The sequence below is a fragment of the Paenibacillus abyssi genome, from assembly GCF_014640295.1.
GTDB classification, from domain to species: domain Bacteria; phylum Bacillota; class Bacilli; order Paenibacillales; family Paenibacillaceae; genus Paenibacillus_D; species Paenibacillus_D abyssi.
In genome coordinates this window covers 346,029-403,699 of the sequence record NZ_BMGR01000004.1, presented here as the reverse complement: position 1 = coordinate 403,699, position 57,671 = coordinate 346,029, and the positions used below count along the sequence as shown (strand labels likewise).

Annotated in this window: 38 protein-coding genes and 5 pseudogenes (2 of these 43 cut by a window edge); 40 read left to right on the top strand and 3 right to left on the bottom strand. The window is 41.0% G+C overall.

Going from position 1 to position 57,671, the window contains the following annotated elements; genetic code table 11:
• The 6 genes from IEW11_RS08510 to IEW11_RS08485 all read left to right on the top strand — a co-directional run.
• A protein-coding gene (locus IEW11_RS08510; protein WP_188530614.1) for a glycoside hydrolase family 3 protein crosses the window boundary here: on the top strand, positions 1 to 313 show its 3' end. Its footprint begins 1,244 nt before the window's first position; only the last 313 of its 1,557 coding nucleotides appear in the window; the start codon falls outside the window, past its left edge; it ends in the stop codon at positions 311 to 313.
• Positions 314 to 544: 231 nt separating this feature from the next.
• The gene (locus IEW11_RS08505) at positions 545 to 1,453 is read left to right on the top strand and encodes an ABC transporter permease (protein ID WP_188530613.1); all 909 of its coding nucleotides are present in this window, start codon (positions 545 to 547) and stop codon (positions 1,451 to 1,453) included.
• Positions 1,453 to 2,322, top strand: a complete 870-nt coding sequence (locus IEW11_RS08500) for a carbohydrate ABC transporter permease (protein ID WP_188530612.1) — start codon at positions 1,453 to 1,455, stop codon at positions 2,320 to 2,322. Before IEW11_RS08505 ends, IEW11_RS08500 begins: the two co-directional genes overlap by 1 nt.
• Positions 2,323 to 2,378: 56 nt before the next feature.
• Positions 2,379 to 3,941 carry an extracellular solute-binding protein gene (locus IEW11_RS08495; RefSeq protein WP_188530611.1) on the top strand — a complete coding sequence of 521 codons (1,563 nt, stop codon included), beginning with the start codon at positions 2,379 to 2,381 and terminating at the stop codon, positions 3,939 to 3,941.
• A gap of 32 nt (positions 3,942 to 3,973) precedes the next feature.
• Positions 3,974 to 5,776 (top strand): sensor histidine kinase, encoded by a 1,803-nt coding sequence (locus IEW11_RS08490; protein ID WP_188530610.1) that lies wholly within the window; start codon positions 3,974 to 3,976, stop codon positions 5,774 to 5,776.
• Positions 5,757 to 7,343: a response regulator gene (locus tag IEW11_RS08485; protein WP_229725056.1), complete on the top strand. Its 1,587-nt coding sequence runs from the start codon at positions 5,757 to 5,759 to the stop codon at positions 7,341 to 7,343. Before IEW11_RS08490 ends, IEW11_RS08485 begins: the two co-directional genes overlap by 20 nt.
• 101 nt (positions 7,344 to 7,444) lie before the next feature.
• On the opposite strand, the gene IEW11_RS08480 is transcribed toward IEW11_RS08485, so the two are convergent.
• Positions 7,445 to 7,984: a Gfo/Idh/MocA family protein gene (locus tag IEW11_RS08480; protein ID WP_373289313.1), complete on the bottom strand. Its 540-nt coding sequence runs from the start codon at positions 7,982 to 7,984 to the stop codon at positions 7,445 to 7,447.
• 329 nt (positions 7,985 to 8,313) lie between these two features.
• Here IEW11_RS08480 and IEW11_RS08475 point away from each other — a divergent pair, with 329 nt between their 5' ends.
• The 5 genes from IEW11_RS08475 to IEW11_RS08455 all read left to right on the top strand — a co-directional run bounded on the left by IEW11_RS08475 (position 8,314) and on the right by IEW11_RS08455 (position 13,969).
• Positions 8,314 to 8,820: a TRAP transporter small permease gene (locus tag IEW11_RS08475; protein ID WP_188530608.1), complete on the top strand. Its 507-nt coding sequence runs from the start codon at positions 8,314 to 8,316 to the stop codon at positions 8,818 to 8,820.
• Complete coding sequence (locus IEW11_RS08470; protein WP_188530607.1) at positions 8,817 to 10,121, top strand: TRAP transporter large permease; 1,305 nt, start codon at positions 8,817 to 8,819, stop codon at positions 10,119 to 10,121. Before IEW11_RS08475 ends, IEW11_RS08470 begins: the two co-directional genes overlap by 4 nt.
• 119 nt (positions 10,122 to 10,240) lie before the next feature.
• Positions 10,241 to 11,287, top strand: coding sequence for a TRAP transporter substrate-binding protein (locus IEW11_RS08465; RefSeq protein WP_188530606.1), 1,047 nt, complete (start codon positions 10,241 to 10,243; stop codon positions 11,285 to 11,287).
• A gap of 97 nt (positions 11,288 to 11,384) precedes the next feature.
• On the top strand, positions 11,385 to 13,208 hold the full coding sequence (locus IEW11_RS08460; RefSeq protein WP_188530605.1) for a sensor histidine kinase: 1,824 nt from the start codon (positions 11,385 to 11,387) through the stop codon (positions 13,206 to 13,208).
• A gap of 23 nt (positions 13,209 to 13,231) precedes the next feature.
• Positions 13,232 to 13,969 (top strand): response regulator transcription factor, encoded by a 738-nt coding sequence (locus IEW11_RS08455; protein ID WP_188530604.1) that lies wholly within the window; start codon positions 13,232 to 13,234, stop codon positions 13,967 to 13,969.
• A 40-nt stretch (positions 13,970 to 14,009) separates the two neighbouring features.
• On the opposite strand, the gene IEW11_RS08450 is transcribed toward IEW11_RS08455, so the two are convergent.
• Entirely contained in the window at positions 14,010 to 14,462 is a 453-nt protein-coding gene (locus IEW11_RS08450; protein WP_188530603.1) for a MarR family transcriptional regulator, read from the bottom strand.
• A 145-nt stretch (positions 14,463 to 14,607) separates the two neighbouring features.
• On the opposite strand from IEW11_RS08450, the gene IEW11_RS08445 reads away from it, so the two are divergent.
• The 11 genes and pseudogenes from IEW11_RS08445 to IEW11_RS08395 all read left to right on the top strand — a co-directional run bounded on the left by IEW11_RS08445 (position 14,608) and on the right by IEW11_RS08395 (position 24,094).
• Positions 14,608 to 16,065: an MDR family MFS transporter gene (locus IEW11_RS08445; protein WP_188530602.1), complete on the top strand. Its 1,458-nt coding sequence runs from the start codon at positions 14,608 to 14,610 to the stop codon at positions 16,063 to 16,065.
• A 115-nt stretch (positions 16,066 to 16,180) separates the two neighbouring features.
• Positions 16,181 to 16,654, top strand: a complete 474-nt coding sequence (locus tag IEW11_RS24845) for an HTH domain-containing protein (RefSeq protein WP_229725042.1) — start codon at positions 16,181 to 16,183, stop codon at positions 16,652 to 16,654.
• Positions 16,630 to 16,761, top strand: a pseudogene (locus IEW11_RS25210) (hypothetical protein); the annotation flags it as partial. The gene IEW11_RS24845 and the pseudogene IEW11_RS25210, both read left to right, overlap by 25 nt.
• Positions 16,762 to 17,103: 342 nt before the next feature.
• A pseudogene (locus tag IEW11_RS08435) lies at positions 17,104 to 17,334 on the top strand (transposase); the annotation flags it as partial.
• A 480-nt stretch (positions 17,335 to 17,814) separates the two neighbouring features.
• Positions 17,815 to 18,470, top strand: a pseudogene (locus IEW11_RS25205) (SDR family NAD(P)-dependent oxidoreductase).
• Positions 18,445 to 18,790, top strand: a pseudogene (locus tag IEW11_RS08420) (fumarylacetoacetate hydrolase family protein); the annotation flags it as partial. The pseudogenes IEW11_RS25205 and IEW11_RS08420, both read left to right, overlap by 26 nt.
• Before the next feature lie 34 nt (positions 18,791 to 18,824).
• On the top strand, positions 18,825 to 19,973 hold the full coding sequence (locus IEW11_RS08415; protein WP_188530600.1) for a CaiB/BaiF CoA transferase family protein: 1,149 nt from the start codon (positions 18,825 to 18,827) through the stop codon (positions 19,971 to 19,973).
• Between the two features lie 28 nt (positions 19,974 to 20,001).
• A complete protein-coding gene (locus IEW11_RS08410; protein WP_188530599.1) occupies positions 20,002 to 20,445 on the top strand; it encodes a MaoC family dehydratase in 444 nt (147 codons plus the stop codon).
• A 41-nt stretch (positions 20,446 to 20,486) separates the two neighbouring features.
• Positions 20,487 to 21,608, top strand: a complete 1,122-nt coding sequence (locus tag IEW11_RS08405; RefSeq protein WP_188530598.1) for a CaiB/BaiF CoA transferase family protein — start codon at positions 20,487 to 20,489, stop codon at positions 21,606 to 21,608.
• Between the two features lie 478 nt (positions 21,609 to 22,086).
• Entirely contained in the window at positions 22,087 to 23,238 is a 1,152-nt protein-coding gene (locus IEW11_RS08400) for an ABC transporter substrate-binding protein (protein ID WP_188530597.1), read from the top strand.
• A 22-nt stretch (positions 23,239 to 23,260) separates the two neighbouring features.
• Entirely contained in the window at positions 23,261 to 24,094 is an 834-nt protein-coding gene (locus IEW11_RS08395; RefSeq protein WP_188530596.1) for an amidohydrolase family protein, read from the top strand.
• Positions 24,095 to 24,164: 70 nt separating this feature from the next.
• On the opposite strand, the gene IEW11_RS08390 is transcribed toward IEW11_RS08395, so the two are convergent.
• Positions 24,165 to 26,852: a family 78 glycoside hydrolase catalytic domain gene (locus tag IEW11_RS08390; RefSeq protein WP_188530595.1), complete on the bottom strand. Its 2,688-nt coding sequence runs from the start codon at positions 26,850 to 26,852 to the stop codon at positions 24,165 to 24,167.
• 245 nt (positions 26,853 to 27,097) lie between these two features.
• Here IEW11_RS08390 and IEW11_RS08385 point away from each other — a divergent pair, with 245 nt between their 5' ends.
• From IEW11_RS08385 to IEW11_RS08300, 18 genes and pseudogenes are all read left to right on the top strand, one after another.
• Positions 27,098 to 30,913 carry a hypothetical protein gene (locus IEW11_RS08385; protein ID WP_188530594.1) on the top strand — a complete coding sequence of 1,272 codons (3,816 nt, stop codon included), beginning with the start codon at positions 27,098 to 27,100 and terminating at the stop codon, positions 30,911 to 30,913.
• A gap of 29 nt (positions 30,914 to 30,942) precedes the next feature.
• Entirely contained in the window at positions 30,943 to 33,003 is a 2,061-nt protein-coding gene (locus tag IEW11_RS08380) for a beta-galactosidase (protein WP_188530593.1), read from the top strand.
• Positions 33,000 to 34,262, top strand: coding sequence for a ribulose-bisphosphate carboxylase large subunit family protein (locus tag IEW11_RS08375; RefSeq protein ID WP_188530592.1), 1,263 nt, complete (start codon positions 33,000 to 33,002; stop codon positions 34,260 to 34,262). The genes IEW11_RS08380 and IEW11_RS08375 overlap by 4 nt, the downstream gene beginning before the upstream one ends.
• Positions 34,263 to 34,547: 285 nt before the next feature.
• Positions 34,548 to 35,549: an ABC transporter permease gene (locus tag IEW11_RS08370; RefSeq protein ID WP_229725037.1), complete on the top strand. Its 1,002-nt coding sequence runs from the start codon at positions 34,548 to 34,550 to the stop codon at positions 35,547 to 35,549.
• A gap of 23 nt (positions 35,550 to 35,572) precedes the next feature.
• Positions 35,573 to 36,457, top strand: coding sequence for a carbohydrate ABC transporter permease (locus IEW11_RS08365; RefSeq protein WP_188530591.1), 885 nt, complete (start codon positions 35,573 to 35,575; stop codon positions 36,455 to 36,457).
• A gap of 83 nt (positions 36,458 to 36,540) precedes the next feature.
• Positions 36,541 to 38,154, top strand: coding sequence for an extracellular solute-binding protein (locus IEW11_RS08360; protein ID WP_188530590.1), 1,614 nt, complete (start codon positions 36,541 to 36,543; stop codon positions 38,152 to 38,154).
• Positions 38,155 to 38,222: 68 nt separating this feature from the next.
• A complete protein-coding gene (locus tag IEW11_RS08355) occupies positions 38,223 to 40,025 on the top strand; it encodes a sensor histidine kinase (protein WP_188530589.1) in 1,803 nt (600 codons plus the stop codon).
• Entirely contained in the window at positions 40,018 to 40,797 is a 780-nt protein-coding gene (locus IEW11_RS08350) for a response regulator transcription factor (RefSeq protein WP_188530588.1), read from the top strand. The genes IEW11_RS08355 and IEW11_RS08350 overlap by 8 nt, the downstream gene beginning before the upstream one ends.
• A gap of 16 nt (positions 40,798 to 40,813) precedes the next feature.
• A complete protein-coding gene (locus IEW11_RS08345) occupies positions 40,814 to 43,186 on the top strand; it encodes a glycoside hydrolase family 95 protein (RefSeq protein WP_188530587.1) in 2,373 nt (790 codons plus the stop codon).
• A gap of 188 nt (positions 43,187 to 43,374) precedes the next feature.
• Complete coding sequence (locus tag IEW11_RS08340; protein ID WP_188530586.1) at positions 43,375 to 44,736, top strand: four-carbon acid sugar kinase family protein; 1,362 nt, start codon at positions 43,375 to 43,377, stop codon at positions 44,734 to 44,736.
• A 44-nt stretch (positions 44,737 to 44,780) separates the two neighbouring features.
• Positions 44,781 to 45,440 (top strand): aspartate/glutamate racemase family protein, encoded by a 660-nt coding sequence (locus IEW11_RS08335; RefSeq protein ID WP_188530585.1) that lies wholly within the window; start codon positions 44,781 to 44,783, stop codon positions 45,438 to 45,440.
• Positions 45,440 to 48,556, top strand: a complete 3,117-nt coding sequence (gene lacZ / locus IEW11_RS08330; RefSeq protein WP_188530584.1) for a beta-galactosidase, LacZ type — start codon at positions 45,440 to 45,442, stop codon at positions 48,554 to 48,556. The genes IEW11_RS08335 and lacZ overlap by 1 nt, the downstream gene beginning before the upstream one ends.
• 18 nt (positions 48,557 to 48,574) lie before the next feature.
• On the top strand, positions 48,575 to 50,647 hold the full coding sequence (locus IEW11_RS08325) for a beta-galactosidase (RefSeq protein WP_188530583.1): 2,073 nt from the start codon (positions 48,575 to 48,577) through the stop codon (positions 50,645 to 50,647).
• A 14-nt stretch (positions 50,648 to 50,661) separates the two neighbouring features.
• On the top strand, positions 50,662 to 53,040 hold the full coding sequence (locus IEW11_RS08320) for a glycoside hydrolase family 95 protein (protein ID WP_188530582.1): 2,379 nt from the start codon (positions 50,662 to 50,664) through the stop codon (positions 53,038 to 53,040).
• A gap of 31 nt (positions 53,041 to 53,071) precedes the next feature.
• Complete coding sequence (locus IEW11_RS08315) at positions 53,072 to 53,782, top strand: GDSL-type esterase/lipase family protein (RefSeq protein WP_188530581.1); 711 nt, start codon at positions 53,072 to 53,074, stop codon at positions 53,780 to 53,782.
• Positions 53,783 to 53,830: 48 nt separating this feature from the next.
• A complete protein-coding gene (locus tag IEW11_RS08310) occupies positions 53,831 to 54,838 on the top strand; it encodes a glycoside hydrolase family protein (protein ID WP_188530580.1) in 1,008 nt (335 codons plus the stop codon).
• 96 nt (positions 54,839 to 54,934) lie between these two features.
• Positions 54,935 to 55,678 (top strand): annotated as a pseudogene (locus IEW11_RS08305) (FAD-binding oxidoreductase); the annotation flags it as partial.
• 457 nt (positions 55,679 to 56,135) lie between these two features.
• Positions 56,136 to 57,671, top strand: partial view of a glycoside hydrolase family 127 protein gene (locus IEW11_RS08300; RefSeq protein WP_188530579.1) — the 5' portion only. 450 nt of this gene lie beyond the right edge of the window; the window shows 1,536 of its 1,986 coding nt (coding positions 1-1,536); the start codon lies at positions 56,136 to 56,138; its stop codon lies beyond the right edge, outside the window.

Below are 57,671 nucleotides of genomic sequence, written 5' to 3'. Positions count from 1 at the left end.
TCTGCGCAAAGAGCTTCTCTCTATAACAGAGCGAACTGCCGATCATTACGAGAAAGTGCTGGAACTGCTGGATTCGGAACCCTCGGATCAGGGTGTTATCCTTGCGATATCGCATAACAAACCGATCGATCCATCGTGGCTCAAGCTTCTCAATGACCGATTAAGCAGATCAAAGCATGCGGTATGGGTCCATTTCGGCTCGGAGTACGATGTGCGTCAGGCATCCGTACCTTGTCTGCTCATGTATGACCGCTCCCCGTCGCTCCAGCACCAGGCAGCGCACTACCTATGTGCTGGCAATACGTCACAATAATCCTTGAAATCACACGGATTTCCTCTGCCAATCCGTTTATAACGCTTTTACAATTAAAAATAAAGGAACATCAGCTGAGCAGTCAGAGAATGCTCAAATGATGAGTTAGAACAAACGGGGTGAGGGGTGTCCGATGAAAAACGAAGTGTTCGCCTAGTGTCCGCCCTTCGATGGAATCGGACACCCCCGCCCAAAAAAGTTCTAAAATGCGGAATCGGCAGGAGGGACCCTATGAACCGAAAAGGATTACGGACAGCATGGAGGCCGGATTGGATCCTCTATCTATTTCTGCTGCCGGGCGTGCTTTATTTTATCGTATTTAAATACCTGCCGATGTACGGCATCATTATTGCGTTTCAGGACTACAGCCCGTTCAAAGGGGTTTCGGGCAGCGATTTTGTCGGCTTGAAGCATTTCATTCGTTTTTTCGAGGATGATGAATTCATTACCGTGTTCCGCAATACGCTGCTGATCAGCTTCTACAAGCTGGCATTCGGATTTCCTGTCCCGATCTTGATCGCGCTAATGCTTAATGAAGTCCGCAAAAGCTGGTTCAAGCGTACGGCGCAGACTTTATTTTATATTCCGCATTTCTTTTCCTGGGTCATTTTCGGCGGGATCGTCATTCAGGCGCTCTCCTCCAAGGGCATGATCAATTCGATCATCACTTTGTTCGGCGGGGACCCGATCCTGTTCATGGCAGAGAAGGAATACTTCCGGAGTATTCTTGTCATCTCCGATATTATTAAGGAATCCGGCTGGGCATCGATTATTTATCTGGCAGCCATATCGGGCGTAAATCCTTCCCTTTATGAAGCGGCGAGGATGGACGGGGCCAAGAAACGGCATGAGATTTTCTATATCACGCTGCCGAGCATCTCCAGCACGATCATCATTTTGTTTATCTTACAGCTGGGCAATATTCTCGAGCTCGGCGTTCAACAGGTCTTTATGCTCTACAACCCGCTTGTCTATGAAGTCGGGGATATTATAGACACTTATGTGTACCGAGTCGGTTTGACGGAACAGAAGTACAGCTTCGCCACGGCGGTAGGCTTGTTTCAGGCGACAGTAGGACTGATCCTCATCTATGTGGCTAATGGACTGGCTAAACGCTTCAGTGGGGGAGGTTTGTGGTAATGCGAGAATCCGTATCTTTCCGGGTTGGCACTTTTTTAAACTATACCTTGTTAACGGTTTTCGGCCTGATCACGCTGTTCCCGTTTATGCATGTTCTTGCGCAGTCGCTCAGCAGCCAGACGGCGATCGTGTCGAACCAGGTCACGATCTACCCGGTCGGCTTTCAAACACTGTCCTACGAACTGCTCCTTAAGGACAATGACTTCTATCAGGCCTTCGGCGTCTCTCTGTTTCGAACCGCAGCCGGAGTCGGGATCAACATGCTGCTCACCTGCTTGATGGCTTACCCGTTATCCAGACAGGTGTTAAAGGGAAAAGGTCTGATCATGAACATGGTGATCTTCACGATGCTGTTCCAAGGGGGATTGATTCCATCCTTCCTGCTGCTGAAGGAGCTCGGCATGCTGGACACGATGTGGTCGCTGCTGCTGCCCTCGGCAGTCAGTGCGTTCAACCTGATCCTATTGAAAAATTTCTTTCAATCCGTTCCGGCCAGTATGGAGGAATCCGCGAAAATTGACGGTGCAGGCCACGGTACGATTCTATGGAAAATATTCGTTCCGCTCTCGCTGCCGGCGATTGCTACGCTGACCTTATTCTATGCGGTCATGCACTGGAACACCTATTTTGATGCGGTCATGTATATCAGTAATCCGGATCTGAATCCGCTGCAGGTGTACTTGCGCAATATGATCGTACTGAACGACTCCAATATCGAGATGACCAACAATACGGGTTTGTTCCTGATCTCGCCTGAGTCGCTAAAGGCCGCGACGATCATTGCCAGCGTGCTGCCGATGATTATCGTCTATCCGTTCGTCCAACGCTACTTCGTGAAAGGGGTGATGCTGGGCGCGCTGAAAGGGTAGGCTCTATCTATCAGTTTAAGGTAATTATGGTATATTAACCTAAGGAGGGTCTTTCCATGAAAAAGAAATTTTCCATCCTATTCGTTTTTGTAATGGCATTAACGCTGCTTGCGGCCTGTGGTTCAAATAATAATAACGCTCCGGCTAATGAACCGGCCCCGGCAGCGCCGAATAATGGAGCAAACGAGGGTGCTTCAGGCAATGATAACGGCGAGCCTGCTGTAATCAAGGTATTTATGTCCGGCGGAGCCAAGTTTCCGGATGGGCAGGACATTAACAATAATCCATGGACGGAAATGCTCGAGGAAGAGAACAATGTGGATCTGCAGATCGAATACGGTCCGGCTGCTCCCGATGAATTTATGAACAAGCTGACCTTGAAATTTGCTTCCAATGACATCCCCGATCTGTTCGTGATTCCTGGCAGCTCGCAGGGCTGGCTGATGCAGAACGCGGAGCTCGGCGCGTTGATGGAGCTGGACGGCAAAGTGGACAATTTCGAGAACTTGAAGAACGCTGTTTATCCCAATGCGTGGGAAGCTGCCAAATACAACGGAAAAATGTATGCGATCCCGGTCTTGAACGACGGAAACAAAGGAACGAGCAATCTCTATATCCGTCAGGATTGGCTGGATAAGCTGAATCTTGATGTGCCGGCGACGCTTGATGAATATGTGAATGTGGCAAAAGCCTTCCGCGATCAGGATCCGGACGGTAACGGCAAGAACGATACGTATGGGATGATCGCTTATGACAGCATGCTCGGCTGGTCCCATCTGTTTGGCGCATTCGGCGTCATTCCGGGCTACTGGATCGAGAAGGACGGTGCACTGGTTCAATCGGATGTACAGCCCGAGATGAAGGAAGCGCTCGCCTTTATCAGCAACCTGTATAAAGAAAAACTGCTTGATAACGAATGGCCGATTACGAAAGTCGCCGCATTTCATGAGAAGGTGGCGAATAACCAGGCGGGCGTCTACGAAGGAAGCTGGGCGGCGCCGCGTAATGAGATCAATACAAGCAAGCAGAACGATCCAAATGCGCAGTGGGTAAAGATCGCGCCTCCGAAAGGACCAAACGGCGACAGCGGCGTGTTCGGCGGTGCTGAGTATAAGACCTTTGCAGTAATCAGCAGCCAGGCACAGAATGTAGATGCGATTCTCGGGATGCTCGATTGGATGGCGCTTCCGGAGAACATCGATAAATTCGTATTCGGCTTCGGCGAGCTGGGCGAAGGCTTCATGTATGATATGGTAGACGGCAAATATGCGCTGAATTTCGAAAATCATAACCTGTACGGCTACCGCCAGCAGCTGATGTTCATGCAGCCGAAAGAGTTGAATACCAAGAAAATGGAATCGCTTGGCGCGGATTTCGATCTGGTAGGTTCCATTAACCATTCGACTGAATATGTGATTCCAAGCCAGTATGTCGGCGCTCCGACGCCTGCAATGGTCGAGCATTTAAGCACGCTGGACAAATTAAGAGCGGAAACCTTTACAAAAATCATTGTGGGTGAGCTGCCGGTCGATGCATTCGACGATTTTGTAGAGGAATATAACAGTAAGGGCGGAGAAGCCATTGCCGCCGAGGTTCAGGAATGGCATGCGGGCAGATAACTAACGACCCCTTAAAGGTAAGGTGACTGATTATGAAGAAGATGATGCCGGGACGATACAATCCGACGATCAAGCGAAAGCTGATGGTCCTCGTCGTAGGCCATCTTCTTCTTTTTTCTGTACTTGTCTATGCATTGTTTTTCTGGTTCCAATCTCTGCTGGAGGAGAAGATCAGCGCGTTGGCGCTGCAGACAATGGAGACCGTTATCGGCAATGTCGAGGTGTATATTAACAACAATATCCGTTTATCGAACACGATCGCCAGCGACAGTACGCTGGTGAAGCTGGTTAGGGAAAATCCCGATTTCGCCTCCTCGGAATCGATGTGGTCGCTTGTGCAGGTGCTGGAGAAATTGAAAAACTTCTCGGTCATCAACCAATATATTTACTCCATTGCCGTCTATAATTCCGAATCGGGCAAAGTACTCTCGACAACGGACGGCATTTACAACGCCCCCGCAGGACAACTGGAGTGGGCCGAGCAGATGAAGCGGCAGGGGAATGGTTTGGTTATTGGCGCCGATCTGAACGGAGTGGTTCCGAAATATTCTCAAGGAAGCGCCCGTTCGATGATCAGCGTCATCCGCCCGCTGCCGGGCAATGACAGGAACAACCTGCTCATCGTGAATTCCGACAAGCAGGTGCTGGACCTGTTTATCGGCGATATTGAGCTGTTTAGCGGGACAGGCATCATGATCAGCGACACAGGCGGCTCCGTTTTTTATGGCAAGGGCAATCTCCCGGAAGCGTCCAGGCAGCCGGCGCTAGGCAAAAATAGAAGTGCCAACCAGCCGTTTGAGACCGTGCGATATGGAGCGCAGAAATATATTGCCGTCCACAAATCCTCAGATCTGACGGGGTGGAATGTGAGCCTGATCATTCCGCATGATGAGATCATGAAGGATGTGGTCAATATGATGCGCGCCTCGGTACTGATTATGATCGGGATCACAGTGCTGGTGCTGCTGCTGTTCGGACTGCTGTACGTGCAAATTTTTACCCCGATCAGGCGGTTGATGCAGAGCATGGTTAGCGTGGAGAAAGGCTTGACGTTTCATCCGGTTGAAATCAGGCGAATGGATGAACTCGGTTTTTTGCAGCAGCGGTTTAATGAAATGGTGTCCAATGAACAGCAGATGCGCAAGACGATTTACGAGGAGCAGCTGCATAAGAAGGAAATCGAGCTCAAATTTTTACAGTCCCAGGTGAATCCGCATTTTCTGTACAATACGCTCGATTCGATCTATTGGGTGGCTGAGCAAAGCGGTGTGGATGAGATTGGCGATGTGGTGCTTGATTTATCCAAGTTCTTCCGTTTGAGCTTGAGCAGAGGCAAGGATTTCATTACCATTGCGGAAACGGTGCTGCATCTGGAATATTACTTGCGTATTCAGCAGTTCCGCCATACCGGTAAGTTTGAGGTTGTGTGGGATGTGGAGGAGCAGCTTGCCCAGGTAGAAGTGATGAAGCTGATGCTGCAGCCGGTCGTGGAAAATGCGATTATTCATGGTTTAGAGCGGGCAGCAGAAGCTTGCAGGCTCACCATTCGCATTCACAGGCAGGATGAATGGCTGCGCTGCAGTGTGGAAGATACCGGGATCGGCATGGATGAGCAGACATTAAAACATCTGCTGCATGAAATTATGCATGATGAAGGACCGTCGGGAACGACCTACGGTTTGCGGAATTTATACCAGCGCCTTCACATTGTATACGGCGATGATATGAAGTTCTCTATCCGGAGCAAGCCGCAGGAAGGCACGATTGTAACGATAAGGATTCGGCTCAGCCGTCTGGGAGGGAAGGGACTTGAAGATGAAGGTCATCATCGTTGAAGATGAACCGAGGGTTCGTAAAGGGCTCTCTGAGACGATCGATTGGGCGCTGTTCGGACTGGAGCTTGCAGGAACCGCCTCCAATGGGGTTGAAGGGCTGGAGCTGTTCAAGGAGCAGAAGCCTGAGCTGGTTGTGGCGGATATCCGCATGCCGGTTATGGATGGCTTGGCGATGACCGAAGCGATACTGGAGCAAAAGCCGGATACTAGAATTATGATCATCAGCGGCCACGATGAATTCGAATATGCCCAGCGGTGCATCGCACTCGGGGTTACAAATTATTTGCTCAAGCCAATCGGCAAAAAACAGTTTCACAGCGAGCTGGAGAAGATCACCGGAGATTGGCGCCAGCACAAGGAGCAAAGAGAGCAGTCCCTGGAATTAGAGCATAAGCTAAAGAGCAATCTTCCCGTACTCCGCGATGCTTTCCTTGAGGAATGGCTGGGGGGCGTCTCGCCGAAATCCGAAGCGATGCTGCGCGAGAGCTTTTCATTTCTGCATATTCCCTTCGATTTTGACGATGTGGCGGGTGTGGCGGTGTTTGAGCTGGATATCCCGGAGGGGGGCGGCCATTCCCATGCCGACCGCAGGCTGTTGGAGTTTGCGATCAACAATATGATTGGCGAGCTGCTTGAGGATAACGGCCTCTCCTACCAGCGGGGGAACGGACAGACGGTTGTGCTGTACCAGTCGGTATCGATGGACACGCCGGATGACTTGATTCTGTGGGTCGAACGCGTGAAGGCAAAGCTCGGCGCGGTTCTGCGCGTCAGCGTAACGGTCGGTTTAGGCTCCCGGGCGGTGTATGTGCAGGAGCTGCCGCAGTTGTTTCAGGAAGCGCTGCGGATCCTGCGGCTGAAGCTGTCTTTTGGCACGGACCTCATTCTTCATGAAGGGATGCTCCGGCCTGTGCAGGATCAGCTGGCGGTACTGCGCGAGACGGATGAGGCTTTGCTGGTCCACGCGGTGGAAATGAATGATGAGGCTCAAATTTCAATTGTGATGAACGGCTTATTCCTGGAGTGGGCAAGCAAAGAAGAGCTGTCCTACCCGGATGAAATCTCCTATCAGTTTATCGGTCTATTCACAAAACTGACTCACCGGCTAGGCAAAAGCATTCATGCTTATCTGAAGCACGATCAATTGGTGAAGTGGCGGCATCCCGAGCAATTCCGTTCAAAGGAAGACATCAAGCTGTGGTGGACCGCCCGGTTTATCGAGCTTGGCAGGAGTTATGCCGGCTACCGCCTGGACCGCAGAACCAAAGTGATTCAGCAGGTGATGGAGTATATCGATGACCATATCTTCGAAAATATTACCCGTGAGGATGCGGCCAGACACGTGTATATTAACTCTTCCTATTTAAGCCGTTTATTCAAAGAAGTAACAGGAGAGGCCTTCTCCGACATCGTACTGCGCAAAAAGATGGAGAAGGCTATGCATCTGCTGCAGGTAGAGCGCGTGATGGTCTATGAGGTGGCGGACATGCTCGGCTACAGGGATCCCAGCTACTTCGCCCGGGTGTTTAAAAAATATACAGGCAAGAGTCCTTCCGGGTTCCAGTGAGTCAAGAAGAGTGTGAACCTTCAAAAAGAACCGTCAGAGCGATCTGACGGTTCTTTCATGTATGTAGAGAAAACTGAGCTTTCCCCACGTTATTTCTTCACTCATTCCATGTTCAAATCCTTACTTCTCGAGCCCATCCAAACGTACCGCTCTGTTGTCGCGGGCTGAAATGGAAGAGGCCTCCAATTTTCATCCGCAGTCGTGTTCGACAGGATATGGTTCACCCATTGATGGAAAGCGCTCTCCCTGTCGGCTGGCAGGGACTGCACGTTCCAGCCCTCGGCGAGCGATTTATCGCCGCACGAGGTTCTCAGCACCAGCTTTTCGTCCGGTGTTCCGTACATCAATGTTCCTTCTGTGCCGTGAATTTCAATCGTGAATGGCGAGAAGCTGTTCACGAAGCCCGCATCCACAATACCGATCGCGCCCGACTTAACGCCGCTTTGCTCGACCTCCGCTATGATTTCATTGACTTCCTTCAGAGTTGGCGCAAGCACCTTCTCCGTAAAGATATGCTTTCCTGCTCTCGCAGCCGCTGTTATGACATCACGATGCATGCGGGAAGGCGCATCCACGATAACGGCGTCGATATCATCGCGCTGCAGCATGTCGCCCAGCGATTCGTAGAACGGTACCGCCAGCTTATCGGCGGCTGCCTTGCCCCGCTGCGGTTCTTCGTCCCAGACCGCAACATTTTAAATGCCCGGATGCTCTTACGCTTGCTTCGTGTAATCCCATGCATGTACGTGCCAGAAGCTGATTTTACCAATGCGTAAAGTCAATTCCATCACTCCAATATCCTGAATTTATGAGGCATGTTGATAGATTATCATAAATTGAGGGATACGGGGAAAATAAAAAAGCTAAAAAAATCGCAAAAAAACCTAAAAAATAAAGCGTTTTCAAAATTATTTATTCTTCTTAAAATGATAATACGTATTAATTCAACAGGAACTGGAGGGGACGGAAAGTGAGCTTCATACGAAAATGGGCGCTGCGCTTCGACCAAATTTTTGAAAACTTTGCCCTGATGGCAATGTGCCTGATGACCGTTATTGTAACTGTGCAGGTATTTACAAGAAAAGTATTTAATTTCGTATTCTTTTGGTCCGAAGAGATGACTTTGCTGCTCTTGATCTGGTTTGCTTTCATGGGAATCGCGATCGGATTTCGGGAACGGCTGCATCTGGCCATGGATTCGGTTAAGACAAGATTTCCGAAACGGGTGCAGCACTGGCTGGATAAAGTCGTCTATGCAACTGTGTTTGCCTTCGGACTCTACCTCATTGTTTACGGCTGGGATTTTACTCAGCTGATGCACAGTAACCGACTGGCCGCGACGCAATGGCCGTTAAGCGTACAATATGCGGTGATGCCCATTTCAGGCATCATGATTTGTATTTACAGTGTGCTGCAATTGCTAGGGGTTAAAACCGAGCGACACACTGATTTGGATGATGAGGAGGAACACGCATGACTACGGCTGCAATAGCGATGATCATCTTGGCTGTAAGTTTTATCATCTTAATGGTGCTCGGTTTTCCGATTGCCATTGTGCTTACCGGATCCACTTTGTTGACGATCATGTTCTTAGATATTCCGCTTGCGGTCGTGGGCCAGCGCATCATTCAAGGCGTGAACTCCTATACTCTGCTGGCGGTACCGTTCTTCATTCTTGCCGGACAGATTATGGGGCAAGGGGGACTTGCTCTCAGATTGATCAACCTGGCCCAGCTCATGGTCGGATTCATTCGCGGCGGGCTCGCCATGGTGAATTGTGTAACGAGTACGCTGTTCGGCAATATTTCGGGCTCGGCCGTCGCCGACGTGTCTTCAATCGGCTCCGTCATGATTCCGATGATGAAGAAGAAAGGCTACGATGCGGACTACACGGTCGCCGTTACGACTTCGACCGCAGTCCAGGGCGTCGTCATGCCTCCGAGCCACAATATGATATTATATGCTTTGGCGGCAGGCGGCATCTCCATCTCCAATCTGTTCATGGCCGGCATTATCCCTTGTTTGATCATGCTGGTAGCGCTGATGATCACCTCTTACATAATTGCCGTTAAACGCGGTTACGAGAAGGGGGAACCCGTTGCGCTCAAAGCCGTTCCAAAAATCATCAAGGATGGATTCTTATCCTTAATGACGGGCGGCATTATTCTGGGAGGTATCTTCTCCGGTTGGTTTACGGCGACGGAATCCGGCGCGATCGCCTGCGTGTATGCTTTCATTCTGACGTTTTTTGTTTATAAGGATATCCCGCTCTCCCATATGTGGATCATCTTGAAGAAGACGTTCCGCACCGTATCGATGGTCATGTTTCTGATCGGAGCTTCCAGCGCGTTCGCATGGGTGCTGACCTATTTAAAAGTACCGCAGATGGTAACGGAGCTGTTCCTGGGTTTCACGGCCAATCCGCATCTGATCTTGTTTTTCGTTATGGTCCTGCTGCTCCTTCTCGGAGCACCTATGGATATGGCGCCGCTTATTCTGATCATGACGCCGATCCTGTTCCCTGTCATGACCGCACTAGGTGTAGATCCGATCCATTTTGGCGTGGTTCTGATCGTGAATTTGGGAATCGGCCTTATTACGCCGCCGGTGGGAACTGTGCTGTTTGTCGGCTGCGCAATCGGCAAAGTGTCGATCGAGAAGACCTCCAGAGCGCTGCTGCCGTTTTATGCCGCATTGGTTGGCGTATTGTTCCTGTTGGCTTACGTGCCGGATATTACATTGTTCCTTCCAAGAGTGCTGAACGGATATGCGGGATAAGCATGATCTAAAAAAAGCAATAAAATACACCAAAAATCTCGGTAGTTGATGTAGGCGCTTTCAAATACAATTGGTGTAGGCGCTTGGCTTTATGCGAAATTAGAAAGGGGAGGTTGACCATGTTTAAAAGAAGCAAAAGGTTTTTCCTGCCGGTTGTTGCGACCTTAACGATCAGCTTGCTGCTGACGGCGTGCGGCGGCAACAACGGCGGCACGAGCAATACGGAAGCAAACGGCGGGGGCTCAGCAGCAGACGACAAGCCAACGTATACGTTCCGGCTGGCTGAAACCCACGCACCGGATTATCCGACCACACTCGCCGACTACAAATTTGCCGAGCTGGTGAAGGAGCGTTCCGACGGACGTATTACGATTGATGTGTTCCCGTCCGCTCAGCTTGGGGAGGAGAAGGCGGTTCTTGAGCAGGTTCAATTAGGAGCGATTGAATTTACGAGGGTCAGCACAGGACCGATGGCGGAATTCAATCAGGATTTTGGCGTTTTCAGCTTGCCTTATATTTTCGATAATGATGAGCACTTATGGAATTTCTTAAACGGAGAGCATGGCGCAAAGCTGCTCGGCAGCCTGGAGGATTCGAGAATGAAGGGACTGGCTTATTACAGCGCAGGTTCCCGCCATTTCTACTCCAGAACTCCTATCACAAGCTTGGAAGACCTTCAAGGATTGAAGATCCGCGTACAGCAAAACAAATTAAATATTGATTTGATGGAGGCTCTTGGAGCCAGTGCAACGCCTATGGACTTCGGCGAAGTTTACAGCGGTCTTCAAACCGGTGTCATCGATGCCGCTGAGAACAACTATCCAAGCTATTATTCAACCAGGCATTATGAAGTCGCCAACCATTTAATATTGGACGGCCATCAGCGTCTGCCGGAAGTGCTGCTGATCTCAAAAATGGCCTGGGACAAATTATCCGATGAGGATAAGGAAATTATTGAACAAGCGGCCAAGGATTCTGTCGAATACCAGCTTGAGGAATGGGCCAAATTCGAGCACGAAGCCGAGGAGCAGGTGCGCGCTGCGGGTGTGACAATTACCGAGGTGGACGACATCAGCAAGTGGCAGGCCGCAGTTCAAACGGTTATTGACGAGCATGGTGCAGCGTATCAGGAAGTGCTCGATGCGATCCAGAGCGCCCGCCCTTAAAATGAATCGAAAATAAGAGGCTGATTGCCTCTTATTTTCAATTTATGTAATATAATCGGAGCAGAGTATTGTATTACGACAACGTTAGGAGAAGGGAATGCGAGCACGCTTTAACGAGGTTTTGAACAATCTGTCACGCATCGTTTTATTGAGAGACCGCTCCTTGACTGTCAAGCTGCTGTATTTTTCTGCTTTGTTGGTCGTTATTCCTCTGTTCGTGGTCAGTTATATTACCTATACGCAGTCGGCGCGGATATTGGAGCAGGAAACGAAGCAGTACAGCTGGCAAATGATCGAGCAGGTCAAGGTATATGTGGATGATTATTTACGGGACTTTGAGATCAGCACGTTGAAGATTGTCAATCACCCGGATACCGTTGCCTTTCTGAAAATGAACAGCTCCGAAGAAATTGAAGAAAGCGGTATCAAAAAGGCCGTCTCCAATGTGTTGAAAAATACGGTGTTTTCCCGGTCGGATTTGACCAATGTTACCCTTATTCTAGAAGATATCGATGTCATCGATTCAGCCGGAATCCACAATGAATTTACGGCACGGCAGCTCCAGCAGGAATATTGGTACAGCCGTATTCCCAGAACTGGCGGTCCTAGCACGATAAGCCGGATGATCCAATGGCAGGGAAGAACGATTCCCGTCATATCTGTCGTCAAACGAATCGTACATCCCTACACGCTGGAGCCATTCGGCATGCTGATCATTGATGTGAATTACGGCAGGCTGACAGATGTTGCGCGCAAAGTCAGTCCAGGACAAACAGGCTATTTGTTTATTGTGGACGATCAAGGCCGGTATGTGTATACACCGGATACAGCGATGATAGGGGAAATCTATGAATTGGAATATTGGGAAAACATGAAGCAATCGGCCAGCGGATCATTCATGTCCGGTTCCGGTAACGCGCGAAGGCTGATTACATTCAGCGAGTCCTCCCAATTGCAATGGACCTTGGCGACCTCCATTCCATATACCGAGGTTACCAGGGGGATCGGTTCGATTCAAAAGACGACAGCAAACACGGTAATCATTACGCTGGCTTTGGCGTATATGATCGGTATCAGCTTTGCTTCGAGCCTGATACGTCCGATACGGCATTTGTACAAATATATGCGAAGGGTAGAAAACGGGGATTTCTCAGGCAGAGTGACGGTCGAATCCAAGGATGAGATCGGGCTGCTCACGATCGGTTTTAACAAAATGGTGCAGCAGCTGTCCACATTGCTGGAAGAAGCATATGTATCAAAGCTGAAGGAAACCGAGCTGCACTTGCGGTCAAAAGAGATGGAGCTAAAGGTGCTGCAATCGCAGATGAATCCGCATTTTCTGTACAATGCCCTGGAGACGATACGCGGCATGGCGCTCGATATCGATGAGGAAGCCATTGCGGATATGTCAGCAGCGCTAGCAAAATTTCTTCGGTACAATTTAAGAGATACCTCGCAAATTGTAAGCATTTCCCAAGAAATCGATATTTGCAAGCTGTATCTGCGCATCCAGAAATTCAGGTTTGAGCAAAAGCTGGATTACGCGTTTGATATCCCGGAGTGGGCATTAACGTGTGAGACGGCGAAGTTCTCCCTTCAGCCGCTTATCGAAAATTGTATTGTACATGGACTTGAGCCGTTTGATGGACAAACGCTGATTCGTATGTATGTGGAAAAAGAATCCAAGGACGCTTTTATCTTGTGGATCTCCGATACGGGAGCAGGCATGTCCGAGAAGACGATCAACAAGCTGAACATCGACTTGAAACGCAAAGATATTATGGATGGAGGAGCCCATATCGGCATTGTCAACGTGCATAGGCGGGTGTCCTACCTCTTTGGTCATCCGTACGGTCTTTTGCTCAAGCAAGTAAAGGAAGGCGGAACGCTTATCGGCATCAGATTGCCTAATCGTTCTTAATTTGCTTGAAGAGGAGGGGAAGCATGTATTCGATCGCTTTAGTAGAGGATGAAAAATGGGTACGGACGGCGATAAGCAAAGTCATTGGAAAAATCGGTCCGCCGTTTAAAGTCGTCATGGAGGCTACGCAGGGCGTCGAAGCATTGGACTGGCTCCAGCTTAATCGGGCTGACATTGTGTTAACGGATATTCGCATGCCGGTGATGGATGGCCTGTCTCTGATGAAGGAGATTCGAGACAGAGACATTCCAGCCGATGTCATTATCGTCAGCGGTTATGATGACTTTAAATATGCACAGCAGGCGTTACGTCTGGGCGCGTTTGACTTTTTGTTGAAGCCGCTGGAGAAAGCTGATCTGGAGGGCGCCCTGCAGAAATGGCTGGAGCGGGGTAAACCGAAGATTGGCAATACCGATGAATTGGAGCTGTCTACGATCGAGAAGGTGATAAGGTTTATCCAGCATTCGATGCCCGGCGAGGTGAGCTTGAAGGATGCGGCAGCGCATGTATACTTGAATCCCAGTTATCTAAGCAAGCTGTTCAAGCAAGAGGCGCACAAAAACTTTGTGGAGTTCGTCACGGAGACCCGAATGAGAGAAGCGGGTAAGATGTTAAGCGGTACTTCCTTACGAATATCCGAAGTTGCGGAACGGTTGGGGTACACGGACATATCCTATTTTACAAATACATTCAAGAAACACTTCGGGATCACCCCCAGCGAATACAGAAAGATGAAACGGCCGATTATGCGAATTCCATAGTATAAAATAAACCCCATCGTTCGACTCTGAACGATGGGGTTTATTTTGGCAATTTTAACAAGATCGATTTCAATTTGTTCATGTGTACAATGAGCTCGGACAAATCGATATCATCATAAACGCTGAGCATATCCTTTATTTTGCCTGAGATCACCCGTTGAAATTCACTGCATACCCAATCCCCCTTTGGGGTAATCTGGATATAAATGTTTCGCCGGTCATTTTCACACGGAATGCGCTCTACCAGTTCTTGCCGCACCAGCTTCTCCAGAAGCGGCGTCATGTTGGGCCTGGAAATATTAAGCTGCTCGGACAAGTCCGAGACAATCGCTCTGCGCAGCTCATGCAGCAGTATAAGCACGCGACCGCTGGCTGGAGACAATCTTACGGGGGGAATTTCTTCTGCGGAAATCGAGTCGAAAATCTTCTTCTGCAGCAAGGGCATGATGATCATGAAATGTTCCGACAATTCTTCGATGATGTTGTTCCTCATTGCTTAGCCGCCCTTCAATATATATTATCCAATAATTTTAACATAGCTTTAACATGATGGCTATTGATTCATAATAGTTATTAAACTATAATTAACAAGGCAAAAAACTAATTTTACCTTTTTTATTGGATAGGAGGATTTTGTTGTGAATACCGCTACTGCGGCTGCAGGTCCGCAATATAAAGATTTAGGCGACATCAAACGGCTGCCGATTTTAATCTCGCTTGTCATCGGTGCTTTTTTTTCCATCTTGAATGAAACGCTGTTGAACATCGCGTTCAGGGATCTGATGATTGAGCTTCAAGTGACAGCGTCGACGATTCAATGGTTATCGACGGGCTATTTGCTCGTTGTAGGGATCTTGATCCCGGTATCGGCGCTGCTGGTACAGTGGTTTACCACCCGGCAGATGTTCTTGGGTGCGATGGTTTTGTTTGCGCTTGGCACATTGGTCTGCGGCATCGCGCCGGGATTTCCTGTATTGTTAATCGGACGTCTTATTCAGGCGTTCAGTACGGGATTAATGCTGCCTGTTATGATGAATACAATTTTAATCTTGTACCCGCCTGAAAAGCGGGGAGCCGCGATGGGCAGCATGGGATTGGTGATTATGTTTGCTCCGGCGATCGGCCCTACGCTTGCCGGACTCATTCTCGATTCAATGAGCTGGCGCTGGCTGTTTTTCATGGTGCTTCCTTTCGCAATCTTCGCCATCGTGTTCGCTGCGATTTATTTGAAAAATGTATCTGAAGTAACCAAACCGAAAGTTGACGTGCTTTCCATCATACTGTCCACCCTAGGGTTTGGCGGAATTGTATTTGGATTCAGCAGCGCAGGCGAAGGGCATGGCGGGTGGTCGAGCCCGCAGGTCTATCTTTCTCTGACGGTTGGTATTATTTCATTGCTGCTGTTCATTTGGCGTCAGCTTGTATCCAAGGAGCCGATGCTGGACATGCGCGCCTTCAAATCGCCGATGTTCTCACTTACGACGGTGATGCTGATCATCGTTATGATGAGTCTGTTCTCAACGATGCTGCTTTTGCCGTTATTCCTGCAGGGAGCACTGTTGATGACTGCATTTACCGCAGGTCTTATTCTGCTGCCGGGCGGTGCGCTTAACGGTCTGTTGTCTCCGGTTACCGGCAAGTTGTTTGATAAATTCGGCCCAAGAGCGCTGGTTATACCGGGCTCGGCGATCCTTGTTGTGGTCATGTGGCTATTTACACGAATCTCGCTTGATACCTCTACAGGTACGCTTATCGCGCTTCATTCGGCGATGATGATTGCGATCTCGATGATTATGATGCCGGCGCAGACGAACGGATTGAATCAATTGCCGAGGAAATATTATCCGCACGGTACAGCGATTCTTAATACACTGCAGCAGGTATCCGGAGCGATCGGCGTCGCTTTCTTCATCAGTATCATGTCTTCGGGACAAAGGGATTATCTGGCCGGCTCTTCGAATCCGAATGCACCCGCAGAGATGGCCGGCGCGCTTAATGCAGGCGTACACAGCGCATTCTCAGTCGGCTTAGTCTTCGCTGTTGTCGGCTTGATTCTGTCTTTGTTCATTAAACGGACATCAGCGCCGCAGGAATAAACAAACAAGGGGCTCTCCCAAATTACACTGGTACCCATAAACTGGACACTTTAAAAAAAGTGTTCAGGCTGTGGGTACCTTTTTGTATACTGAAGTAACAACGGAGGGGATTAGGTTGAGCAAGAAGCGATTTACGGAAGAAGAACGTGAGAAGCTGTCAAAGAACAGATACATAACGAAAGTTAGTGATAAAGCGATAACTTACGCAGATGAATTTAAGCAGTTTATTGACCAATACATGACAGGCAAAACCCCAAGAGAAATTTTTGAAGCTCACGGGTTTGATGTTACTGCAATTGGAATCAAGCGAGTAGAACAGTCTGCCGATCGTTGGAAGAAAGCCTACGACCAAGGGGGTATTGTCGGGCTATCCGACTCCCGAAAAGAAGCCTCTAGGCGTCCTTTACGACGGGAGTTATCGCAGAATGAAGTCATTGCTAAACAAGAAGCAAGGATCAGGTTACTAGAATCTCAAGTAGATTTGTTAAAAAAGCTAGACACGAAAGAAAGGTTGCTGGTAGCAAAAGGAATGAATCTAAGCAAGACTCGGGGTATTGCAGCTATATCCACGCCGCAGATTCGCGCTTAGAATATGCCCTTTCCGATGCCGAAGCAGGAAAATTAATTAAGAAGGCTTTCAACCGAAGAGAGTACAAGAAGGGTTCTCGCTCCATTAAGATGATTCTTGAAAACGAGTTTGGCGTCATTTATAACCTAAAGAAAACCCGCAGGCTTATGAAGAAATTCAAGATGTCTGCCCACATTGAAACCCCAACCCCTACACCCATGGCCAAGGCTACGCAGGAGCATAGGACCCTCCCCACAGACTTCAAAGGGATTTTAAAAAGGGTATTCCTGGTCTGGCATTGCATACCGACATCACTTATCTCCCGCACGGTCGTTCAGAGATGGGCTATTTGTCGACCATATTGGACGCCTCAACAGGTGAGGTTCTCTCTTACAACGCATCCAATCGGCTCACATTGGACATTGCCACGGACACTGTTGACGCTCTCAAGAAACAGAAACGTCTTAAGCTCCGTAAGCATTAAATCCGATGAGCATTCGGAACAAATGGCCTTCCAAGAAACAGAGTACTTCAAGGACAAATCCAAGGAACGCTACAAAATTGAAGCAAAGAACAGCGAACTCAAACATGGACACGGGTATGATGTTGCTACATCCTCGGGTCTGCTTGGTATGCAGTTGCAAGGAGCAATGGCCATATTTGCCGTTAATCTCAAGCGGATATTGAAGATATCTGAGTAAGATTAACGGGAAATACAACAAAAAATGACCAAAAAAAAAGAAGGAATCCGCCCCAATAAATGGGAAACGGTGCCTTGTTTTTGACTTGGACTATACTGACTCTTGAACCTAAGCCAGTTCTTCAGTGGCCTCGTTCAATACAGGAATCATCTATTATTGGTTCCCTAATTGTTCATAATCACTCTTTTTTAAGTGTCCTTGACATAGGGTCCAGATTAGGTAGCTATTTAACTATCCCTTTTCTTTTTCTAACACTTGTAGGGAGGTTTATTTTTCGCATCTATTGCTCAGCTCAGAAGATAACCCACTACAAACCAATATGAAAAATGGACAGTTAAAACTTAATTTTTATCAATATTAGTTCGTTGGTTAAGCGTTTACAATTGAAATGATGAAGAATATTTTTCCTTAGCCGGTGTTACCAAGCTATTGTACTGCTTAAAAGTAAAACCCATTTTAAGGATAAGGATGTGGTAAATAATGAGATTGGAGAATAAAGTTTGCCTTATTACTGGAGCTGCCTCTGGAATTGGAAAAAGTACAGCTCATAAATTTGCAGAAGAAGGAGCAAGTGTGGTTGTAACAGATTTGGATAGTGACAACGGGATTAAGACAGAGAAGAAATTTGTAAATCAAATGGAGAAGCTATTTTTATCAAGGGCGATGTGACAAATCCTGCATCCGTTAAAGAAAAGTGGTGTAGGTAAACTTCACGGAGCTAGAGGCTTGGGACAATGTAATGAATGTGAATTTTGTGCGTGGAGTTTTTCTTATGAGAGCAAAAAAGTGGCTCTATTATTAATATGTCCTCTTGTATTGCAGAAACAGGTTTAGCACAACGAGCTTCTTATGCAAATCAAAAGGAGCTATTTTAGCTTTAACAAAATCAATGCAGGTAGATTATGCTCCTTATAATATTCGAGTGAATGCCTTCCTACAAGGAACCATTCTTACTCCATTTGTAGAAAACTATTTAAAGACATCCTATGACAATCCTGAAGAGGCAATCGAAAAACTTTAAAACACGGCAATTAAGCGGGGATTTAGGAAGACCGGAGGATGTCGCTCAAGCAGCTTTGTTCCTATCGTCGGACGAATCCAAGTTTATGACAATGGGTATTAGGGAAAACTTGTGATGATTTTAGCCCGATTGGACCATATCTAGTTTCAGCAGATGAAATTGGAAATCCAAACCTTGAAAACAACTGTAAATGGAGAAGTTCGTCAAGATTCTAACACTTCCGATATGATTTTTAATGTAGCAGAAATTGTAAGCTATATTTCTCAACACATGACATTGACTCCTGGAGATATTATTTTAACAGGGACACCTGAGGGAGTCGTTTTAGGCTACCCAGAGGAAAAACAAATTTATTTAGCACCTGGGGATAAAGTAACAGTTGAGATAGAAAAGTTAGGAAAATTAACAAATACATTTGTCTCAGAAGTGGAATAATCAATAGTTTACAAAATTTAAAGGGGGGACTGATGTGAAATTGCTGGATGGTTTACTTGTCCTAGATTTTGGGCAATTTTTAGCTGCACCTTTTGCAGCGATGCGTCTTGCCGATTTAGGGGCACGTGTGATAAAGATTGAACGATCTGAAATTGGAGACCTAAGTAGGAAGCTTACATTATCTAACTTAGTGGTCGATGGAGACAGTACTGTTTTTCACTCCATGAATCGAAATAAAGAAAGCTACGCTGCGAATTTAAAAAATCCAGAAGATGTAAAGGCTGTCATGAAATTAGTTGAAAAAGCAGATGTATTAATAGAAGGATTTCGTCCTGGAACCATGGCAAAGCTTGGGCTTGATTATGATTCAGTTAAAAAAATAAATCCACGTCTTGTATATGGTAGTGTTACTGGTTATGGAAACGAAGGTCCATGGAAGGATAAACCAGGGCAGGACATGCTAGTTCAATCGTTATCAGGTATGCCATGGCTAAATGGCAATAGGGACCAGCCTCCTCTTCCATTTGGACTTTCCGTGGTGGACATGTTTACAAGCGCAAACCTTGTTCAAGGAATTTTGGCTGCACTTGTCCGCAGAGGAACAACAGGAGAGGGTGGTCTTGTAGAAGTAAGTCTAATAGAATCTGCATTGGACTTGCAGTTCGAGGTATTAACAACACACTTAAATGATGGAGGAAAGCTACCTGAACGAAGTGAAGTTAATAATGGTCATGCTTATTTAGGTGCTCCTTATGGAATCTATGAAACAAAGGATGGGTTTATTGCGCTAGCGATGGGTTCCATTATTCAGCTAGGAGAACTGCTCGAATGTGATGAGTTATTAAACTACCAAGACTCAAAAACCTGGTTTGATAAACGAGATGAAATTAAAAGGATTTTAGTAGGCCACTTGAAGCTAAAGGAAACAAAGGAATGGCTTCAGGTTTTAGAAGCAGCTGATTATTGGTGTGCTGATGTTCATACGATGGAAACATTAATGAATCATGAAGGGTTTAAAGCATTAGAGATGGTCCAAGAAGTCGTGCGGAAGAACGGGGCTACATTAAGAACAACAAGGTGCCCAATTCGTGTAAATGGCCAAAGGCTATTTAAAGCAAATGCCGCTCCTGTATTAGGAGAGGATACAGATCATGTGAATAAAGAATTTCATCTAAAAGGGTAATAACCATATAAGAAGGGATGGGGAACAGATGAAGTCGATTTTTTTTGAAGAGTATGAAATAGGGACTGAGCGTGTGTCAACTGGTCGAACAATTACGGAAGCGGATGTTGTCATGCATGCTGGCCAAACAGGGGACTTTTATCCTCATCATATGGATAAAGAGTGGTGCAAGACTCAGCCTTTTAAAGAGAGAATTGCACATGGAACATTGATTTTTAGCGTTGGAATTGGCATGACTGCAGGAGAGATTAATCCAGAAGCAATATCATATGGTTACGATCGTTTGCGTTTTATTAGACCAGTTTTTATTGGTGACACGATTTATGCAAAGGTAACATTAAAAGAAAAGCGAGACCATCCTAAGAAGCCTGAATATGGCTTTGTTGTAGAACAAGTAGAAGTATTTAATCAAATAAATGAAATCGTATTAGTGTGTGAACATCTGTTACTAGCAAATAAGAAAAGTAGTTAAGTATAATTTTTTTAAAAAAATTTAGACTGCGAGTGAATGATATGAGTAAGAAGCCTTTACAAGGGATGATTGTTCTTGATTTTAGTCAATTTCTTTCAGGACCATATGCGGGGCTAAGGCTTGCTGACTTAGGAGCTCGTGTCATAAAAATAGAAAAGAATGATAGTGGAGATATATGCAGAAGCTTATATATATCTAACCTTGAACTAGATGGGGATAGTACATTATTTCATTCGATCAATAGAAATAAAGAGAGTTTCTCCGCTAATTTAAAAAATGAAGATGACTATCATGCAGTCGCTGAATTGGTGAAAAAAGCAGATGTGGTCATTCAAAATTATCGACCAGGGGTAATCGAAAAGTTAGGTTTTAGTTATGAAGAAGTAAAAAAATTAAATCCTAACATCATTTATGGCTCGATTAGCGGATATGGTAGTGATGGACCGTTAATTGAAAAGCCAGGACAGGATTTATTAGTACAATCGTTTACTGGTATTCCGTGGTCGATTACTAGTGATCGAAAGAAACCAACCCCATATGGATTAGCGATTGCTGACATGATAACAGGAGCTCACTTAGCTGAAGGAATTTTAGCTAGTTTAGTTCGGGGGACCATAACTGGTAAAGGTGCAAAAGTAGAAGTGAGTTTATTAGAATCGACATTAGACTTGATGCAAGAAATTTTCAGGAATGTACTTCAAGATTATAAAAAGAACTATGTATTAGCTCCCGCACCGAAGGGGATTTATGAAACAAAAGATGGGTTTATCGCATTAGAGGCTGAATCTGTACCAAAACTAGGGAAGATCATGAATTGCCCGAAGTTAATGACATTTGAAGAACGGACAAGTTGGGTAGACTTCAAGGATCAAATTAAGCAAATCTTACAGGGACATTTTGTTCAAAAGTCTTCTAATGATTTGATTAATATTTTAGAACGTGAAGGGATTTCTTGTGCAGAAGTATTCAACTGGAAGCAATTGATTGAACATGAAGGCTTTCAAATTCTTGAAATGGTTCAGAATGTATATCGTTCAAATGGAACGAAGCTAACAACTTTACGCTGTCCAATTCGGATTGACGGTGAAAGGTTTCTTTCTTCCATTGGATCTCCGAAGGTTGGGGAACACAATGAAAGTATTAGAAGAGAATTTAATTTTTAAATGACTAAGAGGAGGGAGGCGTGACCACTTTGTCTGAGATCTTGGATTTGCAGTATAAACCGAAGTTGCCTAAAAATAAAAAAAGAGGAATGAAGCAAAAACGATTGCTACTATTTGTGAAAAAGCTGGGGTAAAAGCTGCAGTTAATCAACAGATGAGATGGGCTCCAAGTATTCGGGCAAGTCATCATATATATGGTATTCGCTGGAGAAATTCGTGCATTAGTCCATGATAACCATAACAATTGGGCAACAGAAGATGATTGGTATGCAAAGTTTCGATTTGAAGGAACGGATGGAATAATCAAGGGAACTAATGGTTCTCAGTATCCTGCTGCTTACCTTTCAATGAAAGAAAAACGTTTAGTAAAGCTTAGCGAAATTGGACTTTAAATTAAACTAAATAAAATGATTAAGGGCGGTTCTTGCCCTTTTTTGAACACAATCTATAAAACTATAGTAAAAAACGGAGGGATAGGATGCTGCATTTACGGGGAATGACATGGAAGCATGATAGAGGAATAAAGCCGCTATTAGCAGCTAACGAAGCATTTAAGAAGATACATCCAAATGTACAGATTGACTGGGATGCACGCTCACTTCAGGATTTCGAACGGTATCCATTAGATCTCTTAGCGAAAGAATATGATTTGATTATGATTGACCACCCACATATTGGAACTGCAGTTAAACAAAAGCTCTTACTTCCACTATCAAACTATCTTTCCGAAGATTTTTTAGAAGATCAGAAAAAAAATAGTGTAGGTCTAAGCTATTCAAGTTACGAATGGGAAGGGGAACAGTGGGCATTAGCTGTGGACGCAGCAGCACAAGTAAGTGCATATCGTAAGGATTTGCTTTCAGCCTCAATTCTATCTGTTCCTAAAAACTGGAGTGAAGTTCAGTCTCTGATAAAGGAGCTTCCTAAGGGAGTCTATATTGGATTACCTCTTGTTCCTGTTCACGCGTTTGCAAGCTTCTTTACACTGTGCTCGCAAATTAGTAAACAGGAGTTTTGGAGCGATGAAACAGATTTAAACATTGAGGCTGGAGAACAAGCAATTAATATTTTGCAGGAAATACTTCCGGTGTTACATCCGCAATCATTAAATAGTGATCCTATTATAATGTCTGAGCATATGGCGAATACAAATGAAATTGCATATGTCCCACTAATGTATGGATATTCTAACTATGCTCAAAATGGATTCGCTTCGAATGGTATTCATTTTGGAAATATTCCTTTCGATGAGGATCTACCGACTGGCAGTATGATTGGCGGAGTCGGTCTAGCAATCTCTGCTCAATGTGTACATATTAATATTGTTATTGATTATCTAAAAATGACTGCTGATGGAGAGTTTCAATCTACTACTTTTTTTCAAAATGGAGGACAGCCGGGCCATCGATCTGCGTGGCGTAACGAAGAAGTAAATTTTGCGACGAACGATTTTTTTAGAAATACACTTCAGACCCTTGATTATGGATCAATGAGACCACGATTTGATGGATATATCGAGTTTCAGGAGAAAGCAGGAACGATGATACGGGATTTCTTGATGGAAGGTAGAACGGATCGAAAAGACCTGATTCAACAATTAAATATACAAGCTAAAAAAGCGAGGAAATAAAAGGGTGAAGGGTGGGGATGGAATGAAAATTGATTCACATCAGCATTTTTGGAACTTTGATTGGTTAAATTACTCATGGCCGACGAAAAATGAAGAAGCCATTTTTCGAAATATAGAAGCAAATGAACTCGAGCCATTGTTAAAAAAAGCTGGTATTGATAAAACCGTGATTGTTCAGGCAGATGATTCCTATGCTGATACCGTTTATATGCTTGAAACGGCCAGTAAAAAGGAATGGGTTGCAGGTGTAGTTGGCTGGGTTCCATTAGATAAACCCGGTGAAGCAAATGCGAAGTTAGAAGAATTTTCTAAAAATCCTTATTTCAAGGGTGTTCGACATTTGATACACATGTATGACGATCCGGATTGGATTGTAAAGGATGTAGTCATAGAAGGATTACAAGTATTAGCATCCTATGATTTAACCTTTGATTTAGTAGCTATTTTCCCGAATCATATCAACCATGTATCTACGTTAGTTGAAAGGGTACCGAATTTAAAAATAGTCGTTGATCATCTTGCTAAACCACCCATTAAAGACAAAATTTTTGATCCATGGGCCGAGCGAATGCGAATAGCAGCCAGTTATACGAATGTGTATGCAAAAATTTCAGGCTTAAATACCACAGCAGACCCTGAAAACTGGACAGCAGCCGATTTCCAGCCATATATAGAAGAAGCCATTCGTTGCTTCGGTGCTGACAGATTAATGTTTGGTAGTGACTGGCCAGTAGCTAATCTGGCTGGTGATTATTTAAAAGTCTGGACAGAGACAAACAAGGCATTAGAAGGGAGATCAACAGAAGAGATCAATGCAATCCTTGGTGAAACGGCTATAAAATTTTACAAGCTATAAAATGTATTAGAAGTTATTGTATTATAAAAAGGAAGATGACTTTTAAAGTAAAGTCATCTTCCTTTTTTTATTAATTAGAGTAGTTTAAAGCTTGAATCGTAGTTAAAAATTCGTATTCTCCTGAACCTAATTCTAGCTCGGCAATTCCATTTTTAACCTTTATCACTTTTATGTCTTTAACGGTTTGAACTGGTGCTCCATTTTCGGTTATCTCATCGATGGATGCTGCTGGAAGAAACACTCTTGCTTCACTATTCACAGGTATATGAATATTTACCTTTAGTCTTCCATTTTCTAATTGTTCCCACTCTGATTTAACTTCACCAACTAATAAACGATTTCCTGCTTTTACATATTTAAGATCACTTGGAATATAAGGTTTAATCGTAAAATAGTATGCATCCTTTTTAGAATCAAAGGAATAATTTAATCCTCCTAAACTATTGTAAAACCATTCTTCTATATGACCTAGCATGAAATGGTTTTGAGATTTTCCTACGGTCGGGCCATCCCAAGCTTCCGTTAATGAAGTTGCTCCATTTACTACTTGGTAGCCATAGCTTGGATAATCTACTTTTCTGATCATTTCAAAAATGATATCAGAACGATTATTCTCTGAAAGTGCCTGAAGGACATATCTGTAGCCAACATCACCAGCTGTCGTATGGTAATCATGTTTGATAATATTTTCTACTAAATAATTGAACACCGTTTCCTTATCCTTTTCTCCCACTAATCCTACTGATAAAGGCATTGCATTAGACGCTTGACTGCCATTTCCATACTGACCAGTGTTTGCATCAAAGAATGTATGATTAAATGAATCTTTTATGCTATGAGATAAATATTCATAGTATGTCGTATCCTTTTCATTGTTTGAAAATAGCTTGGTCATGTTGGTGAAAATATCGACGATATGATAAAACATTGCTGTTTCAGCTAATGGAACCGGCGTATTTTGTGCAAAACCTGGACCTTTTTCTCCAACATCATACCAATCTCCAAGACCATCTACTATAATATAATCCTCTGATTGTTCGCATAAGTAACTAATATAGTTTTTCATGCCATTATAGTGATCAATGATCAATCTATCATTTCCAAACTTCTGATAAATATACCATGCACTAATGATATAGGTAGCTCCCCACGATACAGAATGACGGAAAATATCCCATGGCTTTTCAAACACGACATATTCAGGTGCTGTTGTTGGAATCATTCCATTTTGCAGCTGGGCATCTTTTATATCTTCCATAATCTTTGTAAATAATGGCTCAACGGAATAATTATATAAAATAGACGGCCCCATAAGATGAACCTGTTCAAGCCAACCAAGCTTTTCACGGTGAGGACAATCCGTGAACACACTTTTCATATTACTTAATATCGCCCAATTAATGATTTCATGAATCCTGTTAATCATCTGGTCGGAGGTTTTGAAATATCCCGATATTTCCATCTCTGGATAAATCATTTGCCCTTGAATATTCAGAAGCTTCGTCGCTGCTTTTGAGTCAAAGCTAACGGGAACAGCCCCTTCAATTTGAACATAACGGAAGCCATAATACGTAAACCGAGGGCTCCACGTTTCTTCCTCATCACCCTTTAAGGTGTAGTTAAATTTATAAGGGGAACCAGACCAGGTTTGATTTGGCGAACCGTCTTTATTTAATATTTCTGCAGGAATAATTTTCACAGCCTGATTTTTAGAACCGGCTACCGTTATTTCTACCCATCCTGAAAAATTTTGACCGAAGTCAATTAAATATTTGTCATGATCAAGCTTTTTTATTTCTTTTGGTTCAAATGTTTTCATTATTTTTAAAGGTGTACTTTTTTGAGAGACTAGTTTTCCTTTTGGAGCTTCAATTTCTACGGCTTTTTTCCATGGTGAGTTATAAATAAATCCTGGTTTATCCCAGCCGGCTTGCTCCTTGTTGGCATCATAATCCTCACCTCCATACATACATGAAAAAGTGAGTGGACTAGAGGAGGTATGCCAATTATTATTACTAACTATTTTTTCTACTGTTCCATCGTAATAGGTTACTTCCATTTGAACAAGACATCTTGGTTCACCGAAGGAATTCTTGAACTTCGTATAACGCCCACCTGGTACATGAAAGAACCCATTACCTAAAATAACCCCAATTGCATTGGTTTCTAATGAATATAAGTAATCGGTTACATCGTATACCGAATAAAGGCAGGTTTTGTCATAATTCGTCCAACCAGGTTCTAATACTCGGTCTCCCACTCTTTTTCCATTTAATCTTAATTCATAATGTCCTAAACCACAGATATATACTCTAGCTTTCTCTATCTTTTTCGTTAAATTAAATTCATATCGGAAGAAAGGGGCAGATGAATCAGCGTTATTTCCTCTTGTAATCCATGTTCCAGTCCATTCTTCTGGGTCCAATAATCCCATTTCCCACCAGCTTATGTCACTTTCGATTTGGTTTCCATGATTATCCCAAACCTGAACTTTCCAGTAGTACCTTGTATTAGACTGAAGCTGCTTTCCTTTATAAATAATATTCACATTTTTTCTGCTTTGTACCACGCCAGAATCCCATATATCACCTATATTAGTAGAAACCTTTCTTATATCATCCGAAACGAGAATACGATAGGCTTCTTGAATAGTAGAACGTTGATATGATCCGCCAAATTCCCAGCTTAAGAGAGGTTCCTTTACATCAATCCCTAACGTATTACTTTGACTCTCCACTAACAATTGCTTTATGGTCATTCCTTCACATCCTTTACAAAAATTAAGTTTCTTAGATAATATCATTTTTTGGAAATAATTTTGATTCTAAATATTAAGGTAAGAATGTGCATTTTTAAGATTTTAATTTATTGGCAAGGCGCTGCTCTTTTCTATTAGGTCTTTATTCTTAAGATTATACGTTAAAAATAATCGCTATCAGAATGAAAAGAGAGGCTTTAAAATTCAAGGTAGAGATAAAAAGATTGAGATAGGAGGAATTATGTATGTCTTTAAACGATTTAAGGAAAGCGTTTACTATACCGGATCCTCATTTTGGACCAGTACCGTTTTGGTGGTGGAGTGCTGATGAGGTAACTGAAGAACGTGTTCGTTGGCAACTTCAAAAGTTTCGTAATGGTGGATTACGTAACATTGGAATCATTAATATCGCGCCAACAGGACCACAATACGGAAGTATCAGTGATAATCCGTTTTATTTCAGTGAAGATTGGTGGACGATGTTTGAGGTAGCTGTCCGGGAAGCAGAGCGCCTGGATATGCATATCTGGTTCTATGATCAAATCGGATTCTCCGGCTCTAACTTTCCTGCTAGAATCGTCGCTGAAAACCAAAATTACTCTGGGTATCAATTACGTCGATTTGCAGATAAAGAGGAAATTCCTGAAGGTGCGGAAATTTTATTAGAAGAGTCTGATTACTACTATGTTGTTATCAGGCAAGGATTTAATTGGCTGGATGAAACGGCATGTAAATTGTTACTTGATAAAGTACATGGAGAATTTGAACGTCGTTTTCAGCATGACTTAGGTAAAACAATCATTGGTAGTTTTCAAGATGAACTTCCTCCGTTACCACTTTGGTCAAAAGAAATGCCAAGATTATATATGGATCGTTATAACGAGGATATTTTACAGCAGTTACCTGCACTTTTTGAAAATACTCCTGATTCTGGAGATATTCGCAGACGGGTTTATGACCTTGCCGCTGACCTTGCGGAAAAAGCATTTTTTATTCCGATATCCAAATGGCATGAAAAATATAACATGCTGTTAGGGTGTGATCAGGCAGGTCCAGCAAGACGTGCGGATGTTCACGGGGCACAGCGCCTTTATTTAGATTACTTCCAAACACACCGCTGGTATAGCTCCCCAGGATGTGATATGGATGGCGAGGTAAAGCCACACTCGTCTATGGTACATCTCCATGGCGGAAAGCGGGTGTGGTTAGAAGGATTTCACTCAAGCGGTTGGGGTGGAACGCTTGAAGAGACAATGCATTGGTTAATTCCGTGGTTTCAAGGAGGAACAACACTGTATAGTCCACATGCTGTCTATTTTAGTACGAAAGGCGGCTGGTGGGAATGGGCATCGCCAGATACTGGTTGGCGTCAACCATACTTCGAACATTATCATGTGTTTGCGGATACAGTGAGCAGAGTTTGTTCTTTATTAACACAAGGAACCCATATTGCTGATATCGGTGTACATTATCCTTCCTATGCTGTAACGGGATATATGTCCCTTAATGATGGAGGCGGAACCGAGCATCCGATGTCAGTTGCGAACAAAATGCCACATGATGCTTTAAAGCACATGCAGAAGGTTCACGAGAATATAACAGGAAGATGGAACCGTAAAGATCAAGACTTTTTAGGTGCATTACGTGAAGTGAATAGAGACTTTGATGTTATTGATGATTCTGCCTTGGAAAAAGCAGTTATAGAAAACGGAAAGCTTACGATCAATGGTGAAACATTCTCAGTCTTACTTCTATCAGGAACAACCATCATGAGAAAGGAAGCTCGAGAGAAGTTACAGGAGTGGATTCATGAAGGGGGATTAGTGATTGGTGTCGATATCTTAGAAGGTGATCCAGAATTAGAGGGAATGATTTCGTTTCAATCGCCAATAGAGGCAGCTCAGCTAGTGGATAACAAGTTGTCTAAGCGCGTAGAAGGAAAAGGAATGTTCCTGCAACGACAGACTGATGATGCCGATATCTTTTTATTATTACCTGACAATGGCAGGCTTATAAGAATGCATAAGCCAACAGACCCTGATACAAAGGTCCAAACACAAGCTACATATCGTCTAAGAACTCCAGGAAAGCCTCAACTGTGGGACCCAGTTTTAGGTAATATTTATTCTCTGGAATATAAACGTCAGGGAGAATGGATTGAAGTAGAAGTGGATTTTACATCATGGCCTGCTGCAATAGTTGTTTGTCCATTTAATTCTTCAGAAGATAGTGATAGGGATCAATCAAAATATATGAGTACAAAATCGTTACAGCATGTAAGTGTAGAGCTACCATCCGATGACTGGCGCATTAAAGTTGTTCCTACATTAGACAATACGTATGGTGATTTTGATCTTCATGGTGATCATACGATGATGCCTATCGAACAGCGCGTCGTTCGGGTTGCATTAGAAAACAGTGAAAGTGACGGTGTAGAAGCCGGCTGGCATTTGCCTGATTACGATGATACCAAGTGGATATCAAGGCTTTGGAGTGAATCTGCTTATTGGATAGCTAGTAAAAAAGAAAGCTTTGAACAAGAGGATTCCTGGGAAGTGATTTATAGTAATACACTTGGTGATTTGAGCTTTAAAACATGGGCGGGACGAATGGGAAGAGTTCCTCGCCGATTTTTAAACCTTGGTAAAGTAAAACAAGGCGAAGCTGTATGGGGTAAATCCAATGTTATCGTGGAATATCCGGGTGAATACTGGATTCGTTTAGAAAGCAATGCAAAAATTACTGGATCGATTGATGGAGAAGAAATCGTTTGGATTGGTGGACCAGAAGAACAAACTGCATTGGTTCATTTAAACAAGGGTGCAAACGAAATTATTTTAAAAGCAGAAGCTGTTGTAACCGAGCTTATTCGTGTTGGAATTGAGATAAATAAACAAGCGAAGCCTGCGTTACCAAAGTGGATTTTTACTAACAAACCAAATGCGAAATCATCGTTAGTTAACTATATCAATCATGATCAGAACATTCCTATTAAAAGTGTCAGAATGGTATTTGCTGCAAGGGGGCGTGTTTCTCTTCATGTGAATGGTGAAAAAGTGACAGAGCACGGTGACTTTAATCCATATATAAGACAAGGACAGGAGGAAGTGGATGTTACGTCTCTTTGGAAACAAGGGAAGAACGAAATTAAATTTGAATTGCCTGAGGGCGGTGGCGAAGTATTAGCCGATGGGGTGGTTGAGTACTTTAACGGTGAAACACATATCTTCTGTACAGGAGAAGATTGGGTAAATGAACAAAATGAAAAAGCAGCTATTCTACATGAGGCGGTATTGCAATTTGCAGAAACAGAGTCCTTATGGTTATCTGATCGACCTCATCCTTTACCGAATGTAGGATGGCTAATGCCTAATTCTGTTCCTGATCCGAAACCACTTCCATTTCATCTCAATCCAAATGCAGTAGGAAATCCTGTATGGATACGGGTACCAATGCCAATCGGGGCAAAGACATTAAAAATAGTTTGTTCCGGTTCGGCCCGTGTATGGATTGGTGGGGAAGAAGTTGCTGTACAAGATGGCATTGTTAAGTTCCCTGTCCAGCGAGCAGGTTCAGTTGCTTCAGTTCGAATTGAACCAGATGGACCTAATACAGAAGCAGATGTTCTTTTAGCACCGATTCGCTTCGAAACGGCTCATGCCAAGGGTAAATTAGGTGACTGGAGAACAGCGCTATCCTTATCACATTTTAGTGGTGCAGTCGAATATGAAACGATGTTTACGGTTCATGATCATTCTAAAGCAATACTAGATTTCGGTCATATAAGAGGTACAGCAGAGGTGTGGGTAGATAATCGTCCTGTTGGTATACGTGTATGGCGTCCATATCTTTTTGACTTAGGTGAGAATCTAAATTCAGGAAGCCACCGATTAAGAATCAGAGTAACCAATACTTTAGGAACACATTATCAAGTCGGCCGGCCAAGTAATGTCATTGGTGGCGAGAACCTGTACTGGAATAGTGATAAAGATCAGACCGGTTGGACTGAAGATGCTGCAGCTGGTGGCTTATACGGCCCAGTACGTATTTATCAATCTTAAGAGAATGATTGTGATGGAGGAGTTAACCTATGATATCTAAGAAATTACCAAAAATTTTTTACGGTGGTGATTATAATCCTGAACAGTGGCCTAAGGATATTTGGGAAGAAGATGTAAGGCTATTCAAATTAGCAGGAATAAATATTGCGACTGTGAATGTATTTACGTGGGCTCTTAATCAACCATATGAAGACACGTATAATTTTGGTTGGTTAGATGAAGTGATCGATAATCTTTATCAAAACGGTATTTTTGTTTGTCTAGCGACTGGTACGGCAAATCACCCTGCTTGGATGGCAAAGAAATACCCGGATGTATTATCCGTTGATTTTGAAGGAAGAAAAAGAAAATTTGGTTTTAGACATAACAGCTGCCCAAACAGCCCAACCTATAAAAAATTTTCGAAGCGACTCGTTCAAAAGCTGGCTGAAAGATATCATGATCATCCAGCCTTGATTATCTGGCATGTGAACAATGAAATGGGCTGCCAATGTTACTGTGATACATGTGAAAAAGAATTTCGTATTTGGCTGCAAAAGCGTTACGGAACTCTGGAAGAGGTAAACAAGGCATGGAATACTCGGTTTTGGGGTCATACTTTTTATGATTGGGATGAAATTGTCCTTCCAAATCTATTAAGTGAACACTTAGATAGAGAGTATCCAGATAAAACAGCTTTTCAAGGAATTACATTAGATTATCACAGGTTTAACTCTGATAGTGTATTAGATAGATATTTAGATGAATACGAAATACTTCGTAATATTAATCCTAATTTACCAATCACGACGAACTATCATGGACATGCAAACTATAAACCGTTGGATTATTTTAAATGGAGCAAAAAGGTAGATATCGTAGCATGGGATAATTATCCCTCCTACGATACACCAGTAAGTACGACCGCATTTCGTTTAGATATGATGCGGGGTTTTAAAGACGGCGATCCATTTATGATTATGGAACAAACACCGAGCCAACAAAACTGGCAGCCTTATAATTCCTTAAAACGTCCAGGGGTTATGCGTTTATGGAGTTACCAAGCAATTGCACGTGGTGCAGATACTGTTATGTTCTTCCAGTTAAGAAGGTCTATTGGTGCTTGTGAAAAATATCATGGGGCTGTAATTGAACATGCAGGACATGAACATACAAGAGTATTTAATGAAGTAGCAGAGTTAGGGAAAGAGTTACAATTACTCGGTGACCAATTACTTGATTCTCGTATACATGGAAAGGTTGCCATCGTTTTTGATTGGGAAAATTGGTGGGGAATTGATTTCTCTAGTGGACCAAGCGATTTATTAGATTATCCGGAACAGGTGCAAAACTATTACAATGCCTTCTTTGACAATAATATTCCGGTAGACATTATTAATACAGATTCTGATTTTAGTAAGTATGATCTTGTTGTAGCACCGGTCTTATATATGGTTAAAACAGGGCTTGCTAGAAAAATAGAAACGTTTGTTGCAAATGGTGGAACGTTCTTGACAACTTTTTTTAGCGGAATTGTCAATGAAAATGATTTAGTTACTTTAGGCGGATATCCTGGTGAACTAAGAGAATTATTAGGCGTTTGGGTAGAGGAGATTGACGCTTTATTTCCAGGGAAAAAAAATCGTATTATGCCAAATACAAAGCTACCTGGGTTCAAGAAAGAGTATGTGTGTGATATTCTTTGTGATTTACTCCAACCAGAAGGTGCGGAGGTTTTAGCAGAATATGGGGATGATTTTTATAAAGGTATGCCTGTTATCACTCGAAATAAATTTGGAAAAGGGGAAGCATGGTATATTGCATCTAGTCCTGAACCAACATTTTTAAAAGAATTATCAAAATTTATTTGTGATTCAAAAGGTATCCAACCTATTTTGGAGGTTCCATCAGGAGTCGAAGTAACAATGAGAGAAAAAGCAGGACGTTCATTTATATTCCTTCTGAATCATTCGGAAGATTCAAAGAATATTAATTTTAAAAAGAAAAAATACAAGGATTTATTAAGTAAATCGATCCTTGAAAAGGAAACGGCTATCCCACCAAATGGAGTTTTTATCATAGAAGAAATTCACATGGAGGAAGCAAAATGACACAAGAAAGAGTAGGTGCAACCTATCTAGTGGAAACACCTTATTCATTAGAATATGCAGCAGAAAAAATTGCTGGTGAACAGTCTACCGGTACGTTTACTGCTGTTCCTGGTGAAACGGATGCTTTAAAGGAACTCCATGGGGTAAAAGTAGTCAGTGTAAAAGAATTAGAGCAGGTTCAATCACCTAGTTTACCGGGTGTGAAACTACCATCCAATCATAATGGGGTATTTTATAGAGGGGAAGTTAAAGTTTCATTCCCTTTACATAACTTCGGACCTTCGATCCCCAATTTATTAACAGCTGTAGCAGGTAATTTATACGAGCTGCAAGAGCTCTCAGGATTAAGGTTAATGGATGTGGAGATTCCTGAATCTTTTAAGGATGTCTATCAAGGTCCGAAATTCGGTATTAAAGGAACGAGACAATTAACAGGTGTAGAAGGTCGACCAATTATTGGAACAATTATTAAGCCAAGTGTTGGACTTTCAATGGAAGAACTACAAAAGACTGTTATGAATCTAGCATTAGCTGGTTTGGATTTTATCAAGGATGATGAATTAAATGCAAATCCACCATACGCACCATTGGAAAAAAAGGTTAAGGCTGTGATGGAGTCTGTCGAGCGAGCAGCTGATAAAACCGGTAAAAAATTAATGTATGCATTTAATATTACAGGTGATATTAATGAGCTGCGCCGAAATCATGATCTTGTCGTTAAAGCAGGTGGAAATTGTGTTATGGCAAGTATAAATAGTATTGGAATAACGGGAGTGGCTTATTTAAATACGTTTAGTGAAGTACCTATTCACGGTCATAGAAACCAATGGGGGATGCTTACTAGATGTCCTTCTCTTGGAATGGAATTTACAGCATACCAAAAATTATGCCGTTTAGCTGGAGTTGACCATATCCATGTAAATGGTTTAAATGGAAAATTCTATGAAAGCAATGAATCCGTTGTAAAAGCGATCCATGCTTGTACGGAGCTATTATTAGATGGATATGAAACGATGCCTGTCGTTTCGAATGGACAATGGGCAGGAACAGCATGCGCAACATATGAAAGCACAAAGTCAGTAGACATGATGCATTTAGCAGGTGGAGGGATCATGGCCCATCCAGATGGACCTGCTGCAGGATTTGAAAGTATGAAATTAGCATGGGAGGCTGCTGTTAATGGCATTAGCTTTGAACAATATGCGAAAGAACATCATCAGTTAAGAAAAGCTGCAGAGCTGTTTTCATCAAAAAAATAGGGAAGAATATTGTTGTTCGAACGCTGTGTCGTGACTGGAGGGTGTCCAATAGAAACATTTGGGACACCCTCTGAAAATATAGTAAACTGTTGAATTTTAATGCTAATTTTTAATATCAACACATGAGATTAACACACCCTATTTACAAGAAACTGTAAGGGTTTTTGAAGACATTAAAAAAGAACACTTTTATCTTAATTATAATCAATATCTTCAAACAATTAGAAATCTTATAATCAAATTAGATAATAAATACGGATTTACTAAATGAAGGGGGAGCTACAAATGGAGGAGGTACAAATGAAGCTCAAAAAAGTTGAGGATAATTCTCATATATCGATAGATATTCATAAGCAACAATTTTGGAAGCGTTTTAAAAAACAAATATATCTACAGTCCTTTGTTTTTTTTGGACTAATCGTTTTATTCTTTTTTCAATACTTACCCATGTTTGGGATTTTAATGGCATTTAAAGAATATTCCATTACAGATGGAATTGCAGGGATCCTCACTAGTGAATGGGCCGGGTTAAAATACTTTAAGCAATTTTTCAATGCTTATCAATTTGAGCAAATTGTTACAAATACGTTAGCCATTAGTTTTTTGAAGTTATTTTTTGCATTTCCTGTTCCTATCATACTTGCAATCATGTTAAATGAAGTGCGAATTAGTGCGGTCAAAAGAATTGTTCAAACGACAAGTTACTTTCCACACTTTATATCATGGGTTGTTGTAGCAGGACTTGCCTCTGTTTTCTTATCAACAGAGCAAGGGGTCATTAACAATCTACTAATAAGCTTAGGCTTAGCCGACAAACCGATTGCGTTTTTATCAAACCCTGATCACTTCTGGGGATTAGCGGTAACAACTGCCATGTGGAAGGAAGCTGGTTGGTGGACAATCATATTTCTAGCTGCTTTAAGCGGAATTAATCCTGCATTATATGAAGCCGCACAAATCGATGGTGCTGGACGAATACAACGAATTTGGCATATTACGTTACCATCCATAAAAGGTACGATTGTGGTTGTCTTAATTTTAGCGATTGGAAATCTATTAGGCGGAGGTTTAGTTGGATCAAACTTTGAACAGTCTTTTCTATTAGGTAATTCAGTTAACTCTGATAAATCCGAAATCTTGCAAACGTACGCATTTAAGATGGGGCTTGCTCAAGGTCGTTATTCTTATGCGACTGCGATTGATTTAATTCAATCCATTATCTCGGTTACCTTAATTTTCGGAGCGAATTGGCTTTCTAAGAAAGTAACTAAAACTGGATTGTTCTAATAAGTCTGAAAGGAGCTTTCTCAATGAAACGAACATTAGAAGACAATATAGTAGACGGAGTCAATTATTTCTTATTAGCAATTGTATTTTTAGTTACTCTATATCCCTTTTATTATTTGATTATTATCTCGTTTAATGATGGGGTAGACGCAACATTAGGTGGTATTTATTTTTGGCCGCGTGAATTTACCACCATTAATTATACCACTCTCATAGGGGATCCAAAATGGATATTAGCATTTTTCGTAAGTGTTCTTAGAACAGTAGTTGGTGTTGTTTTAGGTGTATGCTGCACATGCCTTGTCGCATATGGATTAGCGAAAAAACATCTAATGTTTAAGAAAACGTATTTTGCATTATTTATAGTCGGTATGTATGTCTCCGGAGGGATTATCCCACTTTACGTTGTGTTAAGAGGATTACACCTATTAAATTCATTTTGGGTATATGTTATTCCTGGAATGTTAAATATATTTCTACTATTTATTGCAATATCATTTTTCCGTGAGATACCCGCTGAATTGGAAGAGTCAGCAAAAATTGATGGAGCAAGTGATCTGAAAATCTTTTTCTCAGTCGTCCTGCCGATTTCAAAGCCTTTATTAGCTACAATGGCACTTTTTACAGGAGTTGGACAATGGAATGCTTGGCTAGATTCAGCTTATTTTGTCCAAAACGAAAGTTTGAGAACGCTAACATATCGGATGATGGAAGTCATCAACAAGGCTAATATTCCAGTCGATCTTCAAGGTCAAGGTGCGGAGCTTGCAGCCCAAGCAGCACAAGCTACGCCTTATTCACTGCAAATTACGGCAATGGTTATTTCGGTAATACCTATTATATGTGTGTATCCATTTTTACAAAAGTATTTTGTAAAAGGTGCAACCTTAGGTGCTGTTAAAGGTTGATAAATGGTAGTATTCTATTAATTAAACAAGAATACTCTTGGGTGGTTAATAGGTAACTATAAAAATCACAGGGAGGAAGAAAAATGTTAAAAGGGGAATTAAGGAGAATTATTAGTTTGATGGTTTTAGTAATGGTTGCACTTTTTGTTATGGCTGCTTGTTCCAGCGATAATACTACCTCTTCATCGTCCAATGGCGAAAAGACAGGTGAAGAAACAACTACAAATGACAGCAACACAAATGACTCTAATGAAGTGAAGGAGCTTTCCATTTTCGTTGATCACTCATTTTGGCCGTTGACAGATTGGTCGGGTGCAGTTGCAGAAGAGATTACGAAAAGGACTGGAGTTAAGCTGAAGGTTCAAGTAGCTTCTGACGGACAGCAGTTACCATTGATGATTTCATCAGGGGATTTACCTGACCTTGTATTTACATCTACTAATTTCCAGCAAATGTCCAATGCTAATATTTCTTATTCATGGGACGAATTAATAGAGAAATATAACATAAAAGACTTTAATATTGATCCAGTTGCTAGAGTGTTAAACCAAGGTGAAGATGGTAACCTTTATTCGGTAAAAAATGGTTTTACATCGCGTGAAGCCTTTGAAGCAACTCCAGCTGCATTAGGTAACGTACCTGCCTTATCATACCGTACTGATATTATGGAAGAACTAGGTAATCCAAAGCTGGAATCATTGGATGACTTAGAAAATGTTTTGAAATTGGTAAAAGAAAAATACCCTAACATGACACCGCTTGTAATGGCACCTAATGCAATCGGTCAGCATTTTCGAGTTAATTTCGGTGCATCTTATATAAAGGGGTTCCAAGTAGTTGATGGAGAAGTAAAATATTTTCTCGCACAGCCTGAGCAATATGATTATTATATGTTTATGAATAAGCTTTACCGCGAAGGTCTTATTAGTGCTGAAAACTTCACTTGGAGCGACCAAAGCCAAGGTAAAGCAAAAATTATCAATGGTGAAGCTTTTGCCATTAATAATTTAACTGATATGGCAACGATTAATAAGGAAATAGAAGCAAGTGGGAAAGACTTCCGAATTACTCAATTAACGAAACTTGTAGGTCCAAATCCTCGCATATCAGCTGATAGTGCAGGTTGGTCTGGTACATTTATAACTAAAAAGGCAAAAGATCCAGAAGCTGCTATTAAATTTTTACAATTTATGCAAAGTGATGAAGGACAGATGTTAGGATTATGGGGAATTGAAGGAGAGCATTGGACAATGGAAAAGCCTATCGAGGAAGGCGGATACCCAGAGTTCAAATATGAGTCTCAAAGCGCAGCTGCACAGAAGGAAATAGGATCTGTTTGGTGGGGACTTTTAGGGGATAAAGGAATTTATGCGCAGGTTCAAAGATATGTACCGGGTACGCCGCAAACAGAAGCTATGATTGACGCTAAACAGTATACAAAAGGTAACCCATTATTAGGAGGTATTGTACTTCCGGTTGATTCAGAATATCAAATAATCAAAGCAGAACTAGATAATATGGTTGTGAATGAAGAAACAAAGATTTACTTAGCAGAAACAGAGGCGGAAGCAAGCCAGGCTTATGAAAATATGATGGAAACTGCTAAAAATATTGGTATGGACAAATTAAATGAGTATGCTAACGAACAATATAAAGCACTAGAAGCAGAATTAAATAAAGCTAAAAGCGGTAACTAATTCTTAGCGGGGTAAGGCTTTTTAAGCCTTACCCATTAACATATCCTTAATATAAAGAAGGGTTTACATTGAAACGATGGACGAATTTTACATGGCCTAAACTGATGACTATGGGAAGAATTGTACCTAAAATGATTCTAGGTTATCTTTTGCTTGTTGTCTTTCCAGTTATTCTATTTGGTACATATCTTTACAATCAAATCCATAATGATATGCTTGATAATTATTCCTCCGATAAACAAAATTTAATTAATCAAGCTGCCAATAATATGGAGATGGACTTGGCACGTGTTGATTCTATTTATACCTTATTTCAATATAACCCGACAGTGATTAATGCTTTAAGTGGAGCATATAAAACAAATGCTACTAAAGCATACACGTATTTAAAAGATATACGCCCAATGTTTACATTTGCCTCATTAGGGAATAAATCAATTCAATCTATTAAAATATATAAAATGAATCAGAACGTATTACTATCTTCAAGTGAAATTCAAAATATTGATCAGCTTGAGAGACCATTTGTGCATGAAAAATTAAAAGATATAAAGGCAGGAAAAGGACTATGGATCCCAATTAATTATGAAGAGAGAGGGTCTATTCCATCCCTTTCTTATTTTCAGCATATTTATGATAATACGTATATAAAAGAGTTAGCTATATTGAATGTAACCTTCAAAGATGATCCTTTAAACTCGTTTTTACAAACGATAAATGTTGGTAATGGGGTTAATGTTGCCATTTTTCACCAAGGGTATATCTTTTTTAAAGATAAAGAACTTAAAATCAGTAATCAGCAATTAAGGGATTTACCAAAAATGATTGGTTCAGATAATAATAGTTACATGATATGGAAAAAAAACAATCTATTAGTTAATCATATATACTTAGAAAATTTGAATCTAGATTTTTATTTTCTTAGTTCTGTCAACCAGGTTATGAAGGATATCAATGAAAAATCAATCATATTTGGTGTAGTTTTACTTCTATTATTAATTATATTGTCCTCTATCTATTATTTAACTGCTTCTGTATTAACGAAGCGTGTTGTTAATTTGGCAAAACATATGAGAAGAGTAGATGAGAATCAGTTAAGTGTATATCGTGGAGAGAAGGGAAATGATGAAATTAGCTTTCTCACTGAATCCTATAATTCATTGATTAAAAGAATTGATGAGCTAATGAATAAAGTCCATCGTGCTGAAATTATGAAGCGAAAGGCTGAATATAAGGCGTTAGAAGCTCAGGTCAACCCTCACTTTTTATATAATACATTAGAATCTATTCGAATGCTTGCAGAAATGAATGACGATCAAGAGGTAGTGGAATCAACTTTTACTCTAAGTAAATTGTTGCGATACAGTTTATCTTCAGGTTCAAGTGAAACCACGCTTGAACAGGAAGTAGAAAATATTCGCGATTATTTAAGCATTCATAAAATCCGTATGATGGATAGACTTCAATATGAAATACAAATTGAAGCAACGATAAAAAATATCCATTGTCCTCGCTTTATCTTACAACCATTAGTTGAAAACAGTATTAAACATGGACTTTCAAAATCAAGAAAGCCCGGCTGGATAAGGGTTGCGATTCATGAAAATGACGACCAAATAGAACTATCGATTTCAGATAACGGAAAGGGTATGACTAGGGAAAGACTAGAAAAGGTAAGAAGTGTGTTGAATAATGAACTAGACAGAAGTTTGTTACAAACGGATAGCTCCGGTTTAGGGGTTTCTAATGTGAGTGAACGAATTAAAAACTACTTTGGGAATGACTCTAGAATAGAAGTAACAAGTAACTTAGATGATGGTACAACATTTAACTTGATATTAAAAAAACAAAGGGGGAAGAATAGTGCTTAATGTAATGGTTGTTGATGACGAGCCGATTATTTTAAATGGTCTTATCAATATTATTGAAAAGGTTTCTACTCCGTGTTCTACTATACAACGTGCCTCAGACGGTTATGATGCTTTGGAAAAATTAGAGGATTATAAGCCGGACCTTATTATAACAGATATTCAAATGCCAGAAATGAATGGATTTGAGCTGATCAATGAGGTCCGCAACCGTGGTTTATGTCAACGGTTCGTCATATTATCGGGATACGATGATACGAATTACCTACGACAAGCGATCCGTTGTAAAACGATTGACTATCTTCTTAAACCTGTAAATAAAACAGAGTTATATAATGTACTCTCTAATATTTCATTAGAGTTATTAAATGAATCTAAAAGAGTTAGTGATAATTATAGACCGATACCAGAAACCAATATTCTAATAAATGGAAACGCTAACATATCTGAAAATACAAAAAAAATAATCAAGTATGTCGATCAATATTATTTTAATGATTTATCATTAGATCAAATTGCGGAGTATATCCACTTACACCCAAACTATATTAGTCACCTATTTAAAAAAGAAACAGGACTATCATTCATTCAATATTTACATTTATATCGAATTAAAAAAGCAAAGGAGTTAATGATAAGAGATCCAGAGGAAAGTTTGAACATCATCTCCGAACAAGTAGGCTATGAAAATGTGAGACATTTTTTCAATGTTTTTAAGAAATATAATGGTGTAACGCCAGGAAAATATAGAGAGCAGTATAAGTATAAAATTTAGGCATAAGGAGTCTATGATGAAACTTAACTATGATAAACCAGCAAAAGAATGGACCGAGGCATTACCTATAGGGAATGGACGTCTGGGTGCAATGGTTTTCGGTGGTATTGAAACGGAGCGTCTTCAATTAAATGAAGATACTTTATGGGCTGGTCGGTATCAGGAATGGGAATGCCCTCATGCGAAAGAAGTTCTTTCCGAGGTACGCCAGCTCCTTAAGGATGAGAAATACGTGGAAGCGGATATTCGTTGTAAAGAATTAATGGGGCCGTATACTGAATCATATTTACCATTAGGTGATTTATTTTTACATTTTGAACATGGGCAATTAGTCAACTCCTATGAACGAATTCTTCATCTTGAGGACGGAATAGCTCGTACAGAATACCAAATTGGAGATGTCGTTTATACTAGAGAAATATTTGCATCCTATCCTGATCAAGTAATCGTTATTCGATTAGAAGCAAGTAAGCCTAATATGCTGAATGTTCATGCTAGACTATCAAGCCCACTACGCTATAAGACGTATTCTTCGAAGGATCATTTATCGATAAGAGGGATTGCTCCTGAAGAAGCTGCTCCACATCATTTTCACGCCAATCATCCAATCGTATATGGGGATTTTGAAACAACTGCTGCCATTAGATTTGAAGGGCAATTACATGCGGAATTATGCGATGGGAAAGTAGAGATAGATCACGACGGGATTCACATCTTTAACTCAACGAGTGTGACACTTTATTGGGGAGCAGGGACCAGTTTTAAAGGCTTTGACCAAATCCCTGATAAAAGTTGGAACGATGTGTCATCAAAGGTAAGTAATTATTTTAGCCCGGTAAAAAAACAATCCTTTGAAAAACTGAAAAGTAGACATTTAATGGATTATCAAGCTTTGTTTAAAAAAGTAGACTTACATTTAGGCGAATCTACTTCACCAAATGGATTGTCAACCGCTGAAAGAATTAAGGAATATGGCGCAAGTGATCCAGGATTGATAGAATTGTTGTTTCAATATGGAAGATACTTAATGATTTCAAGCTCAAGACCTGGTAGCCAGCCTGCTAATTTACAAGGTATTTGGAATGATAAAACAAGGCCGCCATGGAGCAGCAATTATACGATAAACATTAATACGGAAATGAACTACTGGCTTGCAGAGACTTGTAACTTGAGTGAATGTCATCTGCCTCTTTTTGACTTTATTGAAAATCTAGCTGAAAATGGCAAAAAAACTGCAGCAATCTATGGTGCAGAAGGCTGGGTCGCACATCATAATACAGATATTTGGTGCCAAACTGCACCAAGTGGGGGATATGGACACGGTGATTCCGTCTGGGCAATATGGCAAATGGGTGGTGCTTGGCTATCGCAGCATTTATGGGAGCATTATTTATTCCATAAAGATAAGAACTTTTTGGAAAATATAGCGTACCCGATTATGAAAGGCGCGGCAAAGTTTTGCTTAGATTGGTTAATAGAGGACGACAATCAAAAACTTATTACCGCACCATCTACATCACCAGAGCATAAATTTATGACCAAAGAGGGGATGTCAGGTGTTGGGATTGCTGCAACAATGGATCTTCAAATTATTTGGGAATTATTTACGAATTGTATAAGTGCGGAAAATGAATTGAGTATTGATTCAGAGTTTAAATACGAATTAATGTTCGCATTAGAAAAACTGTATCCACAAAAAATTGGAAAGTATGGACAACTGCAAGAATGGTTTATGGATTTTGACGAAGAGGATGTTCACCACCGACATATTGCTCATATGTATGGTGTATATCCAGGCAATCAAATCACTGAAAAACAATTACCAGAAATTTTTGAGGCGGCAAAATGTAGTCTAGAACGTCGAGGAGACGGTGGCACGGGATGGAGTTTAGCCTGGAAAATTGGATTATGGGCACGGTTTGGTGATGGAAATAGAGCATTTCAATTTATATCTAATCTTCTCCAGCTAGTTACAGATGATAGTGAAAGTTATTTAAATGGCGGGGTATATTCGAATCTCTTTGATGCACATCCACCGTTTCAAATCGATGGGAATTTCGGGTTTTCAGCTAGCCTAGTAGAATTGTTGTTACAATCACATCAAGGTTATTTATACTTCCTTCCATCCCTTCCTGATGTATGGCCGAACGGGTATGTGAAAGGAATAAGAGCACGTGGAGGCTTTGAGGTTAACTTGAAATGGAAGGGTCATAAATTAGTAGAGGCTGAAATTATTTCACATCAAGGCTCGATATGTAATGTCTGTTCTGGAGATCCATTATCCGTTAAGCAAGTCGATGGTAAGACACTGCCTGCTCATCAAGTAGATAATGCCGTTCTAAGCTTTCAAACAGAAATTGGAGCTCGATATATTTTAACCTCAATTTAACATACATTATAAACTTAGTTTACTCTTTAAAATGAACATATATTTCTTAGATATGTTCATTTTTTTTTTGTGTTAATGCATGAGAAAATGATTAAAAAGTAATTTCGTTTCATACTCGCAAAAGCAGATGTGAGCGCTTTCTATAAGGTGAGGAATATTACTGGTAGTTGAATACCGGAGGTGTCAATGTGAATAGCAAGATCATGCTTGGGTTTTATGGGGATGATTTTACAGGATCAACGGATGCGATGGAAGCCTTAACGTTAAGTGGGATACGAACCGTTCTTTTTTTAGAACCGCCTTCCGTAGACATAATAAATGAGTCCTTTTCAACTATCCAAGCGTTCGGTATAGCTGGGGTTAGTAGGTCGCTTAATCAGAGTCAAATGGAAGATGAGCTTCGACCAGCATTTAAAGCATTAAAAGATTCTGGTGCACTCATTTGTCACTACAAAACATGCTCCACCTTTGATTCGTCATCCGATGTTGGGAGTATTGGTAAAGCGATGGAAATAGGAAAGGAGATATTTGATTCATCCCAAACCTTTATTCCATTAGTTGTTGGAGTTCCTAGATTAAATAGATTCACGGTATTTGGAAACCACTTTGCAACTGTGAACGGTACTACCTATCGCTTAGACCGACATCCTGTTATGTCTAAGCATCCAGTGACTCCGATGCATGAAGCGGAGCTGCTGGAGCACCTAAAGGAACAAACAAACCTGTCAAGTGGATTAGTAAATATCTTGGACTTATCCAATGAAATAAGTGTTGTGAAAGAGAACATAGCTGAGAAGAAAAAAAATCATGATCTTCTTCTATTTGATGTATTGGATGAAACAAATCTGAAAAAAATTGGTGAAATTTTACTAGATGAAGCGGCATATAACCAGCTATTTGCGGTAGGTTCATCTGGGATTGAATATGCACTTACTGCAGCTTGGAAAAAAAGTACACAAATAGATACGAAGGAGCCAACCTTTACAAATCGAGGACAATCTGAACCAATGTTAGTTGTATCAGGTAGCTGTTCCGCTGTAACCAAAGCACAAATTGATTATGCCAAGAAGAACGGATTTACCTGTATAAGAGTATCCGGTGAGGAGCTTCTATATGATCATGTTGAGCATGTACGCAATAGATTTATAGATCAGGTGAATGAGCTGTTAAATAAGGGAGAAAATGTCGTCGTTTATTCCGCATTAGGTCCTGATGATCCTAGCATTGAGAATGTCAGAAAAAAGCTAAATGATCTAGGACGGACTAGCACAGATACAGGACAATTTCTAGGGGAACAGTTAGGGAAAATGACCAAAGAAATAATTGAAAATCAGAAGGTAACTCGTTTAGTTGTTGCTGGAGGGGATACATCAGGATATGTATTAAAGGAACTTGAAATATACGCGATGGAAATGGTAATGCCAATTACTCCAGGGGGGCCGCTATGTAAGACCTATTCGAACAACAAAAAATTTGATGGATTAGAGGTTTGTTTAAAGGGAGGCCAGGTAGGCGGTACCGACTTCTTTGTAAAGGTTAAGAACGGGTAGGCCCTCAGAGCGAATGGCAAGTTATAACTAAGGAGGAATGAAAAATGAAGACAGTTGTTGCAGTGTACACGGGGCAAGGATTAGCTGAGCCTTTAAAAAAAGTTTTTGATGAAAAAATACCTGGTTGCCGGTTAGTAAATATTATCGATGATAGTCTCATAAGCGACGTTGTAAAAGCTGGTGAAGTAACAACTGCGGTAAAACGCAGATTATTTCAATATTATCAAAATGCCGTTGATATGAATGCTTCCGTTATTTTAAACACTTGTTCTTCTGTAGGAGAAGTTGCAGATCTTGCTAGAGATTTCATTGATATCCCTATCGTAAAAATTGATGAACTGATGGCAAAAGAAGCAGTTGATAATTACACTTCTATAGGTGTTATCGCTACCTTACCTTCTACATTACAACCAACAATGAGGTTGATTGAGAAGCAAGCAAATCTAAAAGGGAAAACGATTAATATCGTAAATGGTTTAGCTGAAGGTGCTTATGATGCATTGGTTAGTGGAAAACCAGAAGAACATGACAGGATTTTGCTTGAAACAGCAAAAAAACTTGCTGAGCAGGTAGATGCCTTTGTACTTGCGCAGGGTTCCATGGCTAGAATGGAAGCAACGCTTTGTGAAAAAACTGGAAAACCGGTATTGTCAAGCCCTGCTCGAGGTGTGACAGAAGTGAAAAATCTTTTGGGGGATTTCTAATGGCAATGATGAACGGTCATATCGAGGACTGGAGAAATTTAACCATATTAGAAAGAAATAGGGAAAAATCACATACACAATTCATCCCATATGCGGATATTGCGACATGCTTGAGTGATAGTAGAGCTGCTTCCCCTTATTACCAATTATTAAATGGAAAGTGGAACTTTCATTACGCCTCTTCACCAGAACAAGCATGTGATGACTTTTATCAATCAGATTTTGACCTTAGTAATTGGGCTACCATTCCTGTTCCTAGCAACTGGCAAATGAAGGGATATGGGATACCTTTGTATAGTAGTAGTCCATATCCATTTCCGATAGACCCACCATATGTACCAACAGAAAATCCAACAGGTTATTACATTAAAAAATTCTATGTGTCAGAGGAATGGAAAGATAGACAAACAAACATTGTTTTTGAAGGTGTAGACTCTGCATTTCATCTTTGGATTAATGGAAAGTTTATCGGTTACAGCCAAGGAAGTCACAATCATTCAGAATTTACTATAACAGATGCAATTGAAACTGGAGAAAATATTGTTGCTGTAAAGGTTTATCAATGGTCAGACGGGAGTTATTTAGAAGATCAGGATAAATGGCGATTATCTGGAATATTTAGAGATGTGTATCTAGTGTCCGTTCCTTATCTTCATATTTTTGATATTTCAACTGCTGTTGCTTTTGATGATGCACTGGAAGATGCAATTTTAAGTGTGAACATCAACATGAAAAATGGAGCCCAACAAGAATTAGCACTCCACTCCCTTGAAATTCAATTGATTGATCAAGAACAACGGGTAATTCATCAACAAGTAATAAAAGAGGAAAAATGGATACCAGCAACATCTGAACTTTTAAATAAAATAAATATTCCCGTAAAAAAGCCGGCAAAATGGTCAGCCGAAGATCCTGCATTATATAGGCTTGTCATCATTCAATACGATCATAGTAACCATATGCAAGAAGTGAAAAAAGTAAATGTCGGCTTTCGAGTGATTGAAATAAAGGAAGGTCAAATGTTGATTAATGGAAATCCCATTATTATAAAGGGAGTTAATCGAAATGAGTTTGACCCTAGATTAGGATTTGTTACAACTGTTGAACAAATGATTAAAGATATCACCCTTATGAAACAACATAATATCAATTCCGTTCGAACCTCCCACTATCCAAATGATACTCGTTGGCTTGATTTGTGTGACGAGTACGGTCTGTATGTCATTGATGAAGCAGATTTGGAGACACACGGTTTTCATTTTATTGGGAATGAAAGCTATCTTTCGGAAAATCCTGCTTGGGAAAAAGCTTATTTAGAACGTGTGCAGCGTATGGTGGAACGAGATAAAAATCATCCTTGTGTTGTGATATGGTCTCTTGGGAATGAATCGGGCTATGGAAGAAATCATGATGTAATGGCCGAGTGGGTTCGCGGGAGAGATTCATCAAGGCCGATTCATTATGAACGAGCGAAGGATGCTGAAGTAGTAGACATTGTGAGTACGATGTACCCTTCCGTGGACACTATTATCGAAGAAGGAAAAAAAGAGTATGAACAACGCCCATTTTTAATGTGTGAATATGGTCATGCGATGGGAAACTCTGTCGGCAATTTAAAGGAATATTGGGAAGCAATCTACAAGTACCGTCGCTTACTCGGAGGCTTAATTTGGGAATGGACCGATCACGGGATTGTTTGTGAGGATGATGCAGGAAATGAATTCTATGCTTACGGCGGAGATTTTGGGGATACCCCAAATAGTGGTTCTTTCTGTATTGATGGTCTACTTTTCCCTGATCGAAGTTTAAAGGCGTCTATTCTTGAATATAAGAAAATTATTTCGCCAATTGTCATAAAAGAGGAAAATATAAAAGAAGGTATAGTTAAAGTTATCAATCGTTATGATTTTTTAACTTTAGAGCATCTTGATATTGTTTGGACTGTAAAGAAAGAAGGGGAAGCTGTACAACAAGGCCAAATTCCATCATTGGATACAGCTCCTGGTAAAGAAGATTTGATAACAATTCCATATGATTATACAAACCTACAGCCTGGATATGAGTATTGGTTAACGATTCAATTTGTCCTCAATCGAGATACTTTATGGGCAGAGCGTGGACATGAAATTGCATGGTCAGATCTGTCCATTCCCGTTAAAGGGGAAGTTAGCATCACTTCAAAGGAAGCAATGCCGAACATGTATATGGAACAATCTAACTCCTATTTGATTATGAAGGGCAATGATTTTGAAATCACGGTTGATAAGTTAAAGGGAATTATCACTAATTGGGAATTTATGAACCAAGAATTACTGCAGGTTGGCCCAAAGCTACAGCTATGGCGAGCACCACTAGATAATGATGTGAACTTGAAAAAAGAATGGATAAAAAGTGGGTATAATCGATTAAAAGCTCAACTTAGAGATCTAACTTTTGAATGGCTTGTGGACAATCAAGTGTGCATCTTAAAAACGTCATTCTCTCATGGTGCAGATGGGTTAGGTGTATGTTTTACTTCCACCACAACCTATACCATTTATGGAAATGGCCAAGTTACGGTAGGAACAGAATTAAAACCTACCGAATACATGGAGTTAGCTTGTTTACCGAGGATTGGAATGCAGCTAGAGATGCCAGGGGAATTCAATGACTTTAGCTGGTTTGGACTTGGTCCGCATGAGTGCTACCCGGATCGTAAAGAAAGCGGGAAATTAGGAATTTATCGTGGAACCGTCCAAGAACAGTTTGTTCCTTATATCAAACCACAAGAAAATGGGAACAAAGCTGATGTCAGGTGGGCTACTGTAACAGATTCACGAGGAATTGGTTTCCTGATCGTTGGTGAACCATTACTTAATACAAGTGTTCACCATTACTCTACAACTGATTTAACGAACACGGACCATGTTCATAAATTAACGCGACGAAATAGTACATTTGTTAATTTGGACGATGAACAGAGCGGAATTGGAAACCATAGCTGCGGCTATGCTCCAACACTAGAAAAATATTTAATAAAGCCTAAAAATACATCATTTTCTTATAAAATTATCCCAATCTCTTTAAATAGTAGTGATCAAGGTAAATTAAGTAAACAACTGATCGAACACACTTAAGAAAAGACAGGTGTTAATATGTTTAATCAAAAAGTTACGAAAATGCTCCACGGAGGAGACTATAATCCCGAACAATGGCCAAAGGACACTTGGTCCGAAGACATGCGAATGTTTAAATTGGCCGATATCGATATAGCGACAATAAATGTTTTCTCATGGTCTCTGACACAGCCTGATGAAGCCACTTATAACTTTGAGTGGTTAGATGAGATTATGGATATGTTGGCAGACAATGGAATTAAGGTATGTCTAGGTACTAGCACCGCTGCACATCCTGCATGGATGGCCAGAAAGTATCCAGATGTGTTAACTGTTGACTTTGAAGGCAGGAAGAAAAAGTATGGACGTCGTCATAATTCATGTCCTAATAGTCCTACTTATCGGAAATATGCCAAAATAATCGCGAAAAAACTGGCGGAACGTTACAAGGATCATCCTGCCCTATTACTATGGCACGTGAATAATGAAATGGGTGTTAGATGCTACTGTGATAATTGTGAAAAGTCATTCCGTCATTGGCTTCAAAACAAATATGGTAGCTTAGAAGAAGTGAATCGGGCATGGAATACAAAATTTTGGGGACATACCTTTTATGATTGGGATGAAATTGTTCTGCCTAACCTTCTAAGTGAACATTTAAGTGCAAGTAACCATGAAGTAACATCCTTTCAAGGGATTTCATTAGATTATGACAGGTTTATATCTGATAGTTTGTTAGATTGCTATCTTCTTGAAAGAGATGCAATAAAGGAAGTCATTCCAGATGCAGTGGTGACAACTAATTTTCAAAGTAATGGCACGTACAGACTGCTAGATTATTTTAAATGGGCAAAATATCTTGATGTAATCGCATTAGATATGTACCCAACAAATGATATGCCTATGGGCATGACTGCAATGAGGCATGATTTAATGAGAGGACTTAAAGATGGTGATCCATATTTACTCATGGAGTCATGTCCAACACAGCTCAATTGGAAACCTCAAAACGCTCTTAAACGACCTGGGGTACATAAGTTATGGAGCTATCAGGCTGTATCTCGTGGGGCAGATGGTGTTATGTATTTCCAACTAAGAAGATCGGTTGGTGCGTTTGAAAAATTCCATGGAGCCCTTATTGATCATGTTGGTCATGAGCATACACGTGTATTCCGTGAATGTGCAGAGCTAGGTCATGAACTAAGTCAATTAGGTGATTCCATTTTAGGAGCAAGGGTTGATGCGAAGATCGGTATTGTGTTTGATTGGGAAAACTGGTGGGCAATAGCTCATTCAAGTGGACCTAGTGTTGATTTAAATTATATAAATGAAGTGCAGAAATACTATGATGCCTTCTATCACCAAAATATACAAGTGGATATGATCGGTGTAGAAACGGATTTAGAGCAATATGATTTAGTCATTGCACCAGTTCTTTATATGGTAAAACAAGGCTACGCTAAAAAGCTAGAACAATTTGTTGAAAATGGGGGAACCTTTGTTACAACCTTTTTTAGTGGAATCGTAGATGAAAATGATTTAGTAACGTTAGGTGGGTATCCAGGCGAACTACGGAACCTGTTAGGAATTTGGGTGGAAGAAATTGATTCTTTGTTTCCTGAACAACGAAATAGTATCGTAATGAAGCAACCATTTCACCAATTGAGTGGTTCATATGAATCTAGTATTTTATGTGATTTAATTCATGAAGAAGGTGCCGAAGTAATTGCTGAATTTGGGAATGAGTTTTATCGCGGGATGCCAGCATTAACGAGAAATATATTCGGTAAAGGTGATGCTTGGTATGTTGCATCTAGTCCGGAACCTGAATTTTTAAAGAACCTAGTAGGTGCTTTATGTGAAAATAACGGAATAAAACCGACTCTAATCACACCTCCAAATGTTGAAGTTAGCCGCAGGAATAAAGATGGTAAAGAATTTACATTTATTTTAAACCACAATGTTGAAGCAAAAACAATTGATATCGGAGTTAAGAAACAGAAGGATATGTTAGCTGGGACGGTAATAAGTGGTGAGATAAATATCCCTCCTAACGGGGTACTAATTTTGGAAGCAGTAAATGAAAGAGTTGCTTCTGCAATAAAATCGTGACAGGAGTGAATGAAATGAGTGAGAGGAGCAACACAATGCTGTGGTATAAAGCTCCAGCAAATGAATGGGTAGAGTCACTTCCAATCGGTAATGGACGTCTTGGAGGCATGGTATATGGAGGCGTAAAACAGGAGCGTATTTCTCTTAATGAAGATACATTATGGTCCGGTATGCCATCGGAGGCTGATAATGCCGAAGTGGTAAACTATCTGGAAAAAACTCGAGAGTTAATTTTTGCAGAGAAATATCGAGAAGCACAAACGATTATTGAGAATCATATGCTCGGACCGTGGTCTAGTTCGTATCAGGCTATGGGTGATTTGCAGATAGAGTTTCTGCATGGTTTGGAAGTAATTGACTATCGAAGAGAACTTAATTTAAGAACTGCTATTACTTCTACTGAATATAAAAGTAAGGGTGTCTGTTATTATAGAGAATCCTTTATATCATCCGTTGATCAAGTAATGGTCGTTCGGTTAGAGAGTGATACTCCTGCAGGAATTGATTTCGAAGCTTCGTTAACGAGTCCTTTACAGCACACAGTTTTTATGAAAACAAAGGAACAAATTGTATTGCAAGGGAAAGCACCAAGCATAGTAGAACCGTTACATGATCCTAGTGAACAACCGGTGATCTATGAAGAAGGGAAAGGTATGTCTTTTCAAATGAATCTATTGGTCTTACCCGAAGGTGGTCGTGTGGAAGCACACGGTGCTAGACTGCTAGTTAAATCGGCAAATGCCGTAACATTGTTGTTTTCAGCAGCAACAAGCTTTAATGGTTTTGATAAGGATCCGGTTTTAGAAGGAAAGGATCCTGCAAAGCTTTCTGAAAAATGGTTAAATGAGGCAACTAACTATTCTTATGAGGAATTAAAATCTCGCCATATTGCTGATCATCAGTCCTTTTTCGATCGTGTGGAGCTAGAGCTAGATGTGCGAAATTATGAATCAATTCCAACCGATGAACGAATTTTAGCTGTAAGAGATGGTAAAATAGACGATCAACTTGCGATTTTATTTTTCAATTTTGGCAGATATTTATTAATTACCAGCTCACGCCCAGGAACACAGCCATCCAATTTACAGGGAATCTGGAATAACAAAACTCGTCCGCCGTGGACTTCTAATAACACAACAAATATCAACACGGAAATGAACTATTGGCTTACTGAGACATGTAATTTGCCAGAGCTAAGTCAACCACTTTTTGATATGCTTAAGGATTTACAGGTAGCCGGTGGAAAAATGGTGGATGTCTACTATAAATGTCGAGGCTGGACAGCCCATCATGGAGTGGATTTGTGGAGGACAGCAGCCCCACAAGGTGCCAAATCAAAGGGTCCGGCAAGCTGGGCGTATTGGCCGATGACTGGACCATGGTTATGTCAACACCTGTGGGAACATTATGCATTTAGTGGTAGTAAGGAGTTTCTGCAGAATACGGCATATCCACTTATAAAAGGGGTTGCTTTATTCTGTCTTGATTACCTTGTAGAGGATTCAGAAGGAAACTTAGTTTCTGTCCCATCTACGTCACCGGAAAATACATTTATTGGACCTGATGGTGTTCATGCAGCAGTCAGTATCAGCTCTACACTAGATATTGCGCTTATGAAGGATTTATTTACTTATTGTATTGATTCAAGTGAGATTCTTGGGGTGGATGAAGAATTCAGAAATAAATTAATTGAAGCGAGAGAACGATTATTACCTTTAAAGATTGGAAAGCATGGACAGCTTCAGGAATGGTACAAAGATTTTGATGAAGCAGAACCTGGCCATCGTCATACGGCGCATTTGTATGCGTTACATCCAAGTAACCAAATAACACCACGATCTACTCCGGAATTAGCGAGAGCAGCGAGAGTCACTTTGGATCGTCGGAGAGTGTATGAAGGTACGGATACAATAGGCTGGTGTTTTGCGTGGAATATTTGTTTTTATGCAAGACTAGAGGAGCCTGAAATGGCATATGAATACCTTACAAAACTAGTAGCAAATCCATTTCCAAACCTGTTCAATGCACATCGCCACCCAAAGCTAAAGGAATATCCGTTAACAGTAGAGGCAAACTTTGGAGCAACAGCAGGAATTGCTGAAATGCTTTTACAAAGTCATGATCAATGTATTCACCTTTTGCCAGCTATACCTAAAGCTTGGAAGAAAGGAAAAATAAAGGGTCTTCGTGCACGTGGTGGATATGAGATAGACATGGAATGGGATAATGGAAAAGTAATAAAAACTCAAATAAAAGCTTTGAACGATGGTTTATGCAGAATAAGAACTGATTATATACCGGGTATAGTAAATGAAGAATTTATTATAAAGGATGGAATTATTGAAATTAAGGCAAAAGCCGGTAAGACATATTTACTAGAATTTAAGGACTGAACTTAATAAAAAAGAAAGAGAGTGATTATTTATGGTAAGTAAAGCAGAACGTCCTGAAATGATAAGACCAGGAATGTTTGGAGGAATTGTTTCAGCAGATACAAGGCGTAATGTATTTGATTATCACAATGAAGTGTTAATTCGTCACGAAGTACCGATTGACTTTGTATTTATTGGGGACTCAATTACAGATATGTGGGACATCGAAACGTATTTTGATGGTAATAATCGCCGCCTTGTAAACCGTGGAATTGGAGGGGATATGACTCCTTTCGTTCGTAGAAGATTTGCTGCTGATGTCGTTCAGCTAAAGCCAAAATATGCAGTGATCAAAATAGGGATTAATAATACGTGGGCATTGGATGAATGGCAGCCGCAAAATAGAAAAAAACCACAACAAATTCATGATGAAATCGTGGGTGATATTCAAGCAATGGTTCAACAAGCAAAGGAAGCAGGGATTAACCCTATTGTATGTTCGTTACTTCCTACTAGAATCGATACAAACAAACAAACTCCAGAACGTAATGAATTAGTCATTGAAATTAACCAGTCATTAAAGCAGTTTGCTAAAGAAGAAGAAATTGTTTATGTAGATTATCATTCAGCAATGACGGATGAAGATAGGAAAACACTAAGACCAGGTTTAGCGAATGACGGTCTACATCCACATGTACTTGGCTACGACATTATGGCTGAGACACTAAAAAGTGAATTAAATAAACAAGGTATTGAGATATAAATCGATAAGAAACTGATTTAATATTAGAATACTTGAGAGGAGTAGAATATGAATATCGAGCCGTATTTAACCCCATATAAGTATGGGAAGCCTGTATTAATAGGTTCAGGAGAAAAAGGAAGCTTTGATGAACGTTGTGTGGATTGTCCGTTTGTATTCCAGCATAATGAAAAATTTTACATGATGTATGTTGGGTTTGATGGAGTTGGTTACCAAACAGGACTTGCAACGAGTGAAAATCTATTAGATTGGGAGCCGATTGGAACCATCTTGAGACGAAATGAAGGCTCAGGCTGGGACGACAAAAATATTGCTGGGACATGGATCATGAAGGAAAATCATATAGACGCACCTCCAGTACTAAAGAAGTGGGATAATAAGTATTGGCTAGTTTATCATGCATATCCGGAAAATGGGTATGAAGAAGGCTCCGCAAAGATTGGGTTAGCTTGGACAGAAGATGAAAATCTACTAGAATGGCATAGATTATCTGAACCTATTCTAACCCCAGAAGCAGGAGATTGGTGGGAAAAAGGAGGGTTATATAAAGAGTGTTTAGTAGAGCATGGAGGTACCTTTTATTTGTATTATAATGCGAAGAATACAAATGAAGGGAGATGGATTGAACAGACAGGTTTGGCAACATCTAAAGATCTGCAAAAGTGGGAGCGATATAGCAATAATCCTGTATTACGTGTATCCGAAAATAGATGGGATTTAGGTTTTGTCAGCGATCCTTGTGTTCTATATGATACAGACCGTTATCAATGGGTCATGTACTTTTTTGGTTACGATTATAAAAAAGCCCAGGAAGGAATCGCTTTATCAAAGGACCTTCTGCATTGGGAGAAATACCCTGATCCAATTATTGAAATTGGAAAAGAGGGGGAGATTGATTCTATTTTTGCCCACAAGCCTTCTGTCATATCACATAATGGCGTTCTTTATCATTTTTATTGCTCAAGTAGAAGACATAAAGAAGGTGACCCAACGGTTAATTTCGGAAATGAATTTCGAACGATTACGGTCGCAGCATCAGAAGATATATTTTCATAGAGCCTAGCCGAATAGATCTAGAACAGAAATAATCCCCTAGTGTTTCAAGTATATCACTAGGGGCTTTCTAATTTTTCAAAATGGGAGATGTTTGACTTGATTACAAATGAAATAAAACAAAAGCTAATCCATATTGTCGGCTCTTCCAACTATGACGATTCCAACGTTGGAAGACTTGTCTATTTCTACGATGCTACACCACAATTTCAATCGATGCCTGATGCAATTGTCGCTCCGCGAAACACAAAGGAAGTTTCAGAGATTGTAAAGATATGCAATGAAAATCGATTACCGATAGTACCAAGAGGATCAGGAACCAATCTTTGTGCAGGAACCTGTCGCAGGAGGACTAGTTCTTCTATTTAAACATATGAACGACATACTAGAAATCGATGAATAAAATTTAACCGTGACCGTTCAACCTGAAGTCATTACGCTAGACATGATTAATGCAGTTGAAGCAAAGGGGCTATTTTATCTTCCTGACCCAAGTGGGAATATAAACGAAAATTCTGGGGACTTACGTGGACTTAAATATGGAGTAACACGTGATTATGTCCTCGCAATAGTTGGCTCAGAGGGAACGATCGGAATTATTACGGAAGCAACTTTAAAGCTTATTCCCATACCAGAGTTCTAAAATGACGATGTTCGATCTTTATCAAGATCTAGAAGCAGCAGCTAAAACCGTCTCTAGTTGCAAACAAGATAATTCATACTACTCTAGAATTTTTAGATCTACCAACACTGAAGGTTGTGGAAGCACATGCCCAAATAGGCTTGCCTACTGATGTAAAAGCTGTTCTCCTCATTGAGCAGGATGGTCCATTGGAAGTAGTAAAGTGTACTGATTTTAACAATAACATTCATATTTGAACAAACGGGTGCATTACTGGAATAGTAGTGCATTATTCTTTTAGAAATACAATGGTGTGACACCTGGGAATTTTAGAGAGCAGTATAGATATACAACAACAAATTAATTCAAGAAAATTAAACTTATCCTTTAATTATAGAAGCAGCAAAGTTTTGTTTACTTTGTTAAACCTTTAAAATGAACACAAAATTCTGAAATATGTTCTATATTTATTGTAGTTTGTTCATGAGAAAATAAATTAAAAAACTTTCTCGTCTATTTATTTTTTCACAAAATGTTAACGCTTTCCTAAAGGCATGAGAGTGAACGAGGGGCGATCTTAACGTCCAAGACTGGTGACGAGTTGAGGGAAGTTCTGAAAAATGGCTTTGTCGCGTTTTTGCAAAAGGATTTGAGAGATTGTTACGAGGAGGAAATAGAATGCTGATTGATACAAGGAAAAGCAAGTATTCCAAAGTACATTCTTTACCGGTACAGGCTATTGATTGGAATGAAGGGTTCTGGAAAGAAAGGTTTGATGTTTGCGCAGATGTATCTGTTCCGCATATTAGGAGTCAGTTTGAAGATGATTCACCGACGTTTCATGTCGTAGAAAACTTCCGAGTGGCGGCTGAGCTTCATGAGGGGGAACATGCAGGAACTCCATTTGGAGACGGTGATTTTTATAAGTGGATGGAAGCTGCCATGTATGTTGTGGCCAAGCGTGGCGACAAAGAGTTAGAGAAGGATTTGGATGCTTATATTGAACTCATTAGCAAGGCACAACAGCTTGATGGTTATATCTCCACAAAGCAGATCATCGCAGATAAGAGTAGCGGTGGTAATAGTCGATTGGGACATGTAAATGATTTTGAATTCTATAATTTCGGACATCTGATGACCACAGCCTGTGCATATAAGAGAATTACAGGAAAGGATTCTTTCCTGAAGGTGGCGGAAAAAGCAGCTGGATATTTGAGGAATCTATATGAAGAGCAAATTCGAAAGGGCGAGGCATTAACAGAGGTTTGCCCTTCTCACTATATGGGGATTACGGAATTGTATAGAACGACCGGGAAGAACGAATATCTGGAATTGGCTGAGTTGGCTCTTAAAGCACGGGATTTGGTAAAAAATGGAACTAATGATAATCAAGACAGATTACCACTAAGAGAACATAGAAAGATTGTTGGACATGGTGTTCGTTCTACCTATCTATATTCAGGAGTAGCAGATATCTATCTTGAAAATGGGGATGAGGAGCTGAAGACGGTACTGGACTCTGTATGGGAAAATTGTGTAGGTAAGAAACTCTACATTAATGGCGGTTGTGGTGCTCTTTATTCAGGTACGTCACCTTATGGGGAATTTAGTTTTGACATGAGTAAAAACGTTGTCCATCAGGCATTCGGATATGAGTACCAGCTTCCTAATATTACGGCATATAATGAAACCTGTGCGACGATCGGAAATATTATGTGGAACTTAAGGATGTTCGCTATAGATCCACAAGCAAAATATTTTGATATCATTGAACGTTCCATGCTGAATTTATCAATCGCATCTGTTAGTTTATCAGGCGATCGATACTTTTACCAAAACGCATTGAGAAGGGTGAAAGAGTTAGATCATGAATTAATGTGGCCATTGGAAAGAACAGGAACACTGACTTGTTTTTGTTGCCCACCCAACATGGCCAGGATTATTACAGAATCCAGTGAATATGCCTACATGATTTCTGATGATTCTATTTATACAGGGATGTATGGAGCTAATACTGCCGGTTTCCGTCTTAGTAATGGTGCAGCCTTCACCATCATGCAAAAGACAGAATATCCTTGGGATGGACGTGTTGTAATGGAATTTGGCGATGTAAAAGAGGATGTGCCTATTACGGTTAAATTGCGTGTTCCAGGCTGGTTAACAGGAGGATCTATTACGGTAAATGGCGAAGAGATTGCGGACTTGGATAAAAGC

What these genes read in the sequence shown, in the direction of transcription:
- IEW11_RS08345 (WP_188530587.1), top strand. Translation starts at nt 40,814, where the DNA reads ATGAAACTTAACTATGATAAACCAGCAAAAGAATGGACCGAGGCATTA.
- IEW11_RS08400 (WP_188530597.1), top strand. Translation starts at nt 22,087, where the DNA reads ATGCTGCATTTACGGGGAATGACATGGAAGCATGATAGAGGAATAAAG.
- IEW11_RS08460 (WP_188530605.1), top strand. Translation starts at nt 11,385, where the DNA reads ATGCGAGCACGCTTTAACGAGGTTTTGAACAATCTGTCACGCATCGTT.
- IEW11_RS08500 (WP_188530612.1), top strand. Translation starts at nt 1,453, where the DNA reads ATGCGAGAATCCGTATCTTTCCGGGTTGGCACTTTTTTAAACTATACC.
- IEW11_RS08465 (WP_188530606.1), top strand. Translation starts at nt 10,241, where the DNA reads ATGTTTAAAAGAAGCAAAAGGTTTTTCCTGCCGGTTGTTGCGACCTTA.
- IEW11_RS08390 (WP_188530595.1), bottom strand. Translation starts at nt 26,852, where the DNA reads ATGACCATAAAGCAATTGTTAGTGGAGAGTCAAAGTAATACGTTAGGG.
- IEW11_RS08310 (WP_188530580.1), top strand. Translation starts at nt 53,831, where the DNA reads ATGAATATCGAGCCGTATTTAACCCCATATAAGTATGGGAAGCCTGTA.
- IEW11_RS08360 (WP_188530590.1), top strand. Translation starts at nt 36,541, where the DNA reads ATGTTAAAAGGGGAATTAAGGAGAATTATTAGTTTGATGGTTTTAGTA.
- IEW11_RS08335 (WP_188530585.1), top strand. Translation starts at nt 44,781, where the DNA reads ATGAAGACAGTTGTTGCAGTGTACACGGGGCAAGGATTAGCTGAGCCT.
- IEW11_RS08325 (WP_188530583.1), top strand. Translation starts at nt 48,575, where the DNA reads ATGTTTAATCAAAAAGTTACGAAAATGCTCCACGGAGGAGACTATAAT.
- IEW11_RS08470 (WP_188530607.1), top strand. Translation starts at nt 8,817, where the DNA reads ATGACTACGGCTGCAATAGCGATGATCATCTTGGCTGTAAGTTTTATC.
- IEW11_RS08365 (WP_188530591.1), top strand. Translation starts at nt 35,573, where the DNA reads ATGAAACGAACATTAGAAGACAATATAGTAGACGGAGTCAATTATTTC.
- IEW11_RS08490 (WP_188530610.1), top strand. Translation starts at nt 3,974, where the DNA reads ATGAAGAAGATGATGCCGGGACGATACAATCCGACGATCAAGCGAAAG.
- IEW11_RS08370 (WP_229725037.1), top strand. Translation starts at nt 34,548, where the DNA reads ATGGAGGAGGTACAAATGAAGCTCAAAAAAGTTGAGGATAATTCTCAT.
- IEW11_RS08495 (WP_188530611.1), top strand. Translation starts at nt 2,379, where the DNA reads ATGAAAAAGAAATTTTCCATCCTATTCGTTTTTGTAATGGCATTAACG.
- IEW11_RS08320 (WP_188530582.1), top strand. Translation starts at nt 50,662, where the DNA reads ATGAGTGAGAGGAGCAACACAATGCTGTGGTATAAAGCTCCAGCAAAT.
- IEW11_RS08380 (WP_188530593.1), top strand. Translation starts at nt 30,943, where the DNA reads ATGATATCTAAGAAATTACCAAAAATTTTTTACGGTGGTGATTATAAT.
- IEW11_RS08450 (WP_188530603.1), bottom strand. Translation starts at nt 14,462, where the DNA reads ATGAGGAACAACATCATCGAAGAATTGTCGGAACATTTCATGATCATC.
- IEW11_RS08410 (WP_188530599.1), top strand. Translation starts at nt 20,002, where the DNA reads ATGAAGTCGATTTTTTTTGAAGAGTATGAAATAGGGACTGAGCGTGTG.
- IEW11_RS08375 (WP_188530592.1), top strand. Translation starts at nt 33,000, where the DNA reads ATGACACAAGAAAGAGTAGGTGCAACCTATCTAGTGGAAACACCTTAT.
- IEW11_RS08455 (WP_188530604.1), top strand. Translation starts at nt 13,232, where the DNA reads ATGTATTCGATCGCTTTAGTAGAGGATGAAAAATGGGTACGGACGGCG.
- IEW11_RS08485 (WP_229725056.1), top strand. Translation starts at nt 5,757, where the DNA reads ATGAAGGTCATCATCGTTGAAGATGAACCGAGGGTTCGTAAAGGGCTC.
- IEW11_RS08505 (WP_188530613.1), top strand. Translation starts at nt 545, where the DNA reads ATGAACCGAAAAGGATTACGGACAGCATGGAGGCCGGATTGGATCCTC.
- lacZ (WP_188530584.1), top strand. Translation starts at nt 45,440, where the DNA reads ATGGCAATGATGAACGGTCATATCGAGGACTGGAGAAATTTAACCATA.
- IEW11_RS08405 (WP_188530598.1), top strand. Translation starts at nt 20,487, where the DNA reads ATGAGTAAGAAGCCTTTACAAGGGATGATTGTTCTTGATTTTAGTCAA.
- IEW11_RS08395 (WP_188530596.1), top strand. Translation starts at nt 23,261, where the DNA reads ATGAAAATTGATTCACATCAGCATTTTTGGAACTTTGATTGGTTAAAT.
- IEW11_RS08315 (WP_188530581.1), top strand. Translation starts at nt 53,072, where the DNA reads ATGGTAAGTAAAGCAGAACGTCCTGAAATGATAAGACCAGGAATGTTT.
- IEW11_RS08385 (WP_188530594.1), top strand. Translation starts at nt 27,098, where the DNA reads ATGTCTTTAAACGATTTAAGGAAAGCGTTTACTATACCGGATCCTCAT.